General features: G+C 66.0%; 58 protein-coding genes and 1 pseudogene (1 of these 59 cut by a window edge). 52 read left to right on the forward strand and 7 right to left on the reverse strand.

Features of this window, described 5'->3' with window-relative positions; genetic code table 11:
* Positions 1–447: 447 nt before the first annotated feature.
* The 8 genes from rpmE to G454_RS17685 all read left to right on the forward strand — a co-directional run bounded on the left by rpmE (position 448) and on the right by G454_RS17685 (position 6,596).
* Positions 448–648 (forward strand): 50S ribosomal protein L31, encoded by a 201-nt coding sequence (gene rpmE, locus G454_RS0104245; RefSeq protein ID WP_027717600.1) that lies wholly within the window; start codon positions 448–450, stop codon positions 646–648.
* Positions 649–691: 43 nt separating this feature from the next.
* Positions 692–1,585: a DUF1385 domain-containing protein gene (locus G454_RS0104250; protein WP_027717601.1), complete on the forward strand. Its 894-nt coding sequence runs from the start codon at positions 692–694 to the stop codon at positions 1,583–1,585.
* Positions 1,560–2,636, forward strand: coding sequence for a peptide chain release factor 1 (gene prfA, locus G454_RS0104255; protein ID WP_027717602.1), 1,077 nt, complete (start codon positions 1,560–1,562; stop codon positions 2,634–2,636). The genes G454_RS0104250 and prfA overlap by 26 nt, the downstream gene beginning before the upstream one ends.
* Positions 2,636–3,490 (forward strand): peptide chain release factor N(5)-glutamine methyltransferase, encoded by an 855-nt coding sequence (gene prmC, locus G454_RS0104260; protein WP_027717603.1) that lies wholly within the window; start codon positions 2,636–2,638, stop codon positions 3,488–3,490. Before prfA ends, prmC begins: the two co-directional genes overlap by 1 nt.
* Before the next feature lie 88 nt (positions 3,491–3,578).
* Positions 3,579–4,037, forward strand: a complete 459-nt coding sequence (locus G454_RS0104265) for a Fur family transcriptional regulator (protein ID WP_035106895.1) — start codon at positions 3,579–3,581, stop codon at positions 4,035–4,037.
* A complete protein-coding gene (locus tag G454_RS0104270; protein WP_211229951.1) occupies positions 4,034–4,969 on the forward strand; it encodes a metal ABC transporter solute-binding protein, Zn/Mn family in 936 nt (311 codons plus the stop codon). The genes G454_RS0104265 and G454_RS0104270 overlap by 4 nt, the downstream gene beginning before the upstream one ends.
* 4 nt (positions 4,970–4,973) lie before the next feature.
* Positions 4,974–5,717 carry a metal ABC transporter ATP-binding protein gene (locus G454_RS0104275; protein ID WP_027717606.1) on the forward strand — a complete coding sequence of 248 codons (744 nt, stop codon included), beginning with the start codon at positions 4,974–4,976 and terminating at the stop codon, positions 5,715–5,717.
* A gap of 21 nt (positions 5,718–5,738) precedes the next feature.
* Positions 5,739–6,596, forward strand: a complete 858-nt coding sequence (locus tag G454_RS17685; protein ID WP_051275873.1) for a metal ABC transporter permease — start codon at positions 5,739–5,741, stop codon at positions 6,594–6,596.
* Here the strand turns inward: G454_RS17685 and G454_RS0104285 are convergent.
* Positions 6,589–6,966 carry a hypothetical protein gene (locus G454_RS0104285; RefSeq protein ID WP_027717607.1) on the reverse strand — a complete coding sequence of 126 codons (378 nt, stop codon included), beginning with the start codon at positions 6,964–6,966 and terminating at the stop codon, positions 6,589–6,591. The two genes, G454_RS17685 and G454_RS0104285, sit on opposite strands and share 8 nt — an antisense overlap.
* A gap of 143 nt (positions 6,967–7,109) precedes the next feature.
* On the opposite strand from G454_RS0104285, the gene G454_RS0104295 reads away from it, so the two are divergent.
* The 26 genes from G454_RS0104295 (at position 7,110) to G454_RS0104420 (ending at position 30,146) form a co-directional block, all read left to right on the forward strand.
* A complete protein-coding gene (locus G454_RS0104295) occupies positions 7,110–8,186 on the forward strand; it encodes an L-threonylcarbamoyladenylate synthase (RefSeq protein ID WP_027717608.1) in 1,077 nt (358 codons plus the stop codon).
* Between the two features lie 8 nt (positions 8,187–8,194).
* Positions 8,195–8,749: a manganese efflux pump MntP gene (locus G454_RS0104300; RefSeq protein WP_027717609.1), complete on the forward strand. Its 555-nt coding sequence runs from the start codon at positions 8,195–8,197 to the stop codon at positions 8,747–8,749.
* The gene (locus G454_RS17690; protein WP_035106898.1) at positions 8,749–9,225 is read left to right on the forward strand and encodes a low molecular weight protein arginine phosphatase; all 477 of its coding nucleotides are present in this window, start codon (positions 8,749–8,751) and stop codon (positions 9,223–9,225) included. Before G454_RS0104300 ends, G454_RS17690 begins: the two co-directional genes overlap by 1 nt.
* 52 nt (positions 9,226–9,277) lie before the next feature.
* Positions 9,278–9,793, forward strand: coding sequence for a ribose 5-phosphate isomerase B (rpiB, locus tag G454_RS17695; protein ID WP_084413248.1), 516 nt, complete (start codon positions 9,278–9,280; stop codon positions 9,791–9,793).
* A gap of 55 nt (positions 9,794–9,848) precedes the next feature.
* Positions 9,849–11,033, forward strand: a complete 1,185-nt coding sequence (locus G454_RS0104315; protein WP_051275889.1) for a serine hydroxymethyltransferase — start codon at positions 9,849–9,851, stop codon at positions 11,031–11,033.
* Between the two features lie 19 nt (positions 11,034–11,052).
* On the forward strand, positions 11,053–11,496 hold the full coding sequence (locus G454_RS0104320; RefSeq protein WP_027717611.1) for a deoxycytidylate deaminase: 444 nt from the start codon (positions 11,053–11,055) through the stop codon (positions 11,494–11,496).
* Positions 11,481–12,185 carry an HAD family hydrolase gene (locus G454_RS17700; RefSeq protein WP_035106900.1) on the forward strand — a complete coding sequence of 235 codons (705 nt, stop codon included), beginning with the start codon at positions 11,481–11,483 and terminating at the stop codon, positions 12,183–12,185. The genes G454_RS0104320 and G454_RS17700 overlap by 16 nt, the downstream gene beginning before the upstream one ends.
* A 3-nt stretch (positions 12,186–12,188) precedes the next feature.
* Entirely contained in the window at positions 12,189–12,800 is a 612-nt protein-coding gene (locus tag G454_RS0104330) for a hypothetical protein (protein WP_027717612.1), read from the forward strand.
* 5 nt (positions 12,801–12,805) lie between these two features.
* The gene (locus G454_RS20265; protein ID WP_027717613.1) at positions 12,806–14,242 is read left to right on the forward strand and encodes a thymidylate synthase; all 1,437 of its coding nucleotides are present in this window, start codon (positions 12,806–12,808) and stop codon (positions 14,240–14,242) included.
* A 13-nt stretch (positions 14,243–14,255) separates the two neighbouring features.
* Entirely contained in the window at positions 14,256–15,440 is a 1,185-nt protein-coding gene (gene wecB / locus G454_RS0104340; RefSeq protein ID WP_027717614.1) for a non-hydrolyzing UDP-N-acetylglucosamine 2-epimerase, read from the forward strand.
* A 101-nt stretch (positions 15,441–15,541) separates the two neighbouring features.
* Positions 15,542–15,763, forward strand: a complete 222-nt coding sequence (locus G454_RS0104345) for an AtpZ/AtpI family protein (protein ID WP_027717615.1) — start codon at positions 15,542–15,544, stop codon at positions 15,761–15,763.
* Between the two features lie 20 nt (positions 15,764–15,783).
* A complete protein-coding gene (locus tag G454_RS0104350; RefSeq protein ID WP_027717616.1) occupies positions 15,784–16,221 on the forward strand; it encodes an ATP synthase subunit I in 438 nt (145 codons plus the stop codon).
* Positions 16,218–16,958: a F0F1 ATP synthase subunit A gene (gene atpB / locus G454_RS0104355; protein WP_027717617.1), complete on the forward strand. Its 741-nt coding sequence runs from the start codon at positions 16,218–16,220 to the stop codon at positions 16,956–16,958. Before G454_RS0104350 ends, atpB begins: the two co-directional genes overlap by 4 nt.
* Before the next feature lie 20 nt (positions 16,959–16,978).
* Positions 16,979–17,209, forward strand: a complete 231-nt coding sequence (gene atpE, locus G454_RS0104360; RefSeq protein WP_027717618.1) for a F0F1 ATP synthase subunit C — start codon at positions 16,979–16,981, stop codon at positions 17,207–17,209.
* A 114-nt stretch (positions 17,210–17,323) separates the two neighbouring features.
* Positions 17,324–17,818, forward strand: coding sequence for a F0F1 ATP synthase subunit B (atpF, locus tag G454_RS0104365; RefSeq protein WP_027717619.1), 495 nt, complete (start codon positions 17,324–17,326; stop codon positions 17,816–17,818).
* The gene (locus G454_RS0104370) at positions 17,812–18,360 is read left to right on the forward strand and encodes a F0F1 ATP synthase subunit delta (RefSeq protein WP_027717620.1); all 549 of its coding nucleotides are present in this window, start codon (positions 17,812–17,814) and stop codon (positions 18,358–18,360) included. The genes atpF and G454_RS0104370 overlap by 7 nt, the downstream gene beginning before the upstream one ends.
* Before the next feature lie 24 nt (positions 18,361–18,384).
* The gene (gene atpA, locus G454_RS0104375; protein WP_027717621.1) at positions 18,385–19,920 is read left to right on the forward strand and encodes a F0F1 ATP synthase subunit alpha; all 1,536 of its coding nucleotides are present in this window, start codon (positions 18,385–18,387) and stop codon (positions 19,918–19,920) included.
* A 21-nt stretch (positions 19,921–19,941) separates the two neighbouring features.
* Positions 19,942–20,808: an ATP synthase F1 subunit gamma gene (gene atpG, locus G454_RS0104380; protein ID WP_027717622.1), complete on the forward strand. Its 867-nt coding sequence runs from the start codon at positions 19,942–19,944 to the stop codon at positions 20,806–20,808.
* A 42-nt stretch (positions 20,809–20,850) separates the two neighbouring features.
* A complete protein-coding gene (gene atpD, locus G454_RS0104385; protein WP_027717623.1) occupies positions 20,851–22,260 on the forward strand; it encodes a F0F1 ATP synthase subunit beta in 1,410 nt (469 codons plus the stop codon).
* Between the two features lie 4 nt (positions 22,261–22,264).
* Entirely contained in the window at positions 22,265–22,666 is a 402-nt protein-coding gene (locus tag G454_RS0104390; protein WP_027717624.1) for a F0F1 ATP synthase subunit epsilon, read from the forward strand.
* 125 nt (positions 22,667–22,791) lie between these two features.
* On the forward strand, positions 22,792–23,748 hold the full coding sequence (spoIID, locus tag G454_RS0104395; RefSeq protein ID WP_027717625.1) for a stage II sporulation protein D: 957 nt from the start codon (positions 22,792–22,794) through the stop codon (positions 23,746–23,748).
* Between the two features lie 61 nt (positions 23,749–23,809).
* The gene (locus tag G454_RS0104400) at positions 23,810–24,412 is read left to right on the forward strand and encodes a murein hydrolase activator EnvC family protein (RefSeq protein ID WP_027717626.1); all 603 of its coding nucleotides are present in this window, start codon (positions 23,810–23,812) and stop codon (positions 24,410–24,412) included.
* 42 nt (positions 24,413–24,454) lie between these two features.
* Positions 24,455–24,706, forward strand: a complete 252-nt coding sequence (gene spoIIID, locus G454_RS0104405) for a sporulation transcriptional regulator SpoIIID (protein WP_027717627.1) — start codon at positions 24,455–24,457, stop codon at positions 24,704–24,706.
* An 86-nt stretch (positions 24,707–24,792) separates the two neighbouring features.
* Entirely contained in the window at positions 24,793–25,836 is a 1,044-nt protein-coding gene (gene mreB / locus G454_RS0104410) for a rod shape-determining protein (RefSeq protein WP_027717628.1), read from the forward strand.
* 93 nt (positions 25,837–25,929) lie between these two features.
* Complete coding sequence (locus G454_RS20270) at positions 25,930–29,544, forward strand: S-layer homology domain-containing protein (protein ID WP_051275875.1); 3,615 nt, start codon at positions 25,930–25,932, stop codon at positions 29,542–29,544.
* Between the two features lie 47 nt (positions 29,545–29,591).
* Complete coding sequence (locus G454_RS0104420; protein ID WP_027717629.1) at positions 29,592–30,146, forward strand: Uma2 family endonuclease; 555 nt, start codon at positions 29,592–29,594, stop codon at positions 30,144–30,146.
* Between the two features lie 56 nt (positions 30,147–30,202).
* Here the strand turns inward: G454_RS0104420 and G454_RS0104425 are convergent, their stop codons facing one another.
* Entirely contained in the window at positions 30,203–31,264 is a 1,062-nt protein-coding gene (locus G454_RS0104425) for an anti-sigma factor family protein (RefSeq protein WP_027717630.1), read from the reverse strand.
* Between the two features lie 20 nt (positions 31,265–31,284).
* A complete protein-coding gene (locus tag G454_RS17715) occupies positions 31,285–31,956 on the reverse strand; it encodes a sigma-70 family RNA polymerase sigma factor (RefSeq protein ID WP_084413253.1) in 672 nt (223 codons plus the stop codon).
* 458 nt (positions 31,957–32,414) lie between these two features.
* Here G454_RS17715 and G454_RS21355 point away from each other — a divergent pair, with 458 nt between their 5' ends.
* From G454_RS21355 to G454_RS0104450, 4 genes are all read left to right on the forward strand, one after another.
* Entirely contained in the window at positions 32,415–32,552 is a 138-nt protein-coding gene (locus tag G454_RS21355) for a hypothetical protein (protein ID WP_156896664.1), read from the forward strand.
* A 200-nt stretch (positions 32,553–32,752) separates the two neighbouring features.
* Positions 32,753–33,991 (forward strand): efflux RND transporter periplasmic adaptor subunit, encoded by a 1,239-nt coding sequence (locus G454_RS0104440; RefSeq protein ID WP_027717631.1) that lies wholly within the window; start codon positions 32,753–32,755, stop codon positions 33,989–33,991.
* Between the two features lie 19 nt (positions 33,992–34,010).
* On the forward strand, positions 34,011–37,142 hold the full coding sequence (locus tag G454_RS0104445; RefSeq protein ID WP_027717632.1) for an efflux RND transporter permease subunit: 3,132 nt from the start codon (positions 34,011–34,013) through the stop codon (positions 37,140–37,142).
* A gap of 240 nt (positions 37,143–37,382) precedes the next feature.
* On the forward strand, positions 37,383–38,549 hold the full coding sequence (locus G454_RS0104450; RefSeq protein ID WP_027717633.1) for a TolC family protein: 1,167 nt from the start codon (positions 37,383–37,385) through the stop codon (positions 38,547–38,549).
* A gap of 33 nt (positions 38,550–38,582) precedes the next feature.
* On the opposite strand, the gene G454_RS20275 is transcribed toward G454_RS0104450, so the two are convergent.
* Positions 38,583–38,990, reverse strand: a complete 408-nt coding sequence (locus G454_RS20275) for a nucleotidyltransferase domain-containing protein (RefSeq protein WP_051275877.1) — start codon at positions 38,988–38,990, stop codon at positions 38,583–38,585.
* A 17-nt stretch (positions 38,991–39,007) separates the two neighbouring features.
* Positions 39,008–39,292 (reverse strand): annotated as a pseudogene (hepT, locus tag G454_RS22850) (type VII toxin-antitoxin system HepT family RNase toxin); the annotation flags it as partial.
* Positions 39,293–39,430: 138 nt separating this feature from the next.
* On the opposite strand from hepT, the gene G454_RS0104465 reads away from it, so the two are divergent.
* The 10 genes from G454_RS0104465 to csaB all read left to right on the forward strand — a co-directional run bounded on the left by G454_RS0104465 (position 39,431) and on the right by csaB (position 52,115).
* The gene (locus G454_RS0104465) at positions 39,431–39,895 is read left to right on the forward strand and encodes a MarR family winged helix-turn-helix transcriptional regulator (RefSeq protein WP_027717634.1); all 465 of its coding nucleotides are present in this window, start codon (positions 39,431–39,433) and stop codon (positions 39,893–39,895) included.
* A 10-nt stretch (positions 39,896–39,905) separates the two neighbouring features.
* A complete protein-coding gene (locus G454_RS0104470; protein WP_027717635.1) occupies positions 39,906–41,108 on the forward strand; it encodes an efflux RND transporter periplasmic adaptor subunit in 1,203 nt (400 codons plus the stop codon).
* Between the two features lie 25 nt (positions 41,109–41,133).
* Positions 41,134–44,259, forward strand: a complete 3,126-nt coding sequence (locus G454_RS0104475; RefSeq protein ID WP_027717636.1) for an efflux RND transporter permease subunit — start codon at positions 41,134–41,136, stop codon at positions 44,257–44,259.
* Positions 44,260–44,270: 11 nt separating this feature from the next.
* Positions 44,271–44,927 carry an HlyD family secretion protein gene (locus G454_RS0104480; protein WP_027717637.1) on the forward strand — a complete coding sequence of 219 codons (657 nt, stop codon included), beginning with the start codon at positions 44,271–44,273 and terminating at the stop codon, positions 44,925–44,927.
* Positions 44,928–44,939: 12 nt separating this feature from the next.
* Entirely contained in the window at positions 44,940–46,493 is a 1,554-nt protein-coding gene (locus G454_RS17725; RefSeq protein WP_245574309.1) for a DHA2 family efflux MFS transporter permease subunit, read from the forward strand.
* Between the two features lie 91 nt (positions 46,494–46,584).
* Entirely contained in the window at positions 46,585–47,334 is a 750-nt protein-coding gene (locus G454_RS0104490) for a WecB/TagA/CpsF family glycosyltransferase (protein ID WP_027717638.1), read from the forward strand.
* A gap of 37 nt (positions 47,335–47,371) precedes the next feature.
* The gene (locus G454_RS0104495; protein WP_027717639.1) at positions 47,372–47,824 is read left to right on the forward strand and encodes a hypothetical protein; all 453 of its coding nucleotides are present in this window, start codon (positions 47,372–47,374) and stop codon (positions 47,822–47,824) included.
* An 18-nt stretch (positions 47,825–47,842) separates the two neighbouring features.
* The gene (locus tag G454_RS17730; protein WP_051275879.1) at positions 47,843–48,853 is read left to right on the forward strand and encodes an LCP family protein; all 1,011 of its coding nucleotides are present in this window, start codon (positions 47,843–47,845) and stop codon (positions 48,851–48,853) included.
* 197 nt (positions 48,854–49,050) lie between these two features.
* A complete protein-coding gene (locus G454_RS17735; RefSeq protein ID WP_051275881.1) occupies positions 49,051–50,991 on the forward strand; it encodes a DUF5693 family protein in 1,941 nt (646 codons plus the stop codon).
* Positions 50,988–52,115, forward strand: a complete 1,128-nt coding sequence (gene csaB / locus G454_RS17740; RefSeq protein WP_035106907.1) for a polysaccharide pyruvyl transferase CsaB — start codon at positions 50,988–50,990, stop codon at positions 52,113–52,115. Before G454_RS17735 ends, csaB begins: the two co-directional genes overlap by 4 nt.
* On the opposite strand, the gene G454_RS17745 is transcribed toward csaB, so the two are convergent.
* A complete protein-coding gene (locus G454_RS17745; RefSeq protein WP_051275883.1) occupies positions 52,084–53,808 on the reverse strand; it encodes an FAD-dependent oxidoreductase in 1,725 nt (574 codons plus the stop codon). The two genes, csaB and G454_RS17745, sit on opposite strands and share 32 nt — an antisense overlap.
* Positions 53,809–53,850: 42 nt before the next feature.
* Between G454_RS17745 and fabZ the strand changes: the two genes are divergently transcribed.
* The 3 genes from fabZ to galU are packed head-to-tail and all read left to right on the forward strand — an operon-like array spanning position 53,851 to position 56,260.
* Positions 53,851–54,270 carry a 3-hydroxyacyl-ACP dehydratase FabZ gene (fabZ, locus tag G454_RS0104520; protein ID WP_425387434.1) on the forward strand — a complete coding sequence of 140 codons (420 nt, stop codon included), beginning with the start codon at positions 53,851–53,853 and terminating at the stop codon, positions 54,268–54,270.
* A gap of 34 nt (positions 54,271–54,304) precedes the next feature.
* Positions 54,305–55,369, forward strand: a complete 1,065-nt coding sequence (locus tag G454_RS0104525; RefSeq protein WP_027717641.1) for a glycosyltransferase family 4 protein — start codon at positions 54,305–54,307, stop codon at positions 55,367–55,369.
* Between the two features lie 18 nt (positions 55,370–55,387).
* Positions 55,388–56,260, forward strand: coding sequence for a UTP--glucose-1-phosphate uridylyltransferase GalU (gene galU / locus G454_RS0104530; protein WP_035106909.1), 873 nt, complete (start codon positions 55,388–55,390; stop codon positions 56,258–56,260).
* 164 nt (positions 56,261–56,424) lie between these two features.
* Here galU and G454_RS21360 read toward each other — a convergent pair whose 3' ends face one another.
* Complete coding sequence (locus tag G454_RS21360) at positions 56,425–56,577, reverse strand: hypothetical protein (protein ID WP_156896665.1); 153 nt, start codon at positions 56,575–56,577, stop codon at positions 56,425–56,427.
* Positions 56,578–56,667: 90 nt separating this feature from the next.
* Between G454_RS21360 and G454_RS0104540 the strand changes: the two genes are divergently transcribed.
* Positions 56,668–56,986, forward strand: the beginning of a protein-coding gene (locus tag G454_RS0104540) for a YetF domain-containing protein (protein ID WP_035106936.1). The gene runs 422 nt beyond the window's last position; the window shows 319 of its 741 coding nt (coding positions 1–319); it begins with the start codon at positions 56,668–56,670; the stop codon falls past the right edge of the window.

Consider the following 56,986-nt stretch of genomic DNA (forward strand, 5'->3'; position numbering starts at 1 on the left):
AGTCGGTCCTGTAGCAGCACACGTAGTCAAAAAGTCTTCACCCCGCCTGTCGGCAATTCAGAACCTCACCGGCGTCACGCTCCCTACGTCGGGGTCGTTGGCCCTGGAGGCGTCCAGCACCGGGGGAGCAAAAAGCTGGCGGCAGGCCTGATTGCTCTCTACGGCCACGTCTGACGCATATGTAACCGGATGGTATGCTCATGCTGGTGTTTATTTCCTGAGGCCGACTCTGTGGTGGCTTGTTTAAACCATCTACGGTTTGGTTTCAAGGCAGGTTCCTCGAGGCGTTCGTTTGGGTGATGGGGTCTCATAAGGGAAATTTTCTTGTGAGGGCACCTACTGAATCTTGACACGGACACAACATTTTGTTGGGATTGCCCCGGTTGCCGTCGCGTGCTATAATATACTAGTGTGCAAATGCGAGAGCAAAGCGAGGTGTTCTGGAAGGTGAAAGAAGGCATTCACCCGCCCTACGGTAAGGCACGGGTCATCTGCGTCTGCGGCAACACCTTTGAAACCGGCTCCACCAAAAAGGAGCTGCGGGTGGAGATTTGCTCCAAATGCCACCCCTTCTTTACGGGTTCCCAGCGCACGGTGGAAACCAGGGGAAGGGCGGAGAAATTCCGCAAAAAGTACGGCTTGAAGTAGCAGAGCGGGCGCTCTGCTATTTATGTAAGTGGGGAGGACGGGGATGGGCGACGCGACCTACGGAGGCCAGGCCGTCATTGAAGGGGTGATGATGCGGGGCAAAAGCCGCTGGGCCGTGGCGGTCCGCCGCCCGGACGAGAGCATTGCCGTGGAGAGCCGCCCCGTGAAGAGCGCGGCGTCCAGGTGGCGCCCCCTAAAGTGGCCCCTGGTGCGGGGAGTGGTGGTGCTGGTGGAGTCCCTCGTGCTGGGCCTGGCGGCCCTTTCTTATTCTGCCGCCCAGGCGGCGGGCGAGGAGGAAGAGCTGTCCGGCTGGGAGATCGGCCTCACCCTGGCGGCGGCCCTGGGTTTGGGCATTTTCCTCTTCATCCTCCTCCCCGCCGGCATTACCCACTACCTCGCCGCCCGGCTCAAGGGAAGCCTGCTGCAGAACGCCGTGGAGGGGGCCGTGCGCATGGGCGTCTTCCTCCTCTATGTGGCGGCCATCGGGCTTCTGCCCGACATTAAAAGGGTGTTTGCCTACCACGGGGCGGAGCACAAGGTGATTAACGCCTTTGAGGCCGGCGAGGAACTCCGCGTGGAGAAAGTGCGCCCTTACCCCACCTTTCACCCCCGATGCGGCACCAGCTTCCTGCTCATCGTGCTGGTGCTGAGCGTCTTCCTCTTTTCCCTCCTGGGGGAGCAGCAATCACTCTGGTGGCGGCTCGTCTCCCGGCTGCTCCTCCTTCCCGTTTTGGCGGGGGTTTCTTACGAGGTCCTGAAGCTTTCGGCCAGGTACCCGGACTTCTGGCTCTGCCGCCTCGTGCTCGTGCCGGGGCGGTGGCTGCAGGGCCTCACCACCAGGGAACCTGACGACGGCATGATCGAGGTGGCCGTTTCGGCCCTTGAGGCGGTGTTGGGAGGTGAAGAAGGCGATGCTCGAGAAACTGGACGGGCTTGAGCGCCGTTACGAGGAGCTCACCGGGCTCATTGCCGACCCGCAGGTAATGGCCGATCGGGAGCGCTGGCAGCAGTACGTGAAGGCGCACGCGGAGCTGGAAGAGGTAGTTTCCGCCTACCGGGAATACAAAAAGATCTGCCGGGAGCTAAAGGAAACAAAGGAGCTGCTGGCCGATAAGCTCGACGCGGAGTTTAAAGAGCTGGTGGAGGAGGAGTACAAGGAGCTGGAAAGGAAAAAGGAGGAAATGGAGCGCCGCCTCAAAGTCCTCCTCCTGCCCAAGGATCCCAACGACGAGAAAAACGTCATCATGGAGATCCGCGCCGGCACCGGCGGGGAGGAGGCGGCCCTCTTTGCCGCCGACCTCTTCCGCATGTACACGCGCTACGCCGAGCGCCAGGGCTGGAAGGTGGAGCTGATCGACACCAGCTATACCGACCTGGGGGGTTTAAAAGAGGTCATTTTTCTCATCGAGGGCAAGGGCGCCTACAGCAAGCTCAAGTTTGAGAGCGGCGTGCACCGCGTGCAGCGCGTGCCCGTTACCGAGTCGGGGGGCCGCATCCACACCTCGGCGGCCACGGTGGCCGTGCTGCCCGAGGCCGAGGAGGTGGAGGTGGAGATCAACCCCGAGGACCTGCGCATAGACGTCTTCTGCGCCTCCGGCCACGGCGGCCAGCACGTGAACACCACCCAGTCGGCGGTGCGCATCACCCACCTGCCCACGGGGATCGTGGTCACCTGCCAGGACGAGAGGAGCCAGCACAAGAACAAGGAGAAGGCCATGAAGGTGCTGCGGGCGCGCCTCCTGGACCGGCTGCAGGAGGAGCAGCGGCAAAAGATTGCCTCCGCGCGGCGGTCCATGGTGGGCACCGGCGACCGCAGCGAGCGCATCCGCACCTACAACTTCCCCCAGAACCGCGTCACGGACCACCGCATCGGCCTCACCGTGCACCGGCTGCCGGAAATCCTCATGGGCGAGCTGGACGAGATCATCGAGGCCCTCATCACCACCGACCAGGCCCGCCGCCTCCAGCTGGCGGAGGAGGCGGTGTGATGAGGATGGCGGAGGCCCTGGCCACGGCCAGGGCTTTTTTGCGGCAAAGGGGGGTGCCCGGCGCGGCGCTGGAGGCGGAGCTGCTCCTGGCCCGCGCCGCCGGGACCGACCGCGTGGGGGTTTACCGGGAGGCGCAGAGGGTGCTTTTGCCCGCGGAAGAAGAAAAGCTGTGGGAGCTCTTGCGCCGCCGGGCGGACGGCGAGCCAGTGGCCTACCTCCTGGGGGAAAAGGAGTTTATGGGCCTCTCCTTTGCCGTCACCCCGGACGTCCTCATTCCCCGCCCGGAAACGGAGCTCCTGGTGGAAACGGCCCTCTTGCTCCTGGAAGGCGAAAGGGAACCCCTGGTGGCCGAGGCGGGCACGGGGAGCGGGTGCATTGCCGTGAGCCTGGCCCGCTACCACCCGGGAGCCGTGGTTTACGCCACCGACATCTCTCCCCCTGCCCTGGAGGTGGCCGCTCAAAATGCCCGCCGCCACGGGGTGGAAGGGCGCGTGCGCTTTTTGGCTGGCGACCTGCTGACCCCCCTTTACACCCTGGGGCTTTCCGGGCGCCTTTCCCTCGTGGCGGCCAACCTGCCCTACGTGCCGCGCGGCGAGATCCCTCAGCTGCCGGTGGAGGTTTCCCGCTACGAGCCACTCGTGGCCTTGGACGGCGGCGAGGACGGGCTGGATCTCTACCGGCGCCTCGTGCCCCAGGCGTGGGAGTTCCTCCGCCCGGGCGGTTACCTGCTGGTGGAAATAAGCCCTCCCCAAGCAGGCAGCGTGCCCGCCCTCTTTGCCGGCGCTGCCTGGCAGCTGTCCATAAAGACGGACCTTGCCGGGCGCGAGCGGTTGGTGGTGGCCAGAAAGGGATAAAAGCATCTTGACTAAAAGCCGGGCGGCGCAAATAATTAGCTTAGATTTACTTTTAACCCGGAATTATTCCGAACTGGGAGGCATACCTATGAAGAAAAAGGGCGGGCGTAAAGCCCTGGAGGAGGCGCTTAGAACCTTGAAAGAGCAGGGTGTGCGCCTTACGCCCCAGCGCCAGGAGGTGCTGCGGGTGCTCTTGGAGGCCGCCGAAGGGGAGCACTTCAGCGCGGAGGAGATCTGGCGCCGGGTGAGGGAGCGCTACGCCGGGGTGAGCTTTGACACCATCTACCGCACGCTGGAGCTCTTTGTGCGCCTGGGCCTGGCCAGCGAGATGGACTTTGCCGAGAGCTGCCGCCGCTACGAGTACGCCGGGCGCGGCCACCACCACCACCTGGTCTGCTTAAAATGCGGGCGGGCCGAGGAGCTGCCCTTTTGCCCGGTGGACTGCCTGGAGCGGGTGAGGGAGGAAAAGCCGCGCTTTATGGTCACCGGCCACGCCTTTAGGGTCTACGGCTACTGCCAGGACTGCCAGCAGGGGGTGCTGCGGTGAGAGGTACCGTTTGGGTGGCGGCCCTTTTCCTTGCCGCCGTCCTTTTGCTTGCCTTTGCGTCTGGCTGCCGCGCCCAAAAGCCCGCGCCTGCCGGGGAGAAGCTGGTGGTGGCGGCCACCGTCTTTCCCCTCTACGATTTTGCCCGCCAGGTGGGAGGGGAGCACGTGGAGGTTATCGGCCTTCTCCCTCCGGGGGTGGAGGCCCACCACTGGGAGCCCGGCCCGCAGGACGCGCTGAATTTGCGGCGGGCAAGGGTTTTTATATATAACGGCGCGGGGATGGAGCCCTGGGCGGAGAAGTACGCGGGCAACCTGGCCGCCGGGGGCGCGGTGGTGGTGGAGGCCAGCCGGGGGCTGGACCTGCTTCCCGTCGGAGAAGGCGAAGATGGCGACCACGCCCACCCCGGCTCCTTCGACCCCCACGCCTGGCTCGACCCCGTGCTGGCCTGCGAGATGGTGCGGCGCGTGGCCGAGGCCCTGGCGGCAGCCGACCCGGAACGCGCCGCCGCCTACCGGCAGCGGGCCGCGGACTACACGGCGCAGCTGGAGCAGTTGGACCGCGAGTTCCGCGAAAGGAGCCGGAAGTTTGCGCGGCGGGAGTTCGTCACCTCCCACGCCGCCTTCGGCTACCTGGCCAGGCGCTACGGCCTGCGCCAGCTCTCCCTGGCGGGAGTTTATGCCGAGGGGGAGCCGGATCCCGTGACCTTTCGCCGCCTCGTGGACTTCTGCCGGCGGGAAGGCATAAAGTACGTCTTTTACGAGCCGGGCGCGGGCTCCAGGATGGCCGAGGCCCTGGCCCGCGAGGTGGGGGCCCGCACCCTGGTCCTGCACCCGCTGGAAACCTTAACGCCCCAGGAAATGGCCCGGGGGGAAACTTACCTCTCCCTCATGAGGCAGAACATGGCCAATTTAAGCCTGGCCCTGGAGGAATAGACCCATGGGAGCGGTGGTGGAAGTTAGGGGAGTGACCTTTGGTTACGGGGAAAGGACGGTGCTGGAGGACGTCACGCTGGCGGTGGAGGAAGGGGACTTCTGGGCCCTTATGGGCCCCAACGGCTCGGGGAAAACCACCCTGGTGAAGCTCGTGCTGGGCCTTTTAAAACCCCGCGCGGGGGAGATCCGGCTGTTCGGCTGCCCGGTGGGCTCCTTTCGCTGCTGGCACAGGATCGGCTACGTGCCGCAGCGGGCCACCCTGGAACACCGCTTCCCCACCACCGTGGAGGAGGTGGTCATGGCCGGGCGCACCTCACGCCTGGGGCCGGGGCGCCGCCCGGGCAGGGAAGATCGGCGGGCGGTGGAGGAGGCCCTGGAACTCCTGGGCCTTCTTGAGCTGCGGCGCCTGCCTTTATCTTGCCTTTCCGGCGGCCAGCAGCAAAAGGTGTTCTTGGCCCGTGCCCTGGCGGGGCGGCCCGAGCTCTTGATCCTGGACGAGCCGGAGGCGGGCCTGGACAGCCTCGCCCTGGGATCCTTTTACGCCCTACTGCAGCGGCTCAACCGGGAGATGAATATGACACTGCTGGTGGTCACCCACGACACCGGGGCGGTGGCCCGGCACGTGGGCAAGGTGGCCTGCCTGAACAGGCGCATCATCTGCCACGGGCCGCCCGCCCAGGTGCTCACGCGGGCCAACCTGGCGCGCCTTTACGGCTTTCCCGTGCGGCGCCTTGCCCACGGCCACTGAGGCAAAAGGAGCTTGGTAACCATGAGGGACATACTTGCCTACGACTTTCTGGCCCGCGCCCTGGCGGCCTCGCTCCTGGCTGGCGCCCTCTGCCCGGCGGCGGGGGTGTATTTGGTCCTGCGGCGCCTGGCCTTCCTGGCCGATGCCCTGGCCCACGTTTCGCTGGCCGGCAGCGGCCTGGGGCTGGTGCTGGGCCTCCCTCCCTCCCCGTGCACTTTTTCTTTTGTGCTCCTGGGTGCCCTGGTAGTGGAGCGCCTGCGGGCCGCCGGGCGCGTGTTCGGGGAGGCGGCCCTGGTGCTGGTCATGAGCACCAGCCTGGCCCTGGCCCTGGTGCTCTTCGGCCTGGTGCGCGGCGCCGGGCAGGAGCTGGGGTCTTACCTTTTCGGCAGCCTCCTCACCGTAGCCCCCGGGGATTTAAAGGCCATGCTGGCGGCGGCAACCCTGGTGGCCGCCTTCCTGCTCTTCTTTGCCAAGGAGCTTTACTTTATTTCCTTTGACGAGGAGTGCGCCCGCGCCGCCGGCCTGCCCGTGGGCCGCCTTAACGCCGCCTTCATGCTGGCGGTGGCCCTGGCCGTTTTTGTGGCCATGAAGGTTATCGGGGCGCTCCTGGTCAGCGCCCTTATGGTTGTGCCCGTGCTGACCGCCCAGTTGTTGGCCGGGAGCTTCCGCCAGCTCTTTTGGCTTTCCCTGGCCTTGGGCGTGGCCGTCTCCGGTGGCGGGCTGGTCCTCTCCTGCTACCTGGGCACGGCTCCGGGGGGCACCATTGTGCTGGTGGCGGCGGCCGCCTTTGTCCTGGCGCAGGCCGGGACGGCAGGGGCCCGGGCTTTGAGGGGCTTCGGGCAGGGCGCTGCCCCCAGGGGCGCCCGGCGGGCTATTTGAGGGGTATGGCGGGCAGGCGCTTTAAAGTTTTATTTACCGGGTCGACGAGGATGCCCACCGACTCAAGAGCCGTTACGCCCAGAAGCGGTTCACTTCCTGGAGGACCAAAGACGACCCGGCCGGCCGTGACTTCGCCCATGAATTCAATACGGGCAAGGCCAAAGGAATACTCTTCCAGGCGGCCGTCGGCAAGCTCAAAGGCCATCCTGCCTACGGGCTTCACGCCCGCTGCCAGGAGCTTGTCGGCGGGAGCCATCGTATCGGTGGCTCCGGTATCCACAAGGAAATTGTCCTCGTAATAGTTCTGGGGGGCTTCCCCTGCTTTACTTTCCAGAGGAATAATTTTTACGGTTACATAGGTTAGTCCCATTGTTTTTTACCTCCGGGATGGCTGCAACGGGCCTTCTCACAAATCCCTTGGCCGCATTTTATCATGCGCCGCAAGCTCTTGCCAAGGAAGGTTTTGTGGTATACTACCACTTAGGTACGCGCGGCCAGTTCATGGCGGGGTAGGTGAAGGCCATCGAAACCCTTTACTGGTCCCTCGACCCCGTGAGGCCCGATCCGCAGGTTCTGGCCCGGGCGGGGAAGATCCTGCGACGGGGAGGGCTGGTGGCCTTCCCCACGGAAACGGTTTACGGCCTGGGCGCCAGCGCCCTGGACCCCCGGGCGGTGGCGCGCATCTTTGAGGTAAAAGGGCGCCCCCAGGACAACCCGCTCATCGTGCACGTGGCCGGCCCCGGGGAGGTGGCCGGCCTGGTCGAGGGGGAGGTGCCTCCGCAGGCCTCCCTCTTAATTAAACTTTTCTGGCCCGGCCCCCTTACCCTGGTGCTGCCCGCCGCCCCCCACCTGCCCCCGCAGGTTACCGCCGGCCTGCCCACCGTGGCCCTGCGCATGCCCGCGCACCCCGTGGCCCTGGGGTTGATTGCGGCGGCGGGCGTGCCCGTGGCGGCCCCCAGCGCCAACCTCTCCGGGCGGCCCAGCCCCACCACCGCGCAGCACGTGCTGGAGGACCTGGGCGGGCGCATCGAGGCGGTGCTGGACGCCGGCCCGGCGGCCATCGGCCTGGAGTCCACCGTCCTGGACCTCACCGGGCCGGTGCCGCTGATCCTGCGGCCCGGGGGGATAACGCCGGAGGAGCTGGCGGAAGTGCTGGGGGAGGTGCGCCTGGCGCCCGGTGCCGGGGGCGAGCCCTGCGCCCTGCCGCGCCCCCGCTCGCCGGGGATGAAATACCGGCACTACGCCCCCCGCGCGCCCCTTTTGCTGGTGGAGGGGGACCCACAGCGGGTGGCCGGGCGCATTGCCGAGTTGGCCCGCGGCTACCTGGCGCGGGGCAAGGCGGTGGGCATCCTGGCTTATGAGGAGACGGCCCCCCTGTACAGGCTGCCGGAGGGGCGGGTGAGCCTGGTGGTGGCCGGTTCGCGGGACAACCCTCGCGCCGTGGCCGCCGCCCTTTTCGGTGCTCTACGGCGCCTCGATGCGCTGGGAGTGGACGTGATCCTGGCCGAGGGCATGGAGCCGCGGGGGGTGGGCCTGGCGGTAATGAACCGCCTGCGCCGGGCCGCGGGAGAGAACGTGGAAAAGGTGTGAGGGGACGGATGAGTTTACCGGCTCTTTTTTTGCTGGCCGTGGCCCTGGGCACCGACGCCTTTTCCCTGTGCCTGGGCATCGGCATGGCCGGGGTGAGCCCTGCCCGGGTCTTGGCCCTCAGCGCCACCGTCTTTTCCTTTCACGTGGCCATGCCGCTTTTGGGCTTTAAGGCCGGCGAGATTGCGGGCCTCTACCTGGGCCGGCCGGCGGCTGTCGGCGGCGCCCTCATCCTCTTCTACCTGGGGGCGCGCATGATCTGGGAGGCGGTGCGGGACGAGGAGCCCCCGGACGTGGTGCTGGGCGGCTGGGGCCTCTTCCTCCTGGGGGCCAGCGTGAGCATGGACGCCCTGAGCGTGGGCTTTACCATGGGGACCCTGCGGGCCAACCTCCTCCTGGCCGTGCTGCTTTTCGGCGCGGTGGCCGGGGCCATGACCCTGGGCGGCCTCTGGCTGGGCCGCCTGGTGGGGTGCTGGGCGGGGAAGAGGTCGCGCCTCCTGGGCGGGGCCATCCTCCTGGGCATAGGGGCCAAGCTTTTCTGGCAGGTAATGGGGGGAAGCATGTAATGGCCAGGAAGGTGCTCTTCGTCTGCACCGGCAACACCTGCCGCAGCGCCATGGCCGAAGCCCTGGCGCGGGGCTACCTGGCGGAAAAGGGCGCGGCGGGGGAAGTGGAGGTGGCCTCCCGGGGCCTCTTTGCCCCGGAGGGCGGCGGGGCATCGGAGCACGCCGTGGCGGTGATGGAGGAGATGGGCCTGGACTTATCCGCCCACCGCGCGCGCCGCCTGCTGGCCGAAGATATGGCTGAGGCCGACCTGGTGCTGGCCATGACCGAGCACCACAAGGAAATGATATGCAGGTTGTTCCCGGAAGAGGCGGCCAAGGTGTTCACCCTCGCCGAGTTTGCGGGGAGGGACGGGGACGTGCCCGACCCCTTTGGGGGAACCCAGGAAGAGTACCGGCGCTGCGCCCTGCACCTCAAAGAGCTTGTGGAGGCGGCCCTTAAGAGGTGGCTTGGCGGCGAAAAGCCGGAGCAGGAATAAAAGGCTTTTTGTAGAAAGATTGCCTAAAGGCTAACCGGGGAGTGGAGCAAAAGTGCGCGTAGCTCTGGCCGCTGATCACGGCGGCTTTCGCTTGAAAGAAGAGATCATATCTTTCCTGAAAGAGAACAACATCCCCTTTCACGATTTCGGCACCCACTCCGAGGAAGCGGTGGACTACCCCGACTTTGCCCTCAAAGTGGCCGAAGCCGTGGCCAGCGGCCAGTTCCAGCGGGGCATCATCTGCTGCGGCACCGGCATCGGCGTGGCCATTGCCGCCAACAAGGTGCCGGGCGTGAGAGCCGCCCTCTGCCACGACACTTTTTCCGCCCGGGCCTCCCGGGAGCACAACGACGCCAACGTCCTCACCATGGGCCAGCGGGTGATCGGTCCCGGCCTGGCCCGCGAGATCGTGCGCGTGTGGCTTTCCGCGGAATTTGCCGGAGGGCGCCACGCCCGCCGCGTGGCCAAGATTGCCGAAATAGAGAAGAAGTACAGCCGGTGCGGGGGTAAGCCGGGGGAAGGAGCCCCTGCTCCGGCCTGCCGGGGGGAGGGAAACGGCCGTGCGTGAGCGCCTCAACCGGCCCCTGGTAGAGGTTGACCCCGAAATTGCGCGGGCCATAGAGATGGAGCTCTCGCGCCAGCGCCACACTTTAGAGCTCATTGCCTCCGAGAACTTCACCAGCCGCGCGGTTATGGAGGCCCAGGGTTCGGTGCTCACCAACAAGTACGCCGAGGGCTACCCCGGCAGGCGCTACTACGGCGGTTGCCAGTTCGTGGACATTGCCGAGCAGCTGGCCATCGAGCGGGCCAGGCGGCTCTTCGGCGCCGAGCACGCCAACGTGCAGCCCCACTCGGGGGCCCAGGCCAACCTTTCCGCCTACTTTGCCCTCTTAAACCCCGGCGACGCCATACTGGGCATGAATTTGGCCCACGGCGGCCACCTCACCCACGGCAGCCCCTTAAACATCTCCGGGCGGTACTTTAGGGTCTTTTTCTACGGCGTCAGCCGGGAAACCGGGCTCATCGACTACGAGGAAGTGGCCGCGCTGGCCGCCAAGCACAGACCCCGCCTCATCGTGGCCGGGGCCAGCGCCTACCCGCGGGCCATCGACTTTGCGCGCTTTAAGGAGATTGCCGACAGCGTGGGGGCCTACCTCATGGTGGACATGGCCCACATTGCCGGTCTCGTGGCCGCCGGGGAGCACATGAACCCGGTGCCCTACGCCGATGTGGTTACCACCACCACCCACAAGACCCTGCGGGGGCCCCGCGGGGGGATGATCCTCTGCCCCTCCAGGCATGCCGCCGCCGTGGACAAGGCCGTTTTCCCCGGCATCCAGGGCGGGCCCCTCATGCACGTCATTGCCGCCAAGGCGGTGGCCCTGGGGGAAGCCCTGCAGCCCGAGTTCAGGGAGTACCAGCGCCGCGTGGTGAGAAACGCCCGCGCCCTGGCCAGGGCCCTTCTGGAGAGGGGCTTTGAGCTGGTCAGCGGCGGCACCGACAACCACCTCATCCTCGTGGACCTGCGCAACAAGGGGGTGACGGGCCGCGAGGCGGAGGAGATCCTGGATGCCGTGGGGGTGACGGTGAACAAGAATGCCATCCCCTACGATCCCCAGCCGCCTGCCGTGGCCAGCGGCATCCGCCTGGGCACGCCGGCGGTGACCACGCGGGGCTTGAACGAGCAGGACATGGAGGCGGTGGCCGAGATCATCCACCTGGCCATTGCCCACCGCGGCGACGAAAGGCGCCTGGAGCGCGTCAGGGAAATGGTCGGCGAGCTCTGCCGCCGCTACCCGCTTTACTAGGCGCGCGGGGGTGGTCCTTTTGGCTTCCAGGCCCACCTTTGACGAGATCTACATGGAAGTGGCGGACGTGATTGCCCGCCGCTCCACCTGCCTGCGCAAGAAGGTGGGGGCGGTCATCGTGGTGGACCAGCGCATCCTCTCCCACGGCTACAACGGCGTGGTCAGCGGCGCGCCGCACTGCTGCGACACCGGGCAGTGCTTAAAGGACCTGGCCGGCAGGGAGGACTACAAGCCCTGCGTGCACGCCGAGCAAAACGCCATCTGCCTCTGCGCCAAGAGGGGGCTGGCCGTGCAGGGGGGGACCATTTACGTAAACGCGGACATATGCTTAAACTGCGCCAAGCTCATCGTTTCCTGCGGGCTGGCGCGGGTGGTGGTGCGCCGCGACTACAAAGGGGGCGAGGAGGGCATCGAGTTCCTGCGCCGCCACGGGGTGCGGGTGGACCTGTGGGAAGAAAGGTAAAGGCGGCCCTCTTTGACATCGGCGCCACCCTGGTGAGCGGCCCGGAGGTCTCGCCGGCCCGCCAGCTGGCAAGTACCCTGGGCCTGGCGGAGGAAGAGGCCCGGCGGGCGGCGGACCTGCTCATGACGCGGGAGTTTTCCTCCCCCCGGGAGGCCTGCGCGGCCCTGTCCGCGCTCTTCCCTCTTACGGCGGCGCAGGAAGAGGCCGTCTGCCGGCTCTGGGCGGCGCAAGAGACGGCGGCGCGACCCCTGCCGGGCGCCCTGGAGGCGGTGCGCCGCGCGCGGGACCTGGGATTTGCCGTGGCCCTGGTTTCGGACATATGGGTGCCGTACTTCCGGGGCTTTTTATCTGCCTGCCCGGAGATTGCCGCCCTGGTCGATTTCTGCGCCTTGAGCTTTCAAGTGGGCAGGAGGAAGCCGGACGGGAAGCTGTTCCGGGCCGCCCTGCAGGCCCTGGGGGCGGAACCTTCCCGCGCGGTCATGGTGGGAGACACTTATGAAAAGGACATCCTCCCGGCCCTGGAGATGGGCATGTTTGCCGTTTGGGTGCTTTCCCGCCCGGAAAAGGAGGGAGAGGCCCTGGCCCGCGTGCTGGCGGGGTCCTGCCCGCGCCCCCAGGCCGTCGTCGGCGGCGCGGGGGAGGTGGCCCGGGCGCTGGAGGAAATCAACCGGTTATTGAAGGAGAAATGAGCCATGAAAATAACCAGGGTTGTTCACCACCCCCCGGCGGAGCTGGTCGAAAGGCTGCGCCGGGTGACCATGCTGGCCGACCCGCAGTGCTACATATATCGGGAGGCCTTCATCTCCCTGGAAAAGATTCACACCAATTACCTCGCCCCTGCCCAGACCTACGTCTTGAGCGGCGAGCTGGCCAAAGTGCGGGAGCTGAAGTGGGAACTGGCCCGCCACGGGCTGGACCTTTTTTGCTTAAACGGTTACGTCACCCTTTACCTGGAGGGGGCGCAGGAGCCCGTCGACCTCCTCCCCCCGGTGGTGGAGGAATCCATCGAGGCCGACGGCTCGGTTTTCCACATCGTCTGCGACGGCATGCACCGGGTGTATCTTGCCCGCCTGGAGTGGGTGGTGCCTCAAGTGGTCTTCATCAGGGGGGTGCCCAGGGAGAAGCCCTATTACGCCTACCCCCTGCCTGGCGGCTGGAGCCAGGTGATCCTGCGGGAAGACCTGCCGCCCGGCTTTGTAAAGAAGTGGCACCGCGTCCGCGATTACAAATCGCTGTACCGCAATTTCAACTCCGCTTTTACCAACGTGGGCGGCCCCCGGGGCCGCTTCACCAAAGAGGGATGATCCCCTTGGAATTTATCCCCCTTCACTTTGGCGAAAAGCTGCATATCGTCAACCCGCGGGGCTATGTGGGCGTGGTCACCCTGTGGTCCCGCATTTCCTGGGTTTTAAGGAGGTTCGAGGAGGCGGGGGTAAACCTCGACCCCAAGACCTCCCCGGTGGCCGTGCTGGGGAACCTCTACGGCAACGGCTTAAAGCACCTCCTGCGCAACCTCCTCTACAACCCGCAGTTGCGCTACCTGGTCATCTGCGGGCGCGACCTCTCGGGCTCCAGGGAAGAGCTGGTGAACTTCTTTAAGCTGGGCGTGGAGGAATACGAAGCCCTGGGGGTGCGCTGCCGTCGCGTGAAGGGCACGAACCGCCTGGTGGACCACCTGCTGGGGCCGGAGCTTTTCCACGACCCGCCGGTACTGGTGGAGGTGGGGGACCTGGCCTCCGGGGAATCGCTGGCGCGGCTGGCCCGCTTTTTTAACGAGCTTCCCCCGCCCCCGCCGGTGCGGGCGGTGCGCTTTCTCTTGCCCCTGCCGCCGGTGGAGGTGGGCCGCTACCCCAGCAACCCCCGGGCCCACGTGGTGGTGGCCGAAACGCCCCTGGAGGCATGGGAGGAGCTTGTCTTCAGGATCGTGCGCTTCGGCCACCTGGTGCACTTAAAGAAGGGAGACCGCCAGGAGTTGCAGAATGTTAAAGTGGTGGTGGAAAGGCCGGTCCCCGACCCGCCGGAGGAGCTGGCCCGCTACGGCTTTTCCCTGGAGAAGTTCTCCCAGTACCAGCGCGACATCCTGGACCCCTCCCCGCCGGGCCCGGACACCAGCTACCGCTACGGGCACCGCCTGCGCAGCTACTTCGGCCTGGACACGCTTGCCGCCGTGGCCCGGCGCCTGCAGGAGGACAGCCAGGACCGCCACTGCTACATTTCCCTCTGGGACCCGGCGCGGGACCTGGAGGGGCAAAGCGGGCGCCCCTGCCTGGTCTCCCTCTTCTTCAGGGTTTTTGAGGAAAAGCTCACCTTAACGGCCACTTTTCGCACGCACAACGCCCTGGACGCCTGGCTGGAAAACTTCTACGGGCTCATGGCCGTGCAGCAGCACGTGGCCGCCGCCGCGAACCTTCCCCCCGGCGCCATCACCGTCTTTTCCCACTCCATCACCGTGGACCCGGAGGAGTACCAGCGGGCCAGGATGGTGGCCGCCGCCAGGCAGTACCGCCTGCGCTTTGATCCCCACGGCAACTTCCGCATCACCGTGGAGGACGGCCAGATCGTGGCCTACCACCTTTTCGGCGACATGGTCATCAACGAGTACCGCGGGAAAAGCGCGGCGGCCCTTGCACGGGAGATAGCCAGGGACCTGGCCGTATCGGATGCCGGCCACGCCATGTACCTGGGGCGCCAGCTGGCCCGGGCAGAGGCCTGCCTGGCCGGCGGTGAACCTTTTGAGGAAGGCTAAGGGAGCAAAAGAGATGCTGAAAATCCTGGCCGTTTTCGGCACGCGCCCCGAGGCCATCAAGATGGCCCCGCTAATTAAAGAGCTGGCCCGCCATCCGGAGGAGTTCGACTGCCGGGTGGCCGTGACCGCCCAGCACCGGGAAATGCTGGACCAGGTGCTGCGGCTTTTTGCCATCAGGCCCCACTACGACCTGGACATCATGCGGCCCGGCCAGACCCTCTTCCAGATCACCTGCCGGGCGCTGGAGGGCCTGGAGCGGGTCATCGGGGCGGAAAAGCCGGACCTCGTGCTCGTCCACGGCGATACCACCACCACCTTTGCCGCCGCCCTGGCCGCCTTTTACCTGCGGGTCCCCGTGGGCCACGTGGAGGCGGGCCTGCGCACCAGGAACAAGTATTCACCCTTCCCGGAGGAGATGAACCGCCACCTCACGGCGGTGGTGGCCGACCTTCACTTCGCCCCCACGGCGACGGCCAGGGAAAACCTCCTGCGCGAAGGGGTAGATCCCGGGAGCATTTACGTCACGGGGAACACGGTCATCGACGCCCTGCTGGCCACCGTGGACCCCGCTTACCGTTTTGAGGACCCCGTGCTGGCGCAAATAGACTACAAGCGCCGTCGCGTGCTTTTGGTCACCACCCACCGGCGCGAGAACCTGGGTGACCCCATGCGGGAGATATATCTGGCGCTGCGCGAGGTGGTGGGCCTCTACCCGGACGTGGAAGTGGTCTTTCCCGTGCACCGGAACCCCGCCGTGCGGCAGGTGGTGGAGGAGGTGCTGGGGGGCCTGCCCCGCGTGCACCTCATCGAGCCCCTGGAATACCAGCCCTTTGTGAACCTCATGGGCCGCTGCTACCTGGTGCTCACCGACTCGGGGGGGCTCCAGGAGGAGGCGCCGGCCCTGGGCAAGCCCGTGCTGGTGCTGCGGGACACCACCGAGCGCCCGGAAGCGGTGGAGGCGGGGACCGTGCGCCTGGTGGGCACCTCCAGGGAGGCCGTGCTTTACGAGACGCGGCGACTGCTGGACGACCCCCTCTGTTACCGGCAGATGGCCGAGGCCGTCAACCCGTACGGCGACGGGCGGGCCGCGAGACGCATCTGCCAGGCCATCCGCTACCACTTCGGCCTTGCCTCCGCGCCCCCCGAGCCCTTCGTCCCGGGCAAAATTTGCCGTAGGGAAAAAATATTGTGCCGTTGAAGGAATAAATGAATTTGTGTAGAAGAGAATACCTTGTGATGAGTGTAACGCAGCTGACAAAGTGCGAAGGCTCACAAGAAAAATAAAGCGGAGGGGCGGCGTTGGAGAAGAGGCCCAAGAGGAGCCCTATTATCGAGGCCCTGGCCGTCACCACCACCATCGGCGTCGAGCTGGCCGTCATGTCCGTCGCCGGCTTTTACGCCGGGCGCTGGCTTGACCAGCGGCTGCACACCGACCCCTGGCTGACGGCCGCCGGCGTGCTGCTGGGAGTGGCCGCGGGCATCTGGGGCGTGGTGCAGACACTAAAGAGGTTTTTCTCGTAGGGGAAGGGGGGAGGAAGGCCTTGCAGGACCGCGCTTTTCGTGAGCTGGATAACCAGCTGAAGCTCACCGCCCGCGTGGTGGCCGTGCCGGCGGCCCTGGCCTGCCTGGCCCTGGTGTTTGATGCGCGCGACCCCCTGGCCTGGGGTATGCTCCTGGGCCTGGCCGTGGGCCTCTTGAACGCCTTCTCCCTTTCCCTGCGCGTGAAGCGCCTGGCCTATCTGGACCGGCAGCGCGCGCGGGGCTATATGGCTCAGGGGCTGGTCATGCGCCTGGCGCTGGCCGCCGTGGTGGTCTTCTTTGCCGGGCGCTACCTGGAAGTAAACGTTTTCTGGCTGGGAGCGGGGATACTACTGGTCCCCGTGATCACCACCCTCAGTGCCGCCTACGGCGCTTTGTTACGCAGCCGGGAGGAGGCATATTTTTATGAGGGCAGGGGAAAGGAGGTGAAAAGCAGGTGAAGAGCTTGGAGCAGGTCCATGAGGAGCTGAACGTCTGGGGGTTCCCGCACCACCCGTGGGAATTTACCGTGGGCAACACCGTCGTCCAGCTGAACCCCAAAACGCTGGTCATGACCTGGGTGGTCATGCTGCTGCTGATCATTTTTACCCTGGCGGCCACCCGCAACATGGACCTGCGGCGCCCCACGAAGCTGCAGCTGATGCTGGAAGAGCTCTTCCTCTTTCTGCGGGGCCTGGTGTACGAAAACATCGACCCCCACAAAGGGGCCGGGCTCATGGCGCTGATTTTCTCCCTGTTTACCTTCCTCCTCTTTTCTAACCTCTGGGGCCTGGTGCCGACCATGATGTCTCCCACGGCGGACAAGAACACCACCCTTGGCCTGGCCATCATGGTCTTCATCCTCGTGCAGTTCCTGGGCATACGCTACAAGGGCCTGGGCTACTTCAAGCACTTTGTGGAGCCGTTCTTCTTCTTCCTGCCCCTGAAAATTGTCGAAGAGCTGGCCAAGCCGGTGACTCTTGCCTTCCGTCTTTACGGGAACATCTACGCCGGCGAAGTGCTGATAGCCGTGCTGCTGGGGCTCATCGGCCTCAACAGCTACGTCTTCGGCGGGTTCATACCCTCCGTGATCTGGCTGGCCTTCTCCATCTTCGTCGGCTTCATCCAGGCCTTCATTTTCACCATGCTGACCATTGCGTATATCTCCCATGCCGTACAGGAACACCATGAGCATTAAGGGAAAGGAGGGAAAGTCGGATGGACGTAGGAGCTGCTGCCGCCCTCGGTACCGCACTGGCCGTGGGGCTGGCCGCCCTGGGCGCCGGCATCGGCGACGGTCTGGTCACCGGGCGCACCGTGGAGGCTATGGCTCGCCAGCCCGAGCTGCGGGGTAACCTGATGGTCACCATGTTCATTTCCGTGGGTCTGATCGAGGCCCTGCCCATCATCGCTGTGGTGATCGCCTTCATGCTCTTCGGTAAAATCTGATCACAGCCTGCGGGCAAATTTTCACGGCGGATGATAAGGCGGCATAGCAGGTGGGGGCACCTGCTATTGCCCCTTATATCCACCGCCAAGCCGTGGGAAAGGGGGGAGCTACCGTTGGAATCCTTGGGCATTAACTATACCCTGATCGCGCAGGTTATCAACTTCATCATCCTGCTCATCTTCCTGCGCGTGGTGGTCTACCCGCGCCTGGTAAACGTCCTGGAGCAGCGCCAGAAGTACATTGCCGATAACGTGGCGGCGGCCGAAGAGGAAAGGAAGAAGGCCGAGGAGCTGAAGCAGGAATACCTGGCCGAGCTGGCCAGGGCCCGCGAGCAGGCCCAGGCCATCCTCCAGCAGGCCACAAAAGACGCGGAAGCCAAGGCCCAGGAGATCGTCGAGGCCGCCAAAGCGGAGGCCCAGCGCATTAAGGAGAGCGCCATTGAGGAAATCGCCCGCGAGCGGGAAAAAGCCGTGGCGGAGCTGCACAACCAGGTGGCCAACCTCTCCGTGCTGGTGGCCCAGAAGATCATCGGCCGCGCCCTTACCCCGGAGATCCACCACGACCTGATCAAGGAATTTATTGACGAAGCGAGGGGCCTGCCATGCTAAAAGGTACCGCCATCGTGGCCAGGCGCTACGCCGAGGCCCTCTACGATCTGGCCGCCGAGACCGGCATGGTGGACCGCATGGAAAAAGAGCTGGAGGCGGTGTGCGAGGCCGTCAGGACGTCGGCGGAGCTGAAAAAAATCCTCCACCACCCCCGCATCACCGCCGAGGAGAAAAAGGGACTCATTAAGGACCTTTTTGGCGGCAAAGTATCCCCGGTCATGGAGAACTTCCTTTACCTGCTGGTGGACAGGAAGAGGGAAACCCTTTTGGAGGAGATCCGGGAGCGCTTTGTGGATCTGGCCAACAAGGCACGGAACATCGTCAGGGCAGAAGTGACCAGCGCGGTGGAGCTAACGGCGAAAGAGAAAGAGGAACTGCAAAAGGTGCTGGGCCAGATTACCGGCAAGAACGTAAAGGTTTCCTACCAGGTAGACCCCGGCGTAATCGGCGGGGTGGTCGTGCGCATCGGCGACCGGGTGATTGACGGCAGCCTGCGCGCAAGGCTGGCCGCCATGCGGGAACACTTGAGAAAGGTCGGTTAAACGGGAGAGGGGTGAACGGGTAGTATGAATTTGCGACCGGAGGAGATCAGCTCCATCATCCGTCAGCAAATTGAAAAATATCAGCCGCAAATTGAGATGCGCGATGTGGGCACCGTCATTTACGTGGGTGACGGTATTGCCCGTGTATACGGCCTGGAAGCCTGCATGGCCATGGAGCTTTTGGAATTCCCGGCCCCGGAAGGCGGCGAGCCGACCCTGGGCATGGCCCTCAACCTGGAAGAGGACAACGTGGGTGCCGTGCTGCTGGGGCCGTACACGCATATCAAAGAGGGCGACATCGTCAAGCGCACCGGGCGCATTGCCTCCGTGCCCGTGGGCGACGCGCTGATCGGGCGCGTGGTCAACCCCCTGGGGCGCCCCCTGGACGGCAAGGGCCCCATCCAGAGCGACAAGTTCCGCCCCATTGAGCGCATTGCCCCCGGCGTCATCTACCGCCGCCCGGTGCACCAGCCCCTGCAGACGGGTATCAAGGCCATTGACGCCATGATCCCCATCGGGCGCGGCCAGCGGGAGCTCATCCTGGGCGACCGCCAGACCGGCAAGACGGCCATTGCCGTGGACACCATCATCAACCAGCGGGGCAAGGACGTCATCTGCATTTACGTGGCCATCGGCCAAAAGGCCTCCACGGTGGCCAACGTCATCCAGAAGCTGCGGGAGCACGGGGCCATGGACTACACCATTGTGGTGTCGGCTACCGCGTCCGACCCGGCGCCGCTGCTCTTTATCGCTCCCTACGCCGGCTGTGCCATGGGCGAGGAGTTCCTGGAGCAGGGCCGCCACGTGCTCATCATCTACGACGACCTCTCCAAGCAGGCCGTGGCCTACCGCGAGCTCTCCCTGCTCCTGCGCCGCCCGCCCGGCCGCGAGGCCTACCCCGGCGACGTGTTTAATCTCCACTCGCGCCTCCTGGAGCGGGCCTGCAAGCTGGACGACAAGTACGGCGGCGGTTCGCTGACGGCGCTGCCCATCATTGAAACCCAGGCCGGCGACGTCTCGGCCTACATTCCCACCAACGTCATCTCCATTACCGACGGCCAGATTTACCTGGAGCCGGACCTGTTTTATGCCGGCGTGCGCCCGGCCATCAACGTGGGCCTGTCCGTGTCCCGCGTGGGCGGCGCGGCGCAGATCAAGGCCATGAAGCAGGTGGCCGGTATGCTGCGCCTGGACCTGGCCCAGTACCGCGAGCTGGCCGCCTTTGCCCAGTTTGGCTCCGACCTGGACAAGGCCACCCAGGCGCGGCTGATCCGCGGCGAGCGCATGGTGGAGCTGCTCAAGCAGAAGCAATACGCCCCCATGGACGTGCAGGACCAGGTGATGGTCATCTACGCCGGCGTCAACGGCTACCTGGACGACATGCCCGTGGAGTGGGTGCAGCCCTTTGAGGCGGAGTTCCTGGAGTTCATGCACACCAAGTACCCCGAAGTGGGCGAGGCCATTGCCCGGACCGGGGAGCTGAGCAAGGAGACGGAAGAAAAACTAAAGCAGGCCATCGTCGAGTTCAAGCAGGGCTTTGTGGCCAAGAGGTCGCAGTAAGCCCGAAGGTGGTGAAAGGACTTGCCGAGTTTAAGGGACTTGCGGCGGCGCATTAAGAGCATCAAGAACACCCAGCAGATCACCAAAGCCATGAAGGCCGTCTCGGCGGCCAAGATGCGCCGCGCCCAGGAGCAGGTCCTGGCGGCCCGACCCTACGCCCGCCGCCTGCGGGAGGTGCTGGGGAGGGTGGCCGCCGCTGCCGGCGACGTCAAGCACCCGCTGCTGGAGGTAAGGGAGCCCCGGAAGGTGGCCTATGTGCTCATCACCGCCGACCGGGGCCTCTGCGGGGGCTTTAACGCCAACCTGATCCGCACCACCATGCAGGCCCTGCGGGAGGCCGCCGGCGCGCAGGTCTCCCTGGTCTGCGTGGGGCGCAAGGGGCGCGACTTCTTCCGCCGCCGGGGCTACAATATCGTGCAGAGCTACGTGCGCCTGGGGGAAACCATCAGAGTGGCCCAGGCCCGCGAGATAGCCGGCTTCGTCATGGAAAAGTACGCCGCCGGCGAGTTTGACGAGGTCTACCTGGTCTTCAGCGAGTTCGTGAACGTTCTCGTGCAGCGGCCCAAGATCGTCAAGCTCCTGCCGGTAGAGACGCCGGAGGAAAGCGAAAACGGCAAGAAGCCCGGGCGCGTCGAATATATCTTTGAGCCCTCCGCCGAAGACGTGCTGGCCCGGCTCCTGCCCATGTACGTGGAGAACATGGTCTTCCACGCCCTGCTGGAGTCCAAGGCCAGCGAGCACAGCGCGCGCATGACGGCCATGGACAACGCCACCAAGAACGCGGAAGAGCTGATTGCCAAGCTGACCCTCTCCATGAACAAGGCCCGCCAGACGGCCATCACGAAGGAGATCCTCGAGGTGGTCAGCGGCGCGGCTGCCCTGGAGTAGGCGAAAACCCCGTGGCGCGGAAAAGGAGGTTGGCAGGGAGCAATGAGCGAAAACATCGGACACGTGGTGCAGGTAATCGGCGTGGTGGTGGACGTGCGCTTCCCGCCGGGCCGGGTACCTGACATTTACAATGCCTTGCGTATCCCCCGGGAAGGGCAGGAGGACCTGGTGCTGGAGGTAGCCCAGCACCTGGGCAACAATGTGGTGCGCACCATTGCCATGTCCTCCACCGACGGCCTGGTGCGGGGGATGAAGGTCATCGACACCGGCAAGCCCATCACCGTGCCCGTGGGCCGGCCCGTGCTGGGGCGCCTGCTGGACGTGCTGGGCAACCCCATTGACGGTAAAGGCCCCATCGTCAGCGATAAATACTACCCCATCCACCGGCCCGCACCCCCCCTGGTGGAGCAGTCCACCAAGGCCGAGCAGCTGGAAACGGGCCTCAAGGTGATCGACCTGCTGGTGCCCTTCTTGAAGGGCGGCAAGATCGCGATGTTCGGCGGCGCCGGGGTGGGCAAGACGGTTATCGTCATGGAACTCATCAACAACATCGCCAAGCAGCACGGCGGCATCTCCGTGTTTGCCGGCGTGGGCGAGCGCACCCGCGAGGGCAACGACCTTTACCTGGAGATGACCCACGCCGGGGTGCTGGACAAGACCATCATGGTCTTCGGCCAGATGAACGAGCCGCCCGGCTGCCGCCTGCGCGTGGGCCTCACGGGCCTCTGCATGGCGGAATACTTCCGGGACGAGGAAGGCGCAGACGTGCTGCTCTTCATCGACAACATCTTCCGCTTCACCCAGGCCGGTTCCGAGGTTTCGGCGCTTTTGGGCCGCATGCCCAGCGCCGTGGGCTACCAGCCCACCCTGGCCACGGAAATGGGCCAGCTGCAGGAGCGCATCACCTCCACCGTGCGCGGCTCCATCACCTCGGTGCAGGCCGTGTACGTGCCCGCGGACGACCTCACCGACCCCGCGCCGGCCACCACCTTCGCCCACCTGGATGCCACGGTGGTGCTCTCCCGGCAGATTGCCGAGCTGGGCATCTACCCCGCCGTGGACCCGCTGGACTCCACCTCCCGCATCCTGGACCCCAACGTGGTGGGGCAGGAGCACTACGAGGTGGCCCGCGGCGTGCAAAAGGTCTTGCAGCGCTACAAGGAGCTGCAGGACATCATTGCCATCCTGGGCATGGAGGAGCTGTCCGAGGAAGACAAGCTCATCGTCGCCCGCGCCCGCAAGCTGCAGCGCTTCCTCTCCCAGCCCTTCCACGTGGCCGAGCAGTTCACCGGCCGGCCGGGCGTGTACGTGCCGCTTAAGGAAACCATCCGCGGCTTCAAGGAGATCCTGGAGGGCAAGCACGACGACCTGCCCGAGGAAGCCTTCTACATGGTGGGCACCATTGACGACGCGGTGGCCAAGGGCAAGAAGCTGCTAGAGGAAAGGATGTAGGGGCATGACGGAAAAGACCCAGCGCCTGGAGATTGTCACCCCCGAGCGAAAGGTTTACAGCGGCGACGTCCGCTTTGTGGTGGTGCCGGGCGTGGAGGGCGAGCTGGGCTTCCTGCCCCATCACGCACCCCTGGTCAGCGCCCTGGACATCGGCGTCATGAGGGTGCAGGAGGAAAACCGCACCTTTAAAGTGGCCATCAGCGGGGGCTTCGTGGAGGTGCGCAACAACCGGGTGGTCGTGCTGGCCCGCACCGCCGAGCGCGAGGACGAGATCGACCGCGAGCGGGCCCTGGCGGCCAAGGCCCGCGCCGAGGAGCGCTTAAAGGCCCGCACGCCGGACATCGACATCGTGAGGGCGGAGCTGGCCTTAAAGCGCGCCCTGGCCCGCTTGAAGGCGGTTTCGTAAGAGATAACTTTTAAAAAAGCAAAGCAGGCCGGCAGGCACGCGCCCTTGAGAGAGGCGTGCCTGCTTTTTTTTGCGCATAAAGGCGGGACGTTCCGGAAAAAATGGTAGGCAAAGGGGGTTATTGCTTGTACCGCTTTCTCCTGGGCGTCGCCTGCCTGGCCGCCTCCCTGGCCGTGGGCCTGCCCGCCGTGAGGGAGCACTTCCCGCCGGTGCAGATAGAGGCGCGGGAAGCGAAGGTCCGCCTGTACCTGCACGCCACCGGCGAGATAATCGAGCTCCCCATGGAGGAGTACCTGGTGGGGGTGGTGGCCGCCGAAATGCCCGCCTCCTTTCCCCAGGAAGCGCTGAAGGCGCAGGCGGTGGCCGCCCGCACCTACATCGTGCGCCGCATGGCGAAAAACGCCGGCGACGGCCTGCACCCGGGGGCGGACGTCTGCGACGATCCGCGCCACGGCCAGGCCTGGATCTCCCGCGAGGAAATGCGCGCCCGCTGGGGGCCCCTGGGCTACTACCAGTATTACTACCGGGTGCGCCGGGCGGTGGAGGAAACCCGCGGCATGGTCATCACCTACCGGGGCCAGCTCATCGACCCGGTCTACCACGCCTCCTGCGGCGGGCGGGGCACAGAGGACGCCGCCGCCGTCTGGGCCGCCGGTGCGCCCTACCTCATGGGGGTGCCCTGCCCGTTTTGTGCCGACCCGGAGCCCGTGCGCACGGTCTACCTCTCCCTGGAGGAGGTCAACCGGGCCCTGGGGGTGGAGCTGAAGGCCGTACCGGTGGCGGGCGGGGGAAGCCCGGATCTTTTGCAGGTGGTGGAGAGGACCCCGGCAGGCCGCCCCAGGGCCGTGCGGTTGGGGGATAAAGTGCTCCCCGCCACCGCGGTGCGCGAAAAGCTGGGCCTGCGCTCCGCCGATTTCCGCTTTGCCCTCAAAAACGGGCGCGTGGAGGTCACCACGCGGGGCTACGGCCACGCCGTGGGCATGTGCCAGTACGGCGCCAGGGGCCTGGCCGAGCACGGCTACACCTTCGACCAAATCATCAAGCACTACTACACCGGGGTGGAAATAACCAAAATGGAGTGAGTTTTGGGTAGAACGTGTAAGGAAGAAGAGGGCTAATACTATACGGGAGCTGGTTTTCTGTATGCGCTTCTGGACCAACCGCATGGTCTATTCTCTGGCCAGCACCGTGCTGGTGGTGCTCGCCCTGCTCGGCCTCTTTTTCGCGCTGCGGTTCTGGCACCGGCCCGCGGAGCGCGCGCCGGAGCCGGTGCGGCAGGTCCTGCAGGAAGCCGCGCCGGGCCCGGCGGCGGGCGCCCTTTCCCTCGCCCTGCCGCTGGAGGGAGAGGTGGTTTCGCCGTTTGGCGGGGGCTACTCCGGTGTTTTTGGCGATTTCCGCTTCAACCGGTCAGTTGAAATAAAAGGCCGCCCGGGCGCGGCGGTGCGGGCGGCGGCCTCCGGGGTGGTGGAGGAGGTGCGGCCCGGGGCGCATGTCAGGCCCGGCGGGGACGGGCCGCCGGTGCCCGCCTACTACGCCGTAGCCGTAGGGCACGAGGGAGGCTACCGCACCATTTACCGCGGGCTGGGCGAGGTGGTGGTGCGGCCCGGCAGGCACGTCCTGGGCGGCGAGGTGCTGGGCCGGCTGCCGGACGAAGGGGCGGTCCTGGAGTTTGCCCTGGAAAAGGACGGCGAGGCCCTTGACCCCGCAAAATACCTGGGCATCTCGCGGCAATTGCCTCCGCCTTAAAGCATATACATTTTAATAGGTTTCCGGCCGGGGGGTAGGGCAATGCAGGAGTACATACAGAAGAGGGTGCTGGAAATCTGCGCCTACATCCTGGAGACGAAATGCACCGTGCGCCAGGCCGCCCAGGTCTTCCAGGTGAGCAAGAGCACCGTGCACAAGGACATGACCGAGCGGCTGCCTTCCCTAAACAAGCAGCTGGCCAGGGCGGTGCGGGCCGTGCTGGAGCAGAACAAGGCCGAGAGGCACATCCGCGGCGGGGAGGCGACGCGCCGCAAGTACGGCGGCCAGAAATAAAAATTTGCGCCGGGCTGGAGGAATTTGACTGAATATGTAGAAAAGTACCTACCAGCGCAATAAGCCAGGAAAGGAGATTTTCCTTTATGCTCGGCTTCAGCAACGACCTGGGCATAGATCTGGGCACGGCCAACGTGCTGGTTTACGCCAGGGGCAAGGGCATCGTGCTCTCGGAACCCTCGGTGGTGGCCATCAACAAGGACAACCGCAAGATCATTGCCGTAGGCAGTGAAGCGCGCCGCATGCTGGGCCGCACCCCCGGCAACATCGTGGCCATTCGGCCTTTGCGCCACGGCGTCATTGCCGATTTCGACGTTACGGAAAAGATGCTCCGCTACTTTTTACAAAAGGTAGGCGCCCGCAGGGGGCTTTTCCGCCCCCGGGTGATGATCTGCATCCCCGCCGCCGTCACCAGCGTGGAGGAGCGGGCCGTGCGCCAGGCAGCCGTGCAGGCAGGCGCGCGCCAGGCCTACGTTATCGAGGAGCCGCTGGCGGCGGCCCTGGGGGCGGGGCTGGACATTTCCGAGCCTTCCGGCAAGATGGTGGTGGACATCGGCGGGGGTACCACCGACGTGGCCGTGCTCTCCCTGGGCGGCGTGGTCTGCAGCAGGTCGCTGCGCCTGGGCGGGGACAGGCTGGACGAGGACATCGTGCGCTACGTGCGCCGCACCTTTAACCTGGCCATCGGCGAGCGCAGCGCCGAGGAGATCAAAGTGGCCATCGGCAGCGCCGACCCGGCGTCGTCCCCCAACCGGGAAATGGAGGTGCGCGGGCGCGACCTGGTGACGGGGCTCCCCCGCGCGGTGACCATCAGCACCGCCCAGGTCTACGAGGCCATCCGGGAGAGCCTGGAGGCCGTGGTGGGGGCGGTGAAGGAGGTCTTAGAGCACACCCCGCCGGAGCTGGCCGCCGACATTGTGGACAAGGGCATCGTGCTTACCGGCGGCGGGGCGCTGCTGTCAGGCATCGACCGCCTGCTCAGCCGCGAGACGGGCGTGCCGGTACACGTGGCGGACGACCCCCTGACCTGCGTGGCCCGCGGTACCGGGCGGGCCCTGGCCATGCTCCACGTCCTTTCCGGCAATGCGGCGGGCAAGAAGCGGCGCCCCGGCTGGGGCAGGGCTGTTTGAGGGCGCCCCTTAAAGGGCCTATCTTTTTGAAAAATTAGGAATTTACGGGCCGGCAGGAACCCGCTGCCTTGGTGTCGAATTAGCAGGATTACCATGGACAAGCGGGAAAGAAAAAACGGCTTAGCCCGGTGGCGCCGGCCGCTGCTTTTTCTTGCCCTGGCGGCAGCGGTCCTGGTGCCTTTTCTTTTCCACCGGGCGGGAATTCCCGCGCCGCGCCCCGCGTGGCTGTCCGACCGGGCGGCCTCTGTAGTGGGAGCCGGGGCGGTGGCGGCGCCGGGTCTGGCCGTGCCGGAAGGTTTGGACGGCTCCGGGCAGGTAGTGGCCCTGGCCGACAGCGGCCTGGGGAGCGGGAAGCCGGACGACCCTCACCCCGACTTAAAAAGCGAGCCCGGCAGGAAGCCCAGGGTGCTCATGCTCCGCTCCTGGGCCGGGCGGGAGCGCGCCGACGACCCCGTAGGCCACGGCACCCACATGGCCGCCATCATCGCCGGATCGGGGGCGGCCTCAAACGGCAGGTTTGCCGGCCTGGCCCCGGGAGCCAGCCTCTACTTTCAGGGCATTTTAAACGCGGCGGGGGAAATTGCGCCTCCCCGGGACCTGGCCGCCCTCTTCCGCCCCGCCTATGAGGCGGCGGCCCGCATCCACGTCAACGGCTGGGGCACGCCCGTAAACGCCTACGGCGCCGGCGCGGCGGCCACCGACGCCTTTATGCGGGAGCACCCCGACTTCCTGGTGATCTTCGGCGCGGGCAACGCCGGACCGAAGGACTCCTCCCTCACCGCCGAGGCCAACAGCAAGAACGCCCTGGTGGTGGGGGCCAGCGAAAACCCGCGCCCCTCCCTGGGCCCGGATACCGACGACGCCGCGCAGGTGGCGTCGTTTTCCAGCCGGGGTCCGGCGGGAGACGGGCGCCTCAAGCCCGATCTGGTGGCGCCGGGCGCGGGCATCATCTCCGCCTGTTCGCCCCTGGTGGAGAGCAACTTCCCGGCCAACCCCGCCTATACGATCCTCTCCGGCACCAGCATGGCCGCGGCGGTGGCCGGCGGGGCGGCGGCCCTCCTGCGGCAGTTTTTCCAGGAAAGCGGCCATGTGAACCCCTCGGCGGCCCTTTTAAAGGCGGCACTGATTAACGGCGCCGACTCCTTAGAGGAAAGGGGCGCCGGCTTTGGCCGGCTGAACCTGGCCGCCACCGTGCTGGCCTTAAAAGAGCGCGCCTTCCTGTTTGCCGACGAAACCGGCTACCTCCAGCCCGGGGAAAGCCGCACCTATTACTTTAACGTGGAGGACCCCTCGCGGCCCCTTAAAGTCACCCTGGCCTGGACCGACCCCCCGGCGGCGCCGGGGGCGGCACCCGCCCTGGTCAACGACCTGGACCTGGTGGTTACCGGGCCCGACGGCAGGGTGTACCTGGGCAACGATAAGGGGGAGGGAAAGAAGGACGGCACGAACAACGTGGAGCAGGTGGTCATACCCGGCCCCCAAAAGGGCAGGTATGCGGTGGTGGTGCGGGCCGCTTCCCTGCAGAAAGGCCCCGGGCCGGGACTGCCGCCCGGCCAGGACTTCGCCCTGGTGTACGGGCAGCCGCTGCGCGAGGAAGTGGTGGTGGGCGTGAGCGGGGCGGAGCAGGCGGTCTACCTGGCCGACGGTGAGAAGGCGGTTTTGTCGCCGGAGGGCAGGGTGGCCCTGGGCAAAAAGTCTTACCCCCTGACGGCGGACCGCCTGCTCCCCGGCGCAAGGGCCTACCTGGCCGGGAACAGGGTTCTTTACGTGGCGGAAGAGGTGGCGGAGGCCGAAGCGGCGGAAGTGTTGAGCCTCCCCGGCGGCAAGCTCCTGCGCCCTCTTGGCGCCCAGGAGCGCGAGGGCGGTTTTCTCTTGGCCAAGGATGCCGGGAGCCCTCTCTGGGCCAACGGGCGCGAAGTGTCCGCCGAAGGCTTCCCGCGGGGAGCGCCGGTGCGCCTCTCTTACGACCCGCGTACCCTGGAGGCCTACCGGGTGTGGGCTTCGTTTGCCGAGGAGGAAGGCATTGTGGCCGCCGTGGACGCGGCCAGGAGGGAGATCCGCCTTTTCGGGCAGGCCAAAACCTACCGCCTCTCGCCGGGCGCCGCCTTCATCTTCCACGACCGGCTGGCGGCCTCCGCCCCGGAGGACCTTCCCTACGGCTACCCGGTGGCCGGGGAGCTTGACGACCTCGTGCCGGGCATGAAGGTGCGCCTGGTGCTGGCGCCGGGAAGGAACGAGGTCACCTGCGTGGAGGCCGGGCGCACGCTGGCCGTGGGAGCTTTGGAGTCCCTGGATGCCCGCAGGGAAACCGTCACCCTGCGCGGTGCGGGCACCTTTCGCCTCATGCCCGGGCTGCAGGTCACCCTGGACGGGCACGCGGCGGCCCTTGAGGACCTGGCCCCGGGGGATCTGGTTTCGCTCCTCCTGGCCGGGGATCAGGCCATTGCCGTTACCGCCCACCGCGCGGTGGTCTACGGCCAGGTGGTTTTCGGCGGCGAGAGGGGCGGCCTGCTGGTGGCGGACTCCCTCGGGCGCGTGCGGGAGCTGGTGCTGGCGCCAGGTGCGGCCGTTTTCCGCTGGGGCCGCCCCGCGGAGCCCTCTTCCCTGGGGAGCGGCCGGTGGGTGCGGGCGGCCCTGAACGAAAAGGGAGAGGTGTTGCGGGTGGACGTGGCCGAGGTGGCCCTGGAGGGGCGGGGAGAGATCCGGAGCGTGGGCGTGGAGGCGGCGCAGGGCAGCGTGAAGCTGGGCGGCGTGGAAGCGCTCCTTTCATCCCGCACGCTAATTACTAAGAACGGTTACCCGGTGCGTCCGGAGGACCTCCTTCCCGGGGAGGAGGCCGCCTACACCCTGCTTTTTGCCCCCGGCGCCAAGACACCGGTGGCGGCAAAGCTGGAGGCCAGGGCGCGGCCCGGCGTACCCGCGCCGTTCCTGCGCGCGCGCTCCCTCCCCGCGGCGGGCGGCTTTACCGTGGAGGGCGAAACTTCCGCCGACCGCCTTTACATCTACCCGCCCGGGGGCGGCCGCATAGTAGTGCTGCCCGGTGCCGGGGGATTCTTCCGGGCGTACGTGTCCGGCCCCGCCGGGGACGCCCTTTTGGTGGCGGTAGACGAGTCGGACGGGGGTACGACGGGCATGTACCTCACCTTGGGGTCGGTGCAGTTTGGCGATGTTACCGGGCACTGGGCCTCCCGGGAGATCGGCGCCTTGGTTCAGGAGGGCCTGCTGGCCGGCTACCCGGACGGCAACTTTTACCCGGACCGCCCGGTGACGCGCGCGGAGTTTGCGGTGCTCCTGGTGCGGGTGCTGGGCTGGGAAGGGGCGCCTTCTCCCATGCAGGGCGCACCGGGGGCCCCGCTGCCCGGGGATCTCCCCGCCTGGGCGAAGGAAACCCTACGCGTGGCCTTTGATCGCGGCCTGGTTTGCGGCTATCCGGACGGCACGTTTGCCCCGGACCGGCCGGTGAGCCGCGCGGAGGCCGCCTGCATGTTGGACCGGGCGCTGGCCGCGACGGCTGCGGCGGCAGGCGCGTCGGCAGCCCCTGCCTGGCGCGATGCCGGTGACGTGCCGGCCTGGGCAAGGGAGGCGGTGCGGCGGGTGGCGGCGGCGGGCCTGCTGGCCGGCTACCCGGACGGCAGGCTGGCGCCGCAGGAGCCCCTCACCCGCGCCCAGGCGGCGGTGCTGGCCTGGCGGCTTGCCCGGTACAGGTAGCGTGCTATAATAGCCTTGGGAGCCTTGCGGCAGGGAGAGAAGGGGAAATGGAAGGGCTGACCGTCTTTGCGGACAGGCATTATACCTATGAAGATTACCTCAAGCTGGATGATCGCCGTGACTACGAGGTGGTAGGGGGGAAGCTAATTGTGGTTCCCCGGCCAAGGCCCCGCCACCAGAAGGTTATCGGCCGCCTTTATGCGCTTTTGGAAAATTACCTGCGGCGGGAAAGGGCGGGGGAAGTCTATCCGGACGTAGATGTGGTGCTGGGAGAAGAAGTAGTTTCGCCCGACCTAGTGGTTATTTCGGCAGAGCGCCTTTTTATCGTTGAAGAGGCGAGAATTAACGGCGCGCCGGACCTAGTGGTGGAAGTGCTCTCGCCCTCCACGGCCAAGCTGGACCGCAAAGATAAGAGCCGGCTTTACCACCGGCACGGCGTGCGTGAGTACTGGCTGGTGGATCCGGAACTCCGCCTGGTGGAAGTTTTCGTGCGCGGAGAAAGAGATTGGAACCGCTATGGGGTTTATGATGAAGAAGAGGTACTGAGTTCGCCGACACTGCAAAGGCTGGAAATAAAGCTTCAGGAGATTTTCGAGGGATAAACAAAAAAGCCCGATTCCCGCCTCTATTTGAAGGAGGGTGTCGGGCTCTTTTGTTGCTACTTACCTTCCAGCAGGACGACCACCACGTGCTGTCCCGCTTCTCTGTCCCAGTTAAGCAACTGCTGCTCTAAGAAGTTTATTTCTGCCTCCAGAGAGGAATTGTTTTCCCCGCCGCCTGCGGCCTGCGCCAGCAGGCTGTGGTAGCGCTCTAAGGCCCGGGCGAAATCCGCGGTTCTGTCGGTGGTCTGGTCCTGGCGCCCGGTGACCTTCCCCAGCCTGCCGGCGGCGCTAATAAACTCACCGGCCTTTTCCGCAGGGATCACGAAGCGCCAGATCTCCACCGTTTTGCCGTCGAGCTGCTGGCGCCCGAATTCCTGGCGCTCGTACTGGCCGCCCAGCGCCAAAAGCGCGCTCCTGGCCGCCGCGAGGTCCGCCACCTGCACCTTAAGCAGGGTCTCCTCGATGATCCGGGGGCGGTTGAGGAAGACCAGCGGCGCCTTACCCGGCCCGGCTCCGCCGTCCTGCGGGGTGGTGGAAGCTTCCCTCCTCCCCGGTGCACCGTTTGCCGGGCCTTGCGGCTTGCTCGAATTTGCGGGGGGCGCAGCGGTTACTTCCCGGGTGCCCGTGCCCTCCGGGGGTGCGGGCGCGCTCAACTCGCCGGACCGCCCTCCCGTGCCCGTGACGGGCGGGGACGCGCCCTCCGGAACGGTGCTGCCGGGGGTGCTTTGCCCCGTGTTTACCGCCACCTGCGGCGGTATGCCGACGGGCCACCAGTGGCGCGCGGCAAAGCCCCCCGCCCCGGCCAGCAGGAGCGCCGCCGCCGCTGCCGCGGCCACGCCCCGCCGCGCCGCCGGGGGCAGGAACCGCCACCAGCCGGTGCGGGCGCGCCGCGCGCCCTCTTCCGCGCGTATCCGGGCCACAACCCCGGCGGCGAAGCCTTCCGGCGGCCCGGCGGCGGGGAGGCTTCGCAGGGCCTCCGTCACGGCACGCCACAGCTCGGCTTCCTTCCGGCAGCCGGGGCATACGGCCAGGTGCGCGGCCAGCTCCGCCTCGTGCCCCGGCGGGAGGTCACCGTCCACCCAGGAAAAAATTTCTTTTTCCGCCCTGCGGCAGTCCACTTCTCGCACCTTCTTTTATTTTAGCGGGTCGGCCCGGTACCGGGGCGGCCCGCGCTTCCCCTGGCCAGCGCCAGGGCAGGCGCGGCGGCCTCTACCCGCCCGGCCTTACCTTCGTCCGGCGACCCGCGCAGCATGGGAGAGAGCTTTTTCTTCAGCGACTCCCGGGCCCGGTTGAGGCGCGACTTCACCGTCCCCAGCGAGAGCCCCAGCAGGCGCGCGATCTCCTCATAGCTGTAGCCCTCTATCTCCCGCAGGACCAGCACGGCGCGCTGCTCGGGGGACAGCTCCGCGAGCGCCCTTTCCACCATTTCCCGGAACTCCCTTTCTTCCAGGGCTTCCAGCGGGTCGCCGGTAGCGGCGCGTAATTCACGGGTGACCTCGCCGTCTCCGGTGTCCACGGGCTCGTCCAGGGAGATAAGCTCCGCGCTGCTGCGGCGCTTCTTCATGTTTAAATAGAGGTTCACCGTGATGCGGTGCAGCCAGGTGCCGAAGTCCGCCTCCCCGCGGAAAGTCTCCAGCGCGCGGTAGGCCCGCACGAAGACCTCCTGGGCCAGCTCCTGGGCGTCGTCATGGTTTCCCGTCAGTTGATAGGAGAGGGCGTAGACCCTCTGCTGGTAGAGCACCACCAGCTCCTCAAAAGCCGCGAGATCCCGCTTCTGGGAGCGCCTGATAAGGTGGGTGACGTGGTCCAAGGATGAGTCACCCCTGCAAGAGATTACCCCGGACCCCGCCTACTATGTAAGACAACTCTTAAAGGGGAAAAGTTCCCTTTAGGTAGGCCCGGAGCGAAAATTTTCTGCCCGTAAAAGGATAATAACACGGAACGAGTCCGGCAGACAATTGGTTAAAATGCTTAACTTTTGGCAGAGGCGCCTGCGGCAAGTCGCCTTCCGGGCGGCGCGCGGACCTGCGGCGGCCCCTGCCGTTCAAGCCTTGCAGGCGCAGCATTGATGGGGTTGCCTTCATGGGCAGGCCCGTGGTAAGGTTCTTTTTACAAAAGGAAGTGATATGCTGTGACCACCCTTCCTCAAGAGGATGAGCGCCCTGGAAAAGGCCATGATGGAGCTGGCCTACGAATCCAGGCTCACCGAAATTAAGCTTAAGCAGCTGGCCGAGGGGATGGAAGAGTTCAAAGAAGAAATGCGGACCTGTGGTCCCCATTTACGCCGCCCTGGATATGGCCAAGAGTACGGTAGATTTACTTACGGCGAAGGGGATTTATGCCATGGTGGTACGAGGGGACATCCTGGAGGTTGTCAACTTAAACGAGCTGGGTCCGGTGCGCTAGCGGCGCACCTTTATTTTTTCCTGTGTCCGTAAGGGCCCTTTTGGCACGCTTTCCCACACTTTTGTAACATTTTTCTGCCATGGTTAAAAAGGGTGAGCCTACATTTTGCTTCTTGACCGGGCGGCAAGGGGCGGGTATTATCACCTTTAGGGTATAGTTAACCAGCTTAACAATTTTGCCTAACCCGCATGGGGAGAGGGGTGGTTTTTCTGCGGTTAACGGGGCGCGCGGGAGCCTGTGTGCGCCTGTTGGGGGCGGCGCTGGTGGCGGCAGCCGTGGCCCTGTACGGCTGCGCCAGGAGCCAGCAGGCGCAGGTGCCGGGAGGGCAGGCAAGGCCCCCGGTGGCGGTGGCCGTGCAAAAAGTGCAAAGGGCCACCGTGGAAAAGGAGCTGGTAGTGGGCGGCCAGGTGGCCGGCATCAGGAAGGCCGTGGTGGGGCCCAAGGTTTCCGGGCGGGTGGCCGACGTGGCCGTTGCCCTGGGCCAGTATGTGGCCGCCGGTGCGGTGCTCTTCGAGCTGGACAGGACGGAAGTGGAGAGCCAGCTGCGCCAGGCCAGGGCGAATCTGACCAGGGCGGAGGAAAACAAGAAGCTGGCGGACATAAACCGCGAGAACGCCAGGAAGAAGCTGGAGCGCTACAAGGAGCTTTTTGCCGCCGGGGCGGTGTCGCAGGACGCCTACGAGCAGGTCCTGGCGGAGTATGAGCGGGCCATGGTCAAAACGGCGGAGGCGGACCTGGAAGGCGCCCGGGCGCAATTGGAGGTGCTCGAGGCGCAGCTGGCCAACATGACCGTGCGCGCCCCGTTTGGCGGCCTGGTGAGCAAGGTGAACGTGAATGTCGGGGAGGTCGTTTCGCCCTCCTCCCAGTGTGTGGAACTGGTGGACATCGGCCGGGTGAAGGTGGCTGTGAGCGTGGGCGAGGAGGAGGTCAACAGGCTGCGGGTGGGCCAGGAGTGCCGCGTGGTGGTGGCCGCCGCCGGTCCCGGCCCCTTCACGGGTAAAATTACGGCCATCGGCCCGGCGGCGGACGACAAGAGCAAGGCCTTTAACGTGGAGGTGACCGTGGACAACCCGGAGGGGTTGTTGAAGCCCGGCATGTACGCCGAGGTGCACCTGGTGGTGGGCCGGGCGGAGAACGCCCTGGCCGTGCCGGTGGATGCGGTGGTGAGTAAAGGCAACAAGAAGGCGGTCTTCGTGGTGGAGGGAGATACGGCCAGGGAGCGCGCCGTGGTCACCGGCATTTCCGACGGCAAGCTGGTGGAGGTAAAGGAGGGCCTGGCCGGGGACGAGCAGGTGGTGGTCGTGGGCCAGCAGGGGCTCACCGACGGCGCGAAAGTGGTGGTTTCCGGCGGCGCCGCGCCGGGCGGGAGGCCCGCCGGTGCCGGCCCGGCAGGCGGGACCGGGGCCGCTGCCGGGAGGCAGGCCGGTGCCAAACAATAAGGGAGAGAGGTAGAGAGCCTTGCGGCTGGCCGATTTTTCCGTGGAGCGACCGGTGGCCATCACCATGCTCATCGTGGCCCTGGTCATCTTGGGCTTTGTCTCGCTGACCTACCTTTCCATCGACCTCCTGCCGGACATCTACAACCCGTACATCATGGTGCGGGTGAGCTACCCCGGGGCCGGTCCCCAGGAAGTGGAGAACGACGTGGTGAGGGTCCTGGAGGGGGCGCTGGGGAGCGTCAACAATATTGAAAAAATCACCTCCACCTGCCAGACGGGCTCCGCCCGCGTGACCCTGCAGTTCCGGTGGGGGACGAACCTGGACACGGCGCTGTCCGACGTGCGGGCGGCCATCGACCGCGTGCGCACGCGCCTGCCGGACAGCGCCCAGGACATCGGCATCTTCCGCTTTAACCCCAACATGATGCCCATCCTCAGGATAAACCTCACCGGCGACTACGCGCCGGAGGACCTAAAGCGCCTGGTGGACGACGTCATTGCCCCGCGCCTGGAGCGCCAGGACGGGGTGGCCTCGGTGAGCGTCTTTGGCGGCCGGGAAAGGGAGCTGCAGGTAGTCGTAGATCCCCAGAAGCTCTCCGGCTACGGGATTGCGCTCAACACCCTGGCGCAGACCCTCTCCGCGGAAAACGTGGACGCGCCGGGGGGCATCATTCCCAGGGGACAGACCAATTTTGTGGTGCGCGCCCTGGGGCGCTACCGGACCCCGCAGGACCTGGAAAACCTGCCCGTGCCCCTGCCCCAGGGCGGCTTCGTGCGCCTGCGTGAAGTGGCCGAGGTGAGGGACACCTTTGCCCGGCAGGACACCTTTGCCCTCTTAAACGGGCGGCCCTCCGTAAGCATTATGGTCTTCAAGCAGAGCGGGGCCAACACGGTGGACGTGGCCGAAAGGGTAAAAAAGGAGCTCTCCCGGGTCTGCCGTGAGCTTCCCGGCAACCTCGCCGTGCACTACGCCTTCGACCAGGCGGACTCCATCGGGCGCTCCATCAGGCAGCTGGTGCGGGACAGCATCCTGGGCGGGTTGCTGGCCATCCTGGTGCTCTTTGTCTTCCTGCGCAACGTGAGCACCACGCTGGTCATCGCCCTGGCCATACCCTTTGCCATCAACACCACCTTCATCCTCCTCTACTTCAACAAGCTCACGCTAAACCTCATGTCCCTGGGCGGGCTGTCGCTGGGCCTGGGGCACATGATCGACTACTCCATTGTGGTGCTGGAGGCCATTTACCGCTACCGCCAGAAGGGCTACGGGCCCAAGGAGGCGGCCAAAGGAGGCACCGCCGAGGTGGCCATGGCGGTGATTGCCTCCGCCCTCACCGTGGCCGTGGTCTTCCTGCCGGTGGTCTTCGTGCAGGGGCTGGCCGCCCAGTTCTTTAAGCAGTTTGCCCTCACGGTGGCCTTCTCCCAGCTGGCGGCCCTCTTTGTCTCCCTCACCCTCATCCCCATGCTGGCCTCGCGCCTCTTTGCCGAGGTGCGCGACCTGGGCGAGGGGGGGCGCTGGTGGAACCGGGTGTTTAAGAAGAGCGAGCAGTGGTACGGCGCGCTGGACTCCTTCTACCGCCGCGTGCTGGCCGCCTCGCTGCGCCGGCGGGCCCTGTTGCTGGGCGCGGTAGCCCTGCTCCTGGGGGCGAGCGTCTGCCTCATCCCGCTCATCGGGCGCGAGCTTTTCCCGCCCGAAGACAGCGGCCAGCTTACCGTGGACGTGCAGATGCCGGTGGGCACCGTGCTCTCCGAAACCCAGGCCGTGCTGGAAAAAATGGCCGCCACCGTGGCGCAGATCCCCGAGGTGCAGACGGTGGCCATAACCGTGGGCGGCGGCGCGGGCGGCTACATGGGGGCGCCGCAGACCGAGCAGGGCTCGCTGGCCGTGCGCTTAAAGCCCAAAGAGGAGCGCCGGCGCACCACCGACCAGGTGGTGGAGGAGGTGCGCAGCAAGACCAGGGGTATCCCCGGGGCCACCGTCCGCGTGGCCGCCAGCTCCAGCTCCCTGGGTATGCTCAGCCGCGCCTTCAGCGGGCGGCCCATCGAGATTGCCGTCAAGGGCAGCGACCTGGATACGCTCCGCCGGCTGGCCGCGCAGGTAACCGAAATCGTGCGCAGCGTGCCGGGGACCCGCCAGGTGATGAACAGCATGGAGGCGGGCCGGCCTGAGCTGCGGCTGGTGGTGGACCGCGAGAAGGCCGCCCAGTACGGCCTCACCGCCTCCCAGGTGGGCAACCTGGCCAGGATTCTGGGCGACGGCCTGGTAGTGGGCACCATCGAAGACGAGAGCGGCAAGAGCGTGAACATCCGCCTGCTGGTGGCCGAGCAGTACCGGCAGAGCACCTTTGATCTGGAAAAGCTGGTGGTGTCTGCCTCCGGCGGGACCCGCGTGCCGCTAAAACAAATTGCCCGCTTTGAGGAAGGGGAGGGTCCCAACGTCATTAACCGCGACGGCCAGTCCCGCGTGGTCTACGTCTACGGCGACTACGCCGGGCGGGACCTGGGCAGCATCAACCGCGAGATCGCCCAGAAGCTGGCCGCCCTGCCCCTGCCCGAAGGTTACTACCTGCATCAGGGGGGCCAGCAGGAGGACATGGCCCAGACCTTCCGCTCCCTGCTGATTGCCCTCACCCTGGCCGTGATGCTGGTGTACATGGTCATGGCCGCGCAGTTTGAGTCCCTGGTACACCCCTTGGTGATCATGTTTTCCGTGCCCCTCTCCATCACCGGGGTGGTCTTGAGCCTGCTTCTGACGGGCCGCACCTTTAATATGATGAGCTACGTGGGCGTAATCATGATGGTGGGCATCGTGGTCAACAACGCCATCGTCCTGGTGGACTACATCAACACCCTGCGGCGCCGCGGGCTGCCCCGCGACGAGGCCATCCTGGAGGCCGGCCCGGTGCGCCTGCGCCCCATTTTGATGACGGCGCTGACCACCATCTTTGCTTTAATCCCCCTGAGCCTGGCCCTGGGGGAAAGCTCCGAAGCCCAGGCGGCCATGGCCACCGTGGTCATCGGGGGGCTCACCTTCTCCACCTTCCTCACCCTGGTGGTTGTGCCGGTGGTCTACGCCCTCTTCGACGACCTGGGACAACGGCTGTTTGGCGCACGGAAGGCGGCAAAGGAGGTGCCCGCCGGTATGCCGTAGCGGGTTAACCGGGGGCGTGCCCGGCCTGGGGAGCGGCAGGGAGGCGGCTTTACCCCGCCGGGCGGCAAGGCCAGGCCGGGGCAAAAAGGCCCGCCGCAAGCAAGGCCGTTTTGGCTGGCGGCAGCCGCCTCCGCCGCAGCGGGGCGCGTCGGCGAGGCCCACGCGGGATTCAATACACGCCGGCGAGCGGTGCAGGAAGCCTTTATATGGTTAAGTTTTACCGGAAGGAGGTAGGAGCACTTGCTTCGGCGCATTTTAGCCGCGCTCGTTCTTGCCTGCGGGGTGATGCTCATGCCCGCGGCGGCTCCGGCCAAGGAGCCGGCCACCTTCGAGCTGTCCCTGGAAAAGGCCGTGGAAATGGCCATTGCCAACAGCAAGGAACTGCAGAACGCCCAGTACGACATCGACCGCGCCTGGGAGGTGCGGGAAAAAGCGGCGGACAACGTGAAGTACATCCCTGCCGGGATTATTTCCGGCGACGACGCTGCCAAGGCGGCTGCTGCTTTCACCGGGCTTGTGCAGGCAGACCTTAGCTGGCAGGCAAAAAAGAAAGCTTACGAGGTCACCAAAGACTCCGTGGTTATGGCCGTATACAAGGCATACTACAATGTCCTTTCCGCCCAGGAAAACGTACGAGCCAAAGAAGCGACGTTAAAGAGTGCCGAATGGCAACGCCGCATAGCTGCGGATCAGCTGCGCCTGGGTATGTTATCCAAGAGCGATTTCTTAACGGTGTCGGCGAGCATTGAGCAGGCCACAAAAGACCTGGAGGCGGCAAAGAAGGCATTGGATGATGCATACCATCAGCTCAATCAGTTAATCGGCCTCTGGCCTGAAGACCGCCCCGTGCTTACCTCACGCCCCAAGTATGAGCCTCTGGCCGTGGACAGCCTGGACGCGGCGGTGGAGCGCGCGGTGGCGGAAAGCCCCACGGTTTGGCTGGCCAAAAGCCAGGTAGACTACTATAAATTGCGTCTCGATTTGTACCCCTTTAATACTTCCAGCGTTTCCGACCCTTATGATGCCTGGGAAATAGACGTTTCCAAAGCAGAAGTGTCGGCGGCCAGTACCGAGGAGCAGATACGCAAACAAGTGCGCTCGATATATTATACAGCCAAACAACTGGAAGATAGTTATGCCGCCGTCCTTCAGCGTCTGGAGGTAAATCGTGAGAAGCTTCGCGTGGCGCGCTTGAAGTTTGAGCTGGGCATGGCCACAAAGGCCGATGTTCTGAGTGCCGAGGCCGAGCTAGCAAAAACGGAAAAAGATCTTCTGGACCTCGTCGCCCAGCACGAAATATGCGTCATGTTATTTGCCAAGCCCTGGGTGTATTCCGGCGGCGCGGGTGCAGGTACTTCCTCCGGCGCAGGTTCTTTTTCCGGCTCCTCCTCCCAGGCCTCGCGCTAAAAAAGCCGACGGCCCGCTTTAGGCGGGCCTTTTTTATGGCCTTGACCGGAAGCCGTCTGGCACATCATGCAGGCCTTCCCCGACCAGAACTTTAGCTTTACCGACCTTACCACCTGCGGGAGGCCAGCAAAAGCCCCCGGGTGGCGTAATAACAAAAAGAATTGCTAGCACTATATTTAGGGGGTGCACGTCGACGGGAATGCCGAGGAGACGGCTCAGTTCTGCGGCCGTTTCCAGTGTGAGGTCGAAGGTCTGATCGTCGCTGATTTTTTCGTCAAAATACACGGCCAGGTCTATGTCCCGGCAGGGGAGATCATCTTCCAGAAAGGAGCCGTGTAGAAAGGCGAAGCGTATTTCCGGGCGGCTAACCAGGTACTTTTTGAGCTGGGCAATGATCTTTTCTTTATCATTTTTTGGAAAGTAAATGCCTTTTCTCTCCAAGGGGTCGGTATAGCTGCTTAGCTTCCTTCATGAGATGCTTCCTCCAGATTTAAGATGTGCTCGACGGCCTTCAGAAACTCCAATATATCCGGTAGGTCGTTTCTCATTATTTGCAACATTCGCCGGTCGTCGATTTTCCCATAGCCGTGAATAACCAAATTCCGGAAGCCCATCATTTTGCCCAAGCGTGCCGCCAACAGTGGATCTAGTAACTTGTGTTCGCCCAGTAGATAAAAGCTTTCGGCATAAGTTGAAGGGGCCTTGCATATAAGCCGGGCACATAAATGGGCGGCAATGTTTGTCGCTGCCCCGGCTACTCTTTAGCCCTTCCTTAAAATCAAGAATAACACGCCTGCGGCAGTTTCCACAACTTGCTTGACTTTCTCCTTCCCCGCCCATATACTTAACGTGGTGAAGTTTTTCCGGGGAAGGTGGTGGGCATGGAGGGCGGCAACCTGGGCGTCCTCCTGGAACGGCTGGACGCCGTTTTCCAGCAGCTTTTCCGGCGGCTGCACGCGCGGCTCGTCAGGTCGCTGCCGGAGGGCCTCACCGGCAGCCAGTTTTTTGCCTTAAAGCTCATCTTCATGCGCGGGAGGATGACCGTCTCCGAAATGGCCGAGGAGCACGGGGTGAGCCTGAGCGCCGTTACGGCCATGGTGGACCGCCTGCATCGGCTCGGCTACGTGGAGCGGCAGCGGGACGAGGCCGACCGCCGGGTGGTCTGGCTTTCCCTGACGCCCGAGGGGGAAGAGCTGGTGAGGTCCTGCCTGGCGTCCCGGAGGGCCGTGCTGGAGCACTACCTGTCCAGGCTCCCGGCCCAGGACGTGGTCGCCCTGGTGGGCATTTTTGAAAAGCTCCTCGCGATTTTTGCCCAAGAGGAGACGGAGGAAAAGAAAAGGGGGTAATGCAGGCGGCATGAGAAAGGGGTGGATGGTGCTTGCCGCGCTCTTGGTGCTGGCCCTTTTGGCCGCCGGGTGCGGCAAAAAGAAAGCGGGGGACGGTGCATCGTCCGGACCGCCCGCCGTGCAGACGGCCCGGGCCGAAATGGGGGTTTTAGAGGGCGGGGCGGTAATCACGGGCAAGCTGGAGGCCGTACAACAGGCCAACATCGTGCCCAAGGTGCCCGGCAAGGTGGCCAGGGTTGAGGTGGACGTGGGCAGCCGGGTGAGCGCGGGACAGGTGCTGGTAGCTCTGGAAAATAAGGACCTGGCCGACCGCTTGAACCAGGCCGAGGCGGCGGTGGCCCAGGCGGAGGCGGGTCTGACCCAGGCCCAGGCGGGGCTAAAGGCGGCGCAGGCGAACCTGGAAAACGCGCGGGCGAGCTTGGCCGTGGCCGAGGCCAACTACAACCGGGCCAAGGAGCTCTTGGCCGCCGGGGCCATCTCCCAGGCCGATTTTGAGGGCCGCTACGAGCTGCCCTACAAGCAGGCCAGGCAGCAGGTGGAGGCTTCATCTGCCCAGGTGGAGCAGGCGCAGGCGGCGGTGAGGGTGCAGGAAGCCGCCCTGGCCGGCGCGCGGGCCAATGCTTCCCTGGCCAGGACCGCCTATGAGGACAGCTTCATCAGGGCGCCCTTTAGCGGCGTGGTCACCGCCCGCTACATCAACCCCGGGGAAATGGCCGCTACCGCGCCGGTGGTCTCCCTGGCCAACCTGGATAAGGTGGTGGTTAAGGCCACCTGCGGGGAAAAGCTAATCAATCAGTTAAAAGTGGGGCAAAAAGTGAAAGTGGTGGTGGCCGCCGTGCGCCCCGAGCCCTTTGAGGGCACCATCACCCACATCGGCCCCGCCGCCGAAGCGCAGACCAAGGCTTTTCCCGTCAAAGTGGAAATTGACAACCCGGATCATGTCCTCAAGCCGGGCATGTTTGCCGAGGTGAGGATCGACACCTCTTCCCGGGAGCAGCTTCTCATCCCGCGGGAGGCGCTCGTTAGAGACGGGGAGAGCACTTTTGTGTGGGTGGTGAAGGACGGCAGGGTGCAGCGGCGGGCCGTGACAGCCGGGGAGTCCGACGGCAAGAAAGTGGCCATCCTCTCCGGCCTGGAGGCCGGCGAAGAGGTGGTCACCGCCGGCTACGAAGGCCTGGCGGAGGGCGCGGAAGTAAGGGTGAAGGGCGAGTAAGAGACTTGGAGGTTCTGCCTGCCCCATGAAGGTTACCGACGTCTCCATAGCCCGCCCCATGCTGGTGGCGGTGCTGGTAACCGTGCTTTTGATCCTGGGAGCGGTGTCGCTTTCCCGCTTGGCCATCGACCTCTGGCCGGAAATGAACCTGCCCGTGGCCGCCGTGGTCACCGAGTACCCCGGCGCGGGGCCGGCAGAGGTGGAGGAGCAGGTGACGCGGCCCTTAGAGGCCGTTTTAGCCATGTTAAACGACCTGGACACCATGCAGTCCACCAGCGGCGCCGGCAGCTCCACGATCGTCCTCATGTTCAAGTGGGGCACGGACATGGACTACGCCGCCCTGCAGATCCGAGAAAAGGTGGATTTGGTGCGCAACTACCTCCCCTCCGGCGTAAAATCCCCCACCACCTTTAAGATGGACCCCAACATGATGCCCATCCTGCAGCTGGCCCTTTCTGCCGGCGATGCCGAAAAGTTAAAGAAGACTTTCGACGACGTCATCCGGCCCCGCCTGGAAAGGGCCCGCGGTGTGGCTGCCGTGTGGTCGGCCGGCAGCCTGGAGAGGGAGATCCGCGTCCTGGTCGACCCGGAAAAGCTGGCCGGCTACGACCTCACTTTAAACGGCCTGGTGCAGGCCCTGCAGGCGGAAAATGCCAACGTTTCCGCCGGCAAGGTGCAGGAGGGCAAAAAGGACGTCCTGGTGCGGGTGGCCGGGGAGTTCCGCAGCACCGACGAAATTGCGCAGGTGGTGGTGGGCAGCTCGCAGGGCACCCCGGTGCACCTGGGCGACGTGGCCCGCGTGGAGGACACCTTTAAAAAGACCACCCAGCTCAGCCGGGTTGACGGCCGCCCCGCCCTCACGGTTTACGTGCAGAAACAGAGCGGCACCAACACCGTGCAGGTGGCGCGGGAGGTAAAAAAGGCCGTAAAGGAGCTGGAAAAAGAACTGCCCTGGGTGCGCTTTGAGGTGGTCATGGACCAGGCCTCCTACATCGAGCGCAGCATCTACCATGTGCTCAGGGAGATGCTGGTGGGGGGCCTGCTGGCCATGCTGGTGATGTGGGTGTTCCTGCGCAACTTGCGCTCCACCCTCATCATTTCCACTTCCATCCCCATCTCCATCATCGGCACTTTTGTGCTCCTCTACTTTAACGACATGACCTTAAACCTCATCACCATGGGCGGCCTGGCCCTGGGGGTGGGGCTCATTGTGGACGACGCCATCGTGGTGCTGGAAAACATCTTCCGCCACCGCCAGATGGGCTACGGCCTGGTGGAGGCGGCCAAGACGGCCACGGACGAGGTGGGCGGGGCGGTAATTGCCTCCACCCTCACCACCATAGCCGTCTTTCTGCCCGTGGTCTTCGTGCGGGGGCTGGCGGCCCAGCTCTTTGCCCCCATGGCCAAGACCGTTTCCTTTGCCATCTTCACCTCCATGGTCGTCTCCTTTACGGTGGTGCCCCTCCTGGCCAGCCGCTGGCTGCACCTGGAGGAGGCCGGCGGAGCGGGCGCCGGGCGCCGCGTGCTTTGGCGCCTGTACGGCTTCTCGGAGCGCTGGTACGAAAAGCTGGTGGCCTCATACCGGCGCCTCCTGGAGTGGGCCCTGGACCACCGGCGCCGCGTGCTGGCCCTGGTTGCCGCCCTCATGGCGGCCAGCGTGGCCGCCTTCCCCCTGGTGGGCTTTGAGTTCATCCCCTCCATGGACCAGGGCCAGGTGACCGTTACCTTAGAGATGCCCCGGGGCACGGCGCTGGCCGAGACCAACCGCGTGGCCCAGGAGGTGGAGAAGATTGCCGCCTCCTACCCCTGGGTGGAGAGCGTCTTCACCGGGGTGGGCTTTACCGGGATGCAGGGGCTGTGGGGGGAGAGCTCCACGGACGTGGCCCAGATCGTCCTCACCCTGGTGGATAGGTCCCGCCGCGACCTCACGGCGGAGCAGGCGGCAGATGTCCTGCGGGAAAGGCTGGCGGAAATTCCCGGCGTAAAGACCAGGGTCAGCGCGGTGGAGGACACCATGCGGATGCAAGGCGGGGACGCCCCCCTGCAGTTGAAGATCAAGGGCGACGACCTGGACGTGCTGGCAGACCTGGGCGAAAAGGTGGCCTCGCTCGTGCGGGAGGTGCCGGGTACCCGGGAGGTGACCTCCAGTTTGGGCGAGCGGCGGCCCGAGCTGGTGGTGCGGGTGCACCGGGACCGCGCGGCGGCCTGCGGCCTCTCTCCCGCGGAGGTGGCCGCCACCGTGCGCACTGCCGTTGAGGGCACGGTGGCCACGCGCTACCGCACCGGCGGGCGGGAAGTGGACGTCAGGGTGCAGCTGCGGGAGGGCGCGGTGGGCCGCCAGGCGGACCTGGAGAACCTCCTGCTCACCTCGGCCTACGGCACCAAGGTGCCCCTTTCCCAGGTGGCGGAAATTGTCGAGGACCGCGGCCCGCGCTCCATTTCCCGGGAGGATCAGAGCCGCATGGTTACCGTGAGCGCCAAGCTGGCCGGGCGGGACCTGGGCAGCGTAGTCAGGGACGTGCGGGCAAAGCTGGGCGGCCTGGCCCTGCCGCCGGGCTACACGGTGGAATTCGGCGGCGAGCAGGAGCAGATGGCCGAAACCTTCGGGGATCTGGCCCTGGCCCTGGTGCTGGCGGTAGTGCTGGTTTACCTGGTGATGGTGGCCCAGTTTGAGTCGGCCCTTTACCCCTTCATCATCATGTTTTCCGTGCCCGTGACGCTGGTGGGCATTACCTTTTCCCTACTGGTCACCGGGCGCTCGTTCTCCGTGCCCGCCTTTATCGGCGCCATCATGCTGGTGGGTATTGTGGTCAAGAACGCCATTGTCTTTGTGGACTACGTAAATATCCTGCGGCGGCGGGGCCATTCCCGCCGCGAGGCCATCCTCACCGCCGGGCCGGTGAGGCTGCGCCCCATTTTAATGACGGCGCTGACGGCCATACTGGCCATGCTGCCCATGGCCGTGGGCATCGGCGAGGGCTCCGAGGGGCAGGCGCCCCTGGCGACGGTGGTGGCCGGCGGGCTGGCCTTCTCCACCCTCATCACCCTCGTGCTGGTGCCCGTGGTCTATACCATCCTGGACGACTGGAAGGAGCGGTGGTACGCCAAAAGGGCGAGGGGCGGCATCCGTGTGGCCTCTGGAGAAAGCTAGGGGGTGGCGGCGTGAATAACAAAAATAAAAAAGTGATTGTGGCGGTTCTCCTGCTGGCGGTCCTTTCCCTGGCCGGGGTGAGCTTTTACTACTGGTACACCAACGCCTACTTCGTGAGTACGGAGGACGCCAAGGTGGATGCTGACCTTTTCCGGGTCAGCCCCCAGGTTTCCGGTAAAATCCTGGAGGTCTATGTGGAGGAAGGCCAGGCGGTGCGCGCCGGCGAGGTGGTGGCCAGGCTGGACGACACCACGCTTCAAGCGGCCAACCCCGACCTGGCGGTGGTGCGCGCGCCGGTGGACGGCCTGGTGGTGAAAAAGCTGGCGCGGCCCGGGGAAATGGCCGCGCCGGGGCAGCCGGTGGTCGTGCTGGTGGACCCCAAGGATCTTTACGTAACGGCCAACATTGAGGAAGACAAGCTGCGCCGCGTGCGGGTGGGCCAGCAGGTGGACATCTCCTTAGACGCCCTGCCCGGGAAAACCTTTACCGGGCGGGTGGAGAGGATCGGCAAGGCCTCCCTCTCCGTCTTCTCGCTCCTGCCCTCTTCCAGCGGCGGCAGCTTCACCAAGGTGGTGCAGCGGGTGCCGGTGAAGATCGTGTTTAACGAGAAGCCCGGCGAGTACGTGGAGGTCGGCACCAACGCCTTTGTGCGCATCCACGTGAAGTAGGGGGTGGCGCCCTTGCGGCCCGAGCCATCGCTTCCGGCGGGGGGATTTCCCTGGCGGGAGCTGTTCATTCTGGTCATCGGCTCCTTTATGGCCATTTTGGACGGCAGCATCGTTAACGTGGCCATCCCCAAGCTCATGGCCATCTTCGGCGTGAGCACGGATGAAATCCAGTGGGTGATGACGGCCTACCTGCTCACCTCCGGGGTGGTCATCCCGGTGAGCGGCTACCTGGGGGACGTCTTCGGCTACCGCCGGCTCTACATCCTCACCCTGGGCTTCTTCACGCTGGGCTCGCTCCTGTGCGCCCTGGCCTGGAGCAACACCTCCTTGGTGGTGGCCCGCGTCATCCAGGCCGTGGGCGGGGGGATGATCATCCCGGTGAGCATGGGCATGATCTTCCGCATCGTGCCCCGGGAGAAGACGGGCATGGCCATGGGCCTGTGGGGCATTTCGGCCATGATGGCCCCCACCATCGGCCCCACCCTGGGCGGTTACCTGGTGGATAACCTCTCCTGGCACATGATCTTCCTCATCAACATCCCCATCGGCGTGGTGGGCATGTTCCTGGCGGCGGTGTTTTTGAAAGAGACGCCGCTCTTGCGCACCAGGTTCGACCTGATAGGGTCTGTTTTGGCGGGGGCGGGCAGCTTTGCCCTGCTCCTGGCATTAAGCGAGGGGCAGGACAAGGGCTGGACTTCCCAGTACATCGTCACGCTCCTTTTGTCCGCCTTCTTTCTCTTCGTGCTCTTCGTCGTCTGGGAGCTGGGCGAGGAGGAGCCCATGCTGGACGTGCGCATGCTCAAAAACCCCGTCTTTGCCTTTAGCCTGCTCATCACGGCGGTGGTAACCATCGGCCTTTTCGGGGGCCTCTTCCTCATCCCCGTCTTCCTGCAGGGGCTTTTGGGCTACACGGCCATGCAGACGGGCCTGTTGATGATGCCGGCGGCGCTGACCAGCGGGCTGTTAATGCCCGTGAGCGGGCGCCTTTACGACCGCCTGGGGGCCAGGCCCCTGGCACTGGTGGGGCTGGCGGTCGTGGTCTACACCACCTGGGAGCTGCACCGGCTGGATCTGGACGTCTCCTACGGCTGGCTGCAGATGATGCTGGTCTTGCGGTCGGCGGGTATGGGCCTGGCCATGATGCCCGTTTCCACCGCCGGCATCGACGCCCTGCCGCGCCACCTCTCCGGGCGGGCCTCCTCCATCAACAACCTGGTGCGCCAGGTGTCGGCCTCCCTGGGCATTGCCTTTTTGACCTACGTGATGACCAAGCGCCAGGCGCTGCATTACGCCTGGTACCAGGAGGGCTTCTCCTGGTCGTCGGTGGTGGCCCTGCCTGCCCTGGAGACCATCAAGCAATTGCTGGGCCTCCCCACGGATACCGCTATGGCCGTGGTGAGCATAGCCGCCCAGCGCCAGGCCGTGGCCGTGGCCATCGGCGACTGCTTCGTGGTCAGCGCCCTCATGGTGGCTCTCGCCCTGCCGCTGACGTTCTTCCTGGGGGGTAAGGGGGACGTGCCCCATCGGCGGGAAGCAGGGCAGGTGCCGGCGGGCTTCGAGGGATGAACGGAGCGGGCGCGAGCCAAATCGCGCTACTGGCGGATTGCCGGGCGGGCGGCCCGGGCAGTATAATAGCTTGCGGGGTGCAGCAAGGTTTATGCGCAGCATAAACATACTCGGCGCGCGGGTGGACGCGGTGGACCTGGAGGGGGCGGTGGAGAAGATCGCGGCGTTCGTGAGGGAAGGCCGGCCCCGGCAGGTGATTACCCTGAACCCGGAGATCCTCTACCGCGCGCAAAAAGAGCCGCCGCTTCTTTCCCTGATCAATGCCGCCGACCTGGTCACGGCGGACGGCGTAGGGGTGGTGTGGGCGGCGGGGATGTGTGGCGCGCGCCTGCCCGGGCGGGTGACGGGCATCGACCTCATGCTGGCCCTGGTGGCGCGCGCCGCGCGCGAGGGCTGGCGGGTGTTCCTTTTGGGGGCTGCGCCGGGGGTGGCCGCGGAGGCCGCCCGGCGCCTGCAGGAAAGACACCCGGGGCTGGTAGTGGCCGGCACGCACCACGGCTACTTTTCCCCGCAGGAAGAGAGGGGGGTGGTGGAGGAAATCCGCGCGGCGCGCGCGGACCTTCTTTTTGTGGCCCTGGGCGCGCCGAAGCAGGAGCTTTTCATTGCCCGCCACAAGGCGGTGCTGGGTGCAAAGGTGGCCATGGGGGTGGGGGGCAGCTTTGACGTGCTGGCCGGGAAGGCGCGGCGCGCGCCGGCCTGGATGCGGCGGCTGGGCCTGGAGTGGCTGGGCAGGCTCCTCATGGAGCCCCGCCGCTGGCGCCGCATGTTAGTGCTGCCCCGCTTTGCCGGGCTCGTGCTCCGCGAGTCCCTGCGGCAAAAATTCGGGGGAAGGAACGGGTAAAAGGCCGTCGAAAAGAGTCAGGAGGGGGTAAGCGGCAATGCACGAAAAGCGTCTTTGGGCGGCGGCAGTGCTCCTGGTGCTCCTGGCGGCAGCCGGGGGCTATGCGGCGTTTGCCGGGGCGAGCGGGGGAGATCCTGGCTCCGCCGCCGATCCCCTGGTGACCAAGAGTTACGTGGAGGAGTACGTGGCCGGCTACGTGCAGAAGGCCCTGCAAAACCTGCAGGGGCCGGCCTGGCAGGTGAAGGTGGTGCCCGCCGGGCAGGCGTTCTTGGGCGCGGCGGGCACGGAGTTCATTTTGCGCTCCGGCGCGGCGGTGGCCGTGGACCCCACCGGTAACGGCATACCCGACGTGACCGCGGGGACGAGCCTTCCTGCGGGGCAGAGCGTGGCGGCCAACCACCTCTACATCATCCCCCGGGACGACGGGCGGGGCTTCCTGGCCAGGAGCGAGGTCGTGGTCATGTACCGCGGGCGCGAGCTGTCGAAATAGCCCCGGAGGTGCGGCACCTTGGCGCGGGGGGTAAAGGCGGCCCTGGCGGCTTTCCTCCTCCTGGCCGGATGCGCCCTTTTGGCCCTGGGGCTGTACCTGGGCCTGCACGGCCTTCCCGGCGGTGAGCCCCAGGGTGCCGGGACGCGCTCCGCCCGTCCTCCGTCCTTTACCGTGCTCCTGCTGGGCTCCGACGCGCGGCCCGGGGAGGAAACCGGCCGCACCGACACCATCATCGTGGCCAGCGCGGACGGGTTGCAGGGGCGGCTGGCCTTTCTCTCCATCCCGCGGGATACGCTGGTGGAGATCCCCGGGCACGGGCCGGATAAAATCAACGCCGCCGCCGTTTACGGCGGCCCGGAGCTCACCGCGCGCGTGGTTTCCGATTTAATCGGCCTGCCCGTGCGCTACTACGTGCTTGTGCGCTGGGAGGGCTTTAAGAACATCGTGGACCTCCTGGGGGGCGTCACCCTGGAGGTGGAAAAGGACATGCACTACGTGGACCACTCCGACGGCCCGGAGTACGCCATCGACTTAAAACGCGGCCTGCAGCGCTTAGACGGCGCGCAGGCGCTTGCCTACGTGCGCTTCCGGGGAGACGCCCTGGGGGATATCGGGCGCACCGAGCGGCAGCTGAAGTTCTTGGCGGCCCTGGCCCGCGAGGCCATGCAGCCGGCCAACCTGGCCCGCCTCCCCGGGCTCTTGCCGGAGCTGGCGCGCCAGGTGGAAACCAACCTGGGGCCGCGGCAGCTGCCGGCCATGGTGCAGGCGGCCCGCCTCTTTGCCGGGGGAGAAATCGTCACCCAGACCCTGCCCGGCCGCTTCCTGGAAAAGAACGGCGTCAGCTACTGGGAGGTGGACCCGCGCCGGGCCCGCCTGGTGGCGCGGTCCTTTTTCCGGGAGGGTCGGGTAACGGAGGTCTTTACCGGTCCCGCCGCGGTCGGCCCCGCGCCCCCGCCCGCTCCCGGCTCCGGGGCGGCGCCGCCGGTGCAAGAGAGCCCCGGGCCGCAAAAGGTTCCCGGAGGGGCGTGAGTCAGGGCGCGGGGCGTCCTGCATTTTAAGGGGGCGGTATGCGGCCCGGCAAAAGGTAGGCGCCAAATCCCCGCCGCAGCGGAAAGAGGGCTGAAACTCGTCCGGGTGGCGAAGGTAAGGCCGGCCTGCAAGGGCCTTAGCGTGCTTAGAATCCATGCCGGGGGAACCCGAATTTTGCAGGGGAGGTTTTGTTTGCCTTGTCCAGGCGCGTGTTTTCCGCCCTTTGCCTCTTTTTCCTGGCCGCGGGGCTGCTGGCGGCCGCCTTTGCCGCCTGGCAGCGCTACCGGGTGGAGTCCGGCTTTCGCACCGTGGAGGTGGCCATGGTCTACGACGACCTGGCCAACCTGGCCGCCCTTTCCGGGAAGGACACCCTGGAGGTGATGAGGCTCTTTCGGGAACAGGGCCTCACCACCGTGCTCTTTAAAGAGCCCACCCTGGAAGAGCTGAAGGCGACCGGGGAGGTGAGCGCCCTCACCGGCCAGGATCTCTTAAACCTCCAGCCCCCGTGGCTGGGGAGCCTGCGCGCGCAGGAAGAGATTTCCTCCCGCCACACTTATCTCGTGACCTCGCGGGAGGAGACGGCGCGCCGGCTGGCCCTGCAGCTGGAGGCCAAGGCCGGCGGCGCGCGGGTCTTCCGCCCGGCGCCGGGGGTCTTCGTGGTGCGCGTGCCCGCCTCCCCCTCCAACCTGCAAAAAATCGGCCTGGGCTTTCCCGAAGGGCCCCTGCGGGACAGCGCGCGGGCGGGGCTCTTTGCCGCCGTGCAGGTGCGCGCCTGGCCGGGAGCCTCTGCCCGCAGCATGGAGAAAGCGCTCTCGCCCCTAAAGGACATCCCCAACCTCTCCGCCGTGGCCTTTAACGACGACACATTACCGGGCTACCCGGCGGAGCTGGGGGCGCTGGCCCGCACCCTAGAGGGCCTGGGCGTGCCGGTGGTGCAGGTGGAGTTCTTCCGGCAGCGGGGGTTAGAAAAGCTGGGGGTCCTCCTGCAGAAGAGGGTGGTGCGGCTGCACACCATTAAGCCGGAGGAAATGCCCCGCTACACGCCCAAGGAAGCGCGGAACCGCTACCTCCTGGCCGCCGCGGAGCGCAACGCCAGGATGCTCCTGGTGCGGCCCCTTGCAGACGGCACCGGCGCCGGCAGCGTCCTGCGGGCCAACCTGGACTTCGTGGCCGGGCTGCGGGAGGGCCTCTACCGCGAGGGGCTCGTGGTGGGCCGGGCCTCGCTCCTGCCGCCGCTGCCCGTTTCCCGGCCCCTGGTGTTTGTGATGGGCCTGGGGGTCATTGCCGGGGGGCTTTTGCTGCTGCAGCGGCTGGGCCTGGAGCGCGGGCTGCCCCTGCTGGGCCTGGCGGCCGCCCTGGCCTGGGGTGGGCTTTTGGCCGCGGCCCCTTCACCGGCCAGAAAGCTCGCCGCCCTGGCGGCGGTGGTGGTTTTCCCCACGCTCTCGCTGCTCACTACCGTGCGGCCCCGCGGCGCCCCGCTTCCCGAGTGCGCCGCGCGGCTGGTGCTGGCCGTTTCTCTTTCCTTCCCCGGGGCCCTCTTTACCGTGGGCCTGCTGGCGGATGCCGGGTTCATGCTCAAGCTGGACCAGTTCTGGGGGGTCAAGCCGGCCCACGTGCTGCCGCTCTTGCTGGCGGCAATTGCCTTTTTCTTCCTTTACGCGCCGCCCGAGCCCTGGCATGAGCGCCTATCCCGCACCCTGCAGCGGCCGGTGCTGGTGAAGTGGGCGGCGGCCGGCGCGCTTTTGCTGGCCGTACTGGCCGTTTATCTCGTGCGCACGGGCAACGAGGGGGAAGCGGTCACCTCGGCCCTGGAGCTAAAGGCCAGAAACCTCCTGGACGCCCTTTTAGGGGTGCGCCCGCGCACCAAGGAGTTTCTTTTGGGGCACCCCCTGCTCATGCTCTTGTTTGCCACCGGCTACCGGGACAACCGCTACCTGCCGCTGCTCATCCTGGGGGCAGTGGGCCAGATCTCCCTGGTGAACACCTTTGCCCACATCCACACGCCGCTGGCCGTCTCCCTGCTGCGGCTGTTTTACGGCCTGGCCCTCGGCCTTTTGGTGGGGGCGGTGCTGGTTCTGGCCGTGCGGGCGGCGGCCCGCTGCCGGGAGAAAATGGTCCCGCCGGGTGAGGGGCCATGAGGGGCGCCGGCCCCGTGGTGGCCGTTTCCGGCTACTACGGCTTCGGCAACCTTGGCGACGAGGCGGTGCTCTACAGCATGCTGCAGGCCCTGCGCGCATCCCTGCCGGGGGCGCGCTTTGTGGTCCTCTCCGGCGACCCTGCCGGGACCCGCGCCGCCTTTGGCGTGGAAGCGGTGAACCGCTGGAGCCCGGCGGCGGTTTGCCGCGCGCTGGCCGCCTGCGACGTTTTTTTGAGCGGCGGCGGCAGCCTGCTGCAGGACGTCACCGGGCTGAAAAGCCTCCTCTACTACGCGGGGGTGATCTGGCTGGCCGGGGCGCTGAGAAAGCCGGTCGTCTTCTACGCCCAGGGCATCGGCCCCGTGACGACGGAGGCGGGGCGCCGGCTGGTGCGCCGCGTGGCCGAGCGCGCGCGGCTCATTACCGTGCGGGACGGGGAATCTGCGGCGGAGCTGCGGCATCTGGGGGTAAAGAGACCGCCGGTGGTGGTTACCGCCGACCCCGTGCTGGGGCTTGATCCCGCGGCGGTGGGCGGGGAGAAGGGGGAGGCGGTGCTGGCGGAGGTGGGTGCTGCCGGGCGCCCCGTGGTGGGGGTGGCGCTCAGGGAGTGGCCGGGCTTCGGCGCGGAGCAGGAGGAGGCCCTGGCGCGCGTGCTGGACGGGCTCTGCCGCCGGGGCCTGGCGGTGGTCTTCATCCCCCTGCACTTCCCGGCGGACCTGGGGGTGAGCCGGCGCGTGGCCGCCCGCATGGCGGAGCCGGCGGCGGTGGTTTCGCGGGCGCTTTCCGTGGAGGAGGCCCTCTCCCTTTTCGGGTGTTTGCACCTGTGCCTGGGCATGCGCCTGCACGCCCTCGTTTTTGCGGCGGTCTTTAACGTGCCCCTGGTGGGCCTCAGCTACGACCCCAAGGTGGAGCGTTTCCTGGCCCGCATCAACTGGCGCCCCCCGCTGCCTGCCGGCGCCTTTGACTTTGCCGCCCTCTCCCGGGAGGTGGAGGAGGTGCTGGCAGGGCATGAGGCGGCCCGCGAGAAGCTCCGCCTGGCGGTGGAGCCGCTCAAGGCGCAGGCCCGCCTTACCCCCCGCCTGGTGAGGGACCTCCTTACTTCTCGAGCCTGCCCCCGAGGCGCTTGAGGGCCTCCTGCACCCAGGAAATCTGCTCCGGCCCGAAGCGGGCCGGCTCTTCGTTAAACAGGACGGCCCTGGCGGCGGCGGCCCCCGCCGCGTCCCCCAGCACGCAGAGGTTGGGGATGACCCGCACTTCCGCCCAGGCCAGCGAGGAGGCTCCCGTGGCGTAGCCCGGCACCAGGAGGTTTGGCACCCGGGGCGTGACCAGCATGCGGTAGGGGAGGTAAACGGGATTTTGCGGCTCGCCGCCCTTCTGCTGCCAGTCGGGCCGCACCCTGCCCGTCACCGGCCAGGCGTATTCCCCGCCGGCGCGCAGGTCCTCAAAGGTGTAGGCGTTTATGTCCATGGCGTAGAAGCCCAGGCCCACCCGCTCCCCGTAGTGCCGGCCGTCCGCGCCGCGCCCCGGGCCGTCCCCGGCGCCCTGGCAGGCCGAGGGGGTGAGGGCGTAGGCGCTCTCCTCGCTGCCCGGTCCCGCTTCCCGCGGCTCCCGGGTGAGGTGCACGGTTTCCCTTAAGTAGAGTACCTCGCCCACCACGGGCTCTCCCCGCTCGTCCCTCACCAATTCCGCGCCGGCAAAGCCGTAAACCTTCCCGTCGGCCGCCGTGCCGCCCACCTGGCGGAGGGCGGATAGAAACTTCGGGTCGCAGATGACCTCTTTGGCCAGGAGCCGCGCGGTGTCCGCGTCCAGGGCGTCCGGGCGCGCGTCCGGCGGGTAGGCGGCCGTGCCGGCGTCCCGCCTTGTGGCCCGCCCGTCCACGTTAAAGATCAAGAGGGCGTTGACCCACCACTCCGGGCTGCCCGGCCCTTCCTGGGCGGCGTTTAAGGGCTTTAGGGCAAAGCCCCGGGGGCCGTAGCGCCGGTTGAAGTCCCTTACCACCGGGTTTTCCCGGTAGGCCTTCCAGCCGCCGGCCACCCCCCAGCTGCCCCGGTGATCACAGAAGAAGACCAGGTCGCCCGCCCTCACCAGGCGGCCCGCCTCCGGGGAGGGCGCCCTTACGCCGCGCACCTTGAACATGAGGGTGGCGGCCTGCTGGCGGGCGGCCACGGTCCTCCCCTCACCGTGCTCTAAGTAGGCCTGCGGCCAGTCGGCGCGACCGGTGGTGGTGACATCACCCGCCAGGCGCGTGAGGCGCCCGTCCTCGGAGGCGTCCACGTAAACGCGCCCCCGCACGCGCACCGCGCCCCTCCCCCAGCGGGGCACGCCCTGGGAGTCCGGCACCACTTCTCTTAAAACGAGCTCCGCCAGCGGGCCTTCCCCGCCGGAGGGCACCGCTTCCGCCACGTCGTAGCACCAGAGGATGTGGATGTTGGGGTACCGGGCGAGGTCGGCGCGCAAAATGGCGGCCATGCGGCCCGGGTGGTAGAACTGCCCGGCTTCCTCAAACCAGCGGGCAAAGGACCCGCCGGCGGTGAGCCCCCCGCGCCAGTACCACACGTCAAAAAAATTCTGCCCCCCGACGGTGCCGATGCCGCCCAGGGCGGGTAATGTTCCCGGCACCACCAGGAGGACGGACCTGCCGGACGCCAGGGAGGCTGCCGTGCGGGCGGCGGCGCAGCCGGCAAAGCTGCCGCCGTACACCACGATGTCGTAGCGCCGCGCGGCCTCACCGTCGGGGGGCGAAAGGCGTGCGCCTGCCGCAAGCAAGAGAACCGCCGCCAGGAGCAGCGCGGTGCTAGAAAAAAGAAGTTTTTGCCCCATCGGCTCCACCCGTGGTATAATATGTCTGTGATTGGTGCCATGCTGGACGCAAAAGCCATACAAGAAATTCTTCCCCACCGCTACCCTTTCCTGCTGGTGGACAAGATCGTGGAGCTGGAGCCGGGAAGGCGGGCGGTGGGGGTAAAAAACGTGACGGCCAACGAGCCCTTTTTTGCCGGGCACTTCCCCGGGCGCCCCATCATGCCCGGCGTGCTCATCGTGGAGGCCATGGCCCAGGTGGGCGCCGTGGCCCTCTTGAAGCAGCCGGAGTTTGCCGGGCGGCTGGCCCTCTTTGCGGGCATCGACCGCGCCCGCTTCCGCCGCCAGGTGGTGCCGGGTGACGTCCTGCGCCTGGAGGTAGAGATCCAGAAAATGCGCGGCTCCGTGGGCAGGGCCTCTGCCCGGGCGCTGGTGGACGGGGACCTGGTGGCCGAGGCGGAGCTTCTCTTTGCCGTGGAATGAGGTAAATCCTGCGCTTGGCGGAGGGGATCTGGTTTTGGAAAAAGCTTTGGCGGGCCTGGTGGTGGCCGCCGGGGTAAGCTATCTGGCCACGCCCTGGGTGAGGCGCGTGGCCTTTCGCCTGGGGGCGGTAGACCGGCCCGACGCGCGTAAAGTCCACCGCGAGCCCATGCCCCGGCTGGGGGGCGTGGCGGTATATGCGGCCTTTGTGGCCGCCGTGATTGTCGCCGTGCCCAAGTCATTGGAGGTCCTGGGGCTGCTCCTGGGGCTGACCCTGGTGACGCTGGTGGGCGTGGCCGACGACGTGCGGGGCCTTTCCCCGCGCTTAAAGCTGGCCGGGCAGGTGGTTTCAGCGCTGGCCCTGCTGCCCTTCGGCATAGAGATATACTTTGTCACCAACCCGTTAAACGGTCATCTGGTTGACCTGGGCTGGCTGGGCCTCCCGCTTACCGTGTTCTGGGTGGTGGCCGTGACCAACGCCGTGAACCTCATTGACGGGCTGGACGGCCTGGCCGGGGGCGTATCGCTCATTGCCGCCCTGACCATGGCGGCGGTGGGTTTCGTGCAGTGGAAATTTTTCGGGGCCGCGGACCAGCAGGAGGTAATCCTCCTGGCCCTGCTCCTGGCGGCGGCGCTCCTGGGCTTTTTGCGCCACAACTTCCACCCTGCGTCGATCTTCCTGGGGGACGCGGGGTCCATGCTGCTGGGGTACGCCCTGGCGGCCATGGCCGTAATGGGCCTCACCAAGAGCGTTACCGCCGTGGCCGTGGTGCTCCCCCTGCTCATCCTGGGCATCCCCCTCCTGGACACCTTCATGGCCATCCTGCGGCGCTACTTCAACCGCCGGCCCATCTTTGCCCCGGACAAGGAGCACCTGCACCACCAGCTTTTGGCCCTGGGCCTGTCCCACCGGCAGGCGGTGCTGACCATCTACGGGGTCAGCGCCCTACTGGGTTTTTGCGCGGTCTTCCTGGTCTTCCTGGCCGTAAGCCATGCGCTGCTCCTCCTGGCCGTGCTTGCCGCGGGGATCGTCTCCGCCGCCAGCAGGCTCGGCCTGGTGGGCAGGCAGGTGGGCAGGAAGGGCCAGGTAAAGGAGATGTGATCTGGGGAGGTGCTGGGGTTGCCTGCGGTAAAAAAAGCCGTCATACCGGCGGCGGGCATGGGAGTGCGCTTTCTGCCGGCCACCAAGGCACAGCCCAAGGAAATGATGCCCATCGTCGACAAGCCCACCATCCAGTACATCATCGAGGAGGCTGTGCATTCGGGCATTGAGGACATCCTCATCATCACGGGCCGGCACAAGCGGGCCATTGAGGACCACTTCGACCGCTCGCCCGACCTGGAGGAACAGCTCCTGGCCAAGGGCAAGATGGAGCTTCTGGAGCTGGTGCAGGACATCGGCGAGATGGTGGACATATACTACGTGCGCCAAAAGGAACCCAGGGGCCTCGGCCACGCCGTTTACTGCGCCCGCAAGTTCATCGGCCAGGAGCCCTTTGCCGTGCTGCTGGGCGACGACATCGTGCGCAGCAGGGTGCCCTGCTTAAAGCAGCTCATGGACCTTTACGAGGAAATGCCCGGCACCATCCTGGGCGTGCAGGAAGTGGACATCCGGGAGGTCGGCAAGTACGGCATTGTGGACGCCGAGCCCCTGCGGGACGGCGTCTACCGCGTGCGGGACCTGGTGGAAAAACCCTCCCCGCAGGAAGCGCCCTCGCGCCTGGCCATCATGGGCCGCTACATAATCCACCCGCGCATCTTCGAAATCCTGGCCGAAACACCCCCCGGAGCCGGCGGGGAGATCCAGCTCACCGACGCCCTGCGCGTGCTCTGCCGCGAGCAGCCCGTCTACGCCCTGGTCTTCAAGGGCCGGCGCTATGACGTGGGGGATAAGCTGGGCTACCTGAAGGCCATGGTGGAGTTTGCCCTGGACCGCCCCGACCTGGGAGAGGAGTTTGCCTCCTACTTAAAGGAACTGGTGCGGGGGCTGTAGGAGGCTTTGGCGGGGCGTTTTAGGAGCCGCCGCGTCCTTCCCGCCCCCTTTAAAAAGCGGGAAGGGCAGGGGCAGGGGGCCGCGGCTCCGGGCCCGGCGCGGTCGCCGCACAAGCCTACCCGGGGAAGAGGACCTTTCCCGGGGATTCGCCTCTTTAAAGGGACTTACCGGGAAGGCCGGCAGACGGGGGTTTTCTCTCCCCGCCGGCGCCTGAGCTTTTTAAGGTATTCCTCGAGCATTTTCTGCCTTTTCGCCAGCTTCCTCAGCATGGCCTGCCGCGTCATGCACACCATCCCTCCACCCTCTATTTTTGCCATATCCTGGCAGAAAAATTCCTTCCCCGCATAAAGTGCGGGGAGCCCTGGCATTCTAAAATTTGTATATTGATATGATGGGGGGAAGGGATGGTGAACCCTTATCTGGAAATTTTCATCAGGGGGCTGGGCGCCTTCCTGGGGGTGCTCCTCATCACCCGCCTGGTGGGCAAGACGCAGGTGGGCCAGCTCACGGTGAGCGACTTCGTGAACGCCATTGTGGTGGGCTCCATAGCCGCGGCCATGGTTACGGACATCAAGGAGAGCGGCTGGTACTACCTCTTCGGGCTCCTCCTCTTCGGGCTGTTTACCCTTTTTGCGGAGTACGCCACCATGAAGTACCGCCCGCTGCGCAAGATCATCGAGGGCGAGCCGACCATCCTCGTGCACAACGGCAAGATCCTGGAAAACA

The organism is Desulfovirgula thermocuniculi DSM 16036 (assembly GCF_000429345.1).
In the GTDB taxonomy this organism is placed as follows: Bacteria; Bacillota; Desulfotomaculia; order Desulfotomaculales; family Desulfovirgulaceae; genus Desulfovirgula; species Desulfovirgula thermocuniculi.

Coding starts and splice junctions, on each gene's coding strand:
- G454_RS17745 (WP_051275883.1), bottom strand. CDS start 53,808: ATGGGGCAAAAACTTCTTTTTTCTAGCACCGCGCTGCTCCTGGCGGCG.
- G454_RS21360 (WP_156896665.1), bottom strand. CDS start 56,577: ATGGCAAAAATAGAGGGTGGAGGGATGGTGTGCATGACGCGGCAGGCC.
- G454_RS0104400 (WP_027717626.1), top strand. CDS start 23,810: ATGCGCTTCTGGACCAACCGCATGGTCTATTCTCTGGCCAGCACCGTG.
- G454_RS0104300 (WP_027717609.1), top strand. CDS start 8,195: ATGAGTTTACCGGCTCTTTTTTTGCTGGCCGTGGCCCTGGGCACCGAC.
- G454_RS0104265 (WP_035106895.1), top strand. CDS start 3,579: ATGAAGAAAAAGGGCGGGCGTAAAGCCCTGGAGGAGGCGCTTAGAACC.
- G454_RS0104475 (WP_027717636.1), top strand. CDS start 41,134: ATGAAGGTTACCGACGTCTCCATAGCCCGCCCCATGCTGGTGGCGGTG.
- G454_RS17685 (WP_051275873.1), top strand. CDS start 5,739: ATGAGGGACATACTTGCCTACGACTTTCTGGCCCGCGCCCTGGCGGCC.
- atpE (WP_027717618.1), top strand. CDS start 16,979: ATGGACGTAGGAGCTGCTGCCGCCCTCGGTACCGCACTGGCCGTGGGG.
- G454_RS0104370 (WP_027717620.1), top strand. CDS start 17,812: ATGCTAAAAGGTACCGCCATCGTGGCCAGGCGCTACGCCGAGGCCCTC.
- G454_RS0104390 (WP_027717624.1), top strand. CDS start 22,265: ATGACGGAAAAGACCCAGCGCCTGGAGATTGTCACCCCCGAGCGAAAG.
- mreB (WP_027717628.1), top strand. CDS start 24,793: ATGCTCGGCTTCAGCAACGACCTGGGCATAGATCTGGGCACGGCCAAC.
- G454_RS0104315 (WP_051275889.1), top strand. CDS start 9,849: ATGGAGCTCTCGCGCCAGCGCCACACTTTAGAGCTCATTGCCTCCGAG.
- G454_RS20270 (WP_051275875.1), top strand. CDS start 25,930: ATGGACAAGCGGGAAAGAAAAAACGGCTTAGCCCGGTGGCGCCGGCCG.
- G454_RS0104330 (WP_027717612.1), top strand. CDS start 12,189: ATGAAAATAACCAGGGTTGTTCACCACCCCCCGGCGGAGCTGGTCGAA.
- atpD (WP_027717623.1), top strand. CDS start 20,851: ATGAGCGAAAACATCGGACACGTGGTGCAGGTAATCGGCGTGGTGGTG.
- csaB (WP_035106907.1), top strand. CDS start 50,988: ATGAGGGGCGCCGGCCCCGTGGTGGCCGTTTCCGGCTACTACGGCTTC.
- G454_RS0104275 (WP_027717606.1), top strand. CDS start 4,974: ATGGGAGCGGTGGTGGAAGTTAGGGGAGTGACCTTTGGTTACGGGGAA.
- spoIIID (WP_027717627.1), top strand. CDS start 24,455: ATGCAGGAGTACATACAGAAGAGGGTGCTGGAAATCTGCGCCTACATC.
- atpA (WP_027717621.1), top strand. CDS start 18,385: ATGAATTTGCGACCGGAGGAGATCAGCTCCATCATCCGTCAGCAAATT.
- G454_RS0104495 (WP_027717639.1), top strand. CDS start 47,372: ATGCACGAAAAGCGTCTTTGGGCGGCGGCAGTGCTCCTGGTGCTCCTG.
- G454_RS0104250 (WP_027717601.1), top strand. CDS start 692: ATGGGCGACGCGACCTACGGAGGCCAGGCCGTCATTGAAGGGGTGATG.
- G454_RS0104470 (WP_027717635.1), top strand. CDS start 39,906: ATGAGAAAGGGGTGGATGGTGCTTGCCGCGCTCTTGGTGCTGGCCCTT.
- G454_RS0104465 (WP_027717634.1), top strand. CDS start 39,431: ATGGAGGGCGGCAACCTGGGCGTCCTCCTGGAACGGCTGGACGCCGTT.
- G454_RS0104285 (WP_027717607.1), bottom strand. CDS start 6,966: ATGGGACTAACCTATGTAACCGTAAAAATTATTCCTCTGGAAAGTAAA.
- prmC (WP_027717603.1), top strand. CDS start 2,636: ATGAGGATGGCGGAGGCCCTGGCCACGGCCAGGGCTTTTTTGCGGCAA.
- G454_RS17690 (WP_035106898.1), top strand. CDS start 8,749: ATGGCCAGGAAGGTGCTCTTCGTCTGCACCGGCAACACCTGCCGCAGC.
- G454_RS0104490 (WP_027717638.1), top strand. CDS start 46,585: ATGCGCAGCATAAACATACTCGGCGCGCGGGTGGACGCGGTGGACCTG.
- wecB (WP_027717614.1), top strand. CDS start 14,256: ATGCTGAAAATCCTGGCCGTTTTCGGCACGCGCCCCGAGGCCATCAAG.
- prfA (WP_027717602.1), top strand. CDS start 1,560: ATGCTCGAGAAACTGGACGGGCTTGAGCGCCGTTACGAGGAGCTCACC.
- G454_RS0104420 (WP_027717629.1), top strand. CDS start 29,592: ATGGAAGGGCTGACCGTCTTTGCGGACAGGCATTATACCTATGAAGAT.